Consider the following 57,671-nt stretch of genomic DNA (forward strand, 5'->3'; position numbering starts at 1 on the left):
GACGGGATAAGTGCTGAAAGCATCTAAGCACGAAGCCCCCCTCAAGATGAGATTTCCCATTACGCAAGTAAGTAAGATCCCTCAAAGACGATGAGGTAGATAGGTTCGGGGTGGAAGCGTGGCGACACGTGCAGCTGACGAATACTAATCGATCGAGGACTTAACCAAATTGTTTGTTTCTAATATGATGTCTTTTATCCAGTTTTGAGTGAACAACTCAAAAGTCTAGTGATGATGGCGAAGAGGTCACACCCGTTCCCATACCGAACACGGAAGTTAAGCTCTTCAGCGCCGATGGTAGTTGGGGGTCTCCCCCTGCAAGAGTAGGACGTCGCTGGGCAACTAAAGGAAGTCGTCACCGAGTAATCGGTGGCGGCTTTTTTGTTTTGCTGTCCATTTATTTTAAACGAAACAGTATTCATGGTACTCTAGTAATATATATAAATAAGGCAAGGGGGATTCTATGTTCTTAAAGGATCTAACAAAAAAATTACAGCATAGCCAGCCACTATTTATTGGGGAGGATACAGCTCTGCGCTCAGCTATTATGCTTCCACTTGTGCAAGTGGAAGGAGAATGGCATATGTTGTTTGAAGTGCGTTCCTTAACGATGCGAAAACAGCCCGGAGATATCAGTTTTCCAGGTGGTCGTATTGATACTACAGATGCCTCTCCATTGGAAGCTGCAATAAGAGAGACACATGAAGAGTTAGGAATAGACCCGACATCTATAAAAGTTATTGGTCAGTTGAGTCCTTATATTGCTTCTTCATCTTTCGTGGTCTATCCATTCGTGGCCACTATTGATCATCACCAAATCGAAAGTTTCAACAAACAAGAGGTTGAAGAAGTATTTACCATACCAATTAGCTGGCTCTTAGACTATGAGCCTTATATGCACACTGTCTCTGTTCAACCTATGCCACCGATGGACTTTCCTTATGAAAAGATATTTAATGGGGACAAATATCAATGGAGACCTAGAGATATTGAGGAATGGTTTTATGATTATAAAAACTATACTATTTGGGGATTAACTGCACGAGTGTTAAAGCATTTTATGGAAACAATCAGAAGTATCAATAGATAAGCAATAAACTTAAATAGTTTCTATCACGAAGCGTTCCAAGATTTAATAGTATTTCAAAAAGAAGATTCTCTATCTATTAGAGGGTCTTTTTATTTTTGTAGTGATAATTCCAAAATACTATATCTCTTTAATTCTAAATGCTTATTTCTGTATAACTTACCTTGTTCCTTCTGAATCATTTTAGTGCTAAATACTAGACTTCTCTTTACCTTTCTATATAAAAAATGGAATATTATAGATATTGGAAGATTGCTAGAGGAGGAGAAATTATGTCTATCTGGTGGGGAATATTGTATAATAAAGAAAATTGGAAATGCTTCATTGTACCCGATTCAACGTGGGTATGCCTATGAAAATACTAGACGTAGACTTACTTCAAGATGGATTGCAACGTAACATAGCTATGTTGGAACGTTTGCAAAATGAAGTGGGGAATATTCAAAACACAGTTAAAGAACTAGTAGCAATGGAGGAGGTATTGAAAGGGGCAGGAGGTAGTGCAATCCGTGGCTTTTACTCAGACGTTCATTTACCTTTCCTTCATTTTTTCCTTGTTTTCTCCGATAGTTACAAGCAAAAGCTTCAACAAATTGAATCTGCTCTTTTGTCGTTAGAACCAGATACGGCAGGGTACATCCTCGAGCAATTTTTAGAGGGAGAGCTAGAACAAGGACTGACGCTGATTGCCAACATAACAGAAAGACTTACAAACGAAGCAAACAGTATCATGGATACAGTAAGTGATATCGTTGCACTACCTCATCTTAATGATAGTGAGGTACAAGAAGGAGTTCAAAATTCTAAAAAGAAACGTGACGACACGCTTTTACAGCTGCATGAATTCGATAGCTCTCAAACCACATCACTACACACAGTAGAAGAAGATATTCAAACGATGGGCAATTGGCTTACGGATATGGAGGGAATGTTTACCGCAGGGGTAAAGGACATTACTTTCCAGCCGAGTCAGTGGAATGCAATTACGTTTGGGAGCGAGATTCGGACAGAGCTATTCCCGAAGGTATATTTAGATCCTAATAAACTATGGGTAGAAGAAAGAGACAAAATAATCGGCACGATGATCACTGCCAAAACCTTTCAAGCGCTAGAGCTGAAGAGGATGATTACAATTGATGAAAACGTTGGAGAGAACATACAATATCATCAATATGCAAATGGTTTATTGATAAAAGAGTACTCGGAAAACGGGACAGTATACTACGAGATCGTTTCTAAAGTAGAATACAAGGAAGAAGCAGTCCAAGTCGAGCCACCGAAAGAAAATAAACTGGTGGATGGTATACAATTTGGATTAGATCTAGCAGGGTTAATACCAGGAATCGGAGAAATAGCAGATGGTTTAAACGGGGTAATCTATTATGCTAGAGGAGATAAGTTAAACGCAGGTCTTTCCTTTGCGGCGATGATTCCAGTTGCCGGCTGGGGAAGTACTGCAACGAAATTTGCAAATAAAGGTAGTCAGTTATACCAAGCAAGGAATGTATTAAGTGATGAAAAAGTGGCATCTATGTTTACACCCACTTACCAAGAAGTGGTCAATGGCCCACTAAGCAGAACCCAGGCTAACATGTATATGTTCAAAACAGACTTCAATAATATGACACCAAAGTCTGTAACATTCAATAGTCCTCTTACTGGCAATTTATCGCTGTCGAAACCGGATGTCCCAACACCCTCTAAAAGTTTAGAGGGTAATGGTAATACAGAGATAAAAAATGTGGATGTTACGACTATGGGTATAGATAATATTAATCATCCTATAAGAACTTATAGGAATGCTGATTTAAAAAAATTAGAAGAAAAATATACTGCAGACCCAAGAATTACAGTAGAAATGCCTTATGTGGGTAAGGGTAAAGCAGGAACCAATTCAGAAGGCTGGTTACGTGATAAAGACTTTTATTGGAAAGAAATAATGAATAAACAACCAGAAAGTTTAAGTAAAGCAAATAAACAAAAAATTCAATTGGGTTTCTCTCCGATAATTGATAAAACATTTAGAGAACACTTCCCTCAATATGATTTAAAGGAATTATACAATGATAAATTAATCCATCATCATGTAGGTGGGGGGGGGCAAGCAGTTGCAGTGCCTTCCAAGCTACACCCAGGAACAGGTGGCATACATAATGCGGAAAAAGCTGCCAGTGTTTGGGGAAATGACAGTGAGTATGCTGAATTACTTGAAAAATTTTTAAATAAGTAAAGGGTGATAACTTTGTCAATAAAAGAAGCAATGCAGATATACTTTCAAATGAGAAAAGAGATAGCTAATGAAGGTTTAGATTTTTTATTTAAAACACCAATTAGTAGTGAAGATAACCTAATAATTTATGATGGAGAAGTTGATGAGGAAGAATATATCTCATGGAAACCTGTAGAAAAGACTGTTTCACAGGACTTTACAAGTTTAGAAGATGAATTTGATATAAAATTGCATAAATCAATAGTTGAATATTTTAACTCATATTGGTTTGCAGATTTAGATGGATTTTATCAGGAACACTATATTGCATTAGAGTCTGTGCTACCGAATAGCGAGATAAGTTCATTCCGAGAGGCACTGAAAGGATATAAAGAAAATCATGGGGATAGTTTAAAGAAGATACCTATTGGGATTGAAGGGAATGGTTTGTTGGTAGTTATTGAGAACAGTAATGGAATAATACAATTAGAAGATTTTGAAAAAGGGACATTTGAGCATATTGCTGATAATATCCAAGAATTAATAGGGAATTTGAGACTGAAAAGATAGCATTTTATTTAGTGTCGAATATCTCAACAAGGATAAGTAAGTACACAATTATTTATCAGAAACTAACCTTTAAAGAACTAGTTGAACTAGTAAATAAAATTATAATCCTATGCTATCTGAGGAAGGGGTAAGTGAATATATAGAAATCTTAGAACAAAATGTTCCTCACCCTGCTCCCAGCGACTTAATTTTTTGGATCGATGAGGATTTATAACCAGAGGAAGTAGTGGAGATTACATTAGCATATAAAAAAGAAAAATAATTGTATTTAGAATACTCTTTGTAGAACCTTGAAGGGCTATTTACTTCAAGGTTTCTTTTTTTATGTGGGCTACCCAGTACCGAACAATTCCGATTTATTTAATAAAATTATGTCCTATCTACTCTTTATGTTATTAAGCAAATAACCATAATATCAACAATTACCACTATTTCAATTCTTCAAAACCTTACCTTCGCTTTCCTCCTAGCCTTTTAAAATTTTTACAAACTTTTACGAACATAGAACAGTGACTAGAGCAAGAGGACTAACCCAACTCGAGAATGTCGATGTTCAACACTTGCATACCGTTTAAAATGTCGTAAATATCGTCGATAGATAACTCTGTCCAAGTTGGCTGAAAAAAGATGGCTGATTGTATTAGTCACTACACCAACGGCAAAAGCGAACAACCCGGCACCCGTTATTAGCGGAAAAGCAAATGTGAAATCAGAGTCACCGAGTTCGAATATACAGGCTAAGCCAAAAGTTGTCGGAGGCAATGCAGATTATATAGCTCCACCTAAAAATACGAATACAATTAATACGCCATCTGCAAAGGTGGATACTACACCAACAAATAAAAGTATTGATAGTAATGTGAATAAAGATGTAAAGATGGATCTTGAGATAAAGGGTGCGGGAGAAGTTAATAGGCTTATTCCTGGTACACCTGGAAAGGTGACAGGAGGAAGTTCTACAAAGCTGGGTAAAAACATGTTTGAAGAAATGGGTTTGCCTATAACTACAAAGCGAACCCCTTATCAAGCACAACATATTATTCCTAAGGAATTTAGAAGTCATCCTGTATTACAAAAAATAGGTATGGATATGGACAATGCCTCAAATGGATTTTTTCTTCGAGTTCCAGACGCTGAGGTTAGTGTAACTTCTAGACATAAAGGATATCACTCAATTTATAGTAATTTTGTAAGGAGCAAATTGGATGAAATAGATATTAGACAAAATATAACTATAATAGAAAAACAAGTTTTTGAATTGCAACAAAAGTTAAGACTACTTCAAGAAAAGGGATTACCACTATACATGAAGGATAATTACCTTGAAAATGAACTTAAAAGGATTAAAGAAATTGGATTGGAACAATACAGAATAGAAAGAATAGACAAAGAGGTTGCGACCCCTGTATGGAAAAGTGGAGGAGGGGCAACAGTGGACCTTTGGGAAAGGTGGTATAATAAGCAATGAACTATGGGTTATTTAATAATTTAGTTGAAGAGGTAATTCAGTTCTCGAAAGATTTCCAGAGTGAACAAACTAATAAATTCCCCCAAAATATTATAATTATTAATGATATAAAAAAAGCAGAGCATTTAGCTTATGAAGAGATTTTTGGTGAAGAAGAGTATAAATGGAAAGATATTAGAGAAATGGAAATGAGCGAAGTCTGGGGTTTGTATTATGAAAAGTCTGAAAATGAAAAACCTAAAGGACTGGAAGAATTATTAGAAATTATTGCTGATAATGTGAGAAAGAGCTCATTTAAATATAGTATATTTTATAATGATGTTGTAGCTGACCTTACTAATTGTGCCATCAATAGAGCAATAAATGGAAAGAGTAATTCCTTTTTTGAAAAATTGTTTGAAATATATCAATACGGTGCTTTTCCTTGTGGTTGGAATGGTGATTATCCAGAAGGACAGATTGTTTCTTTTAAATTGGATTAATGAGTATTTTGCTCGAGAGACTAGATGAAGTTCTGGGAGAAGAAATATATAAATGTGATAGTTAAGTGGAGATGTACTGCTTTAAAAAAGAAGAGTTAAATGAAACTTGGTCATCTTTTTTTGTTTCTTGATGGCATGTTTTAATTGTTAATTATAGATCAATAAAAGATAATTTATAATACTTAAAACCTTGATTGCCTAAATGCCTTTCAAGGTTTTTTAAATTATAAATTCCAAATAGAAACGTGACGACACGGTTTTACAGCTGCATGAATTCGATAGCTCTCAAACCACATCACTAACCACAGTAGAAGAAGATATTCAAACGATGGGCAATTGGCTTACGGATATGGAGGGAATGTTTACAGCAGGGGTAAAGGACATTACTTTCCAGCCGAGTCAGTGGAATGCAATTACGTTTGGAAGCGAGATTCGGACAGAGCTATTCCCGAAGGTATATTTAGATCCTAATAAACTATGGGTAGAAGAAAGAGACAAAATAATCGGCACGATGATCACTGCCAAAACCTTTCAAGCTTTAGAGCTTAAAAGGATGAATACGATTGATGAAAACGTAGGAGAGAATATCCAGTACCATCAATATGAAAATGGTCTACTTATAAAAGAATACACGGAAAACGGGACAGTGTACTACGAAATCGTGTCTAAAGTAGAATACAAGGAAGAAGTAGTCCAAGTTGAGCCGCCAAAAGAAAATAAACTGTTGGATGGTATACAGTTTGGATTAGATATCGTAGGGTTAATACCAGGAATCGGAGAAATTGCAGATGGCGCCAATGGGGTTATTTATACAGTTAGAGGAGATAAGTTAAACGCAGGTCTTTCCTTTGCGGCGATGATTCCAGTTGCCGGCTGGGGAAGTACTGCAACGAAATTTGCAAATAAAGGTAGTCAGTTATACCAAGCAAGGAATGTATTAAGTGATGAAAAAGTGGCATCTATGTTTACACCCACTTACCAAGAAGTGGTCAATGGCCCACTAAGCAGAACCCAGGCTAACATGTATATGTTCAAAACAGACTTCAATAATATGACACCAAAGTCTGTAATATTCAATAGTCCTCTTACTGGCAATTTATCGCTGTCGAAACCGGATGTCCCAACAACCTCTAAAAGTTTAGAGGGTAATGGTAATACAGAGATAAAAAATGTGGATGTTACGACTATGGGTACGGATGAAATTGGATTACCGCCTCGATACGGGGAAAGAAGAATCTCAAAGGAATTATATGATGAATTAAGAGACGGATCGCCTACTGCAAAGTTACGAGAAAAAGTTAACGAGGGTATTGAGGATAAAATAGGAATGCCTGACCCTGCTTTACCTGGTAAGCATATTACAGGTAGACTTCAAGCCGATCATATCGTATCAATGAAAAATATAGCTAAGATGGAGAATTTTGATAAACTAACAAAAGAACAACAACTTAAGGTTTTAAACAATGAAGAGAATTTTTTAGGATTAAGTGAAGCAGCCAATAAATCTAAGGGGTCTAAATCTTATTCTGATTGGACAATTTATAAAAAAGAAAATATTGAAGTTGACCCTAAGTTTAGAGAAGAAATGATAAAGAAGGAAAAAGAATTAGAAATGAAATTACAAAAACAAATTGATGATTTTGTTGAAGGAAATAAAAAAGATATAGATAAATAAAGGAGCTGATATAGCATTATGGAACAAAAACTGGGGTTTTTAAGAAAATATAAAAGAAATGCACAACTTATATCATGCCATGAGATTAATAAACTTGATTGTGGGAAAATACCAAATTCTTGGTATAAATTGTTTCAAGAAGAAAACGTAGACCAGAGAGTTGAGATTATTTTATCTTTATGGAAAGAGCAAGTAGGAGTGGAATTAAGAAACACCATTTCTTATTTGTCTAAGCACCTTGAAGAAGTAGACCTTATGGACATAAATGGTGGATATTCAATTTTATACACCATTAAAACAGATAATGGTGAAATTCGATATTATGAGGGGGGGAATCCTAAAGATGAGTTTAATAATGAAGAATTAGAAAAATCTTGGGATAAGTTTCCTTCAACAATAAGAAATTTTTATCAAACTGTTCATAATGGTTTCTATTATTATGCGAGCCAATCAATGGGTTTAGTTCCTTTAGAAGATGTAACTTTTTTTGGTGATGATGAATGGGGGATTATCGAAGAGTTAGAAGAGCCCTTACAAATTGATTTACAAACTACTTTTGGTTTCTTCAAAAGTGGTATGGGTGGCTATGTTGCAGTAGATTATAAGAATTCTAATAATGATAATGCGACTTTATGGTGGACAAATAAAGAGCCTAGATATAATATGAATTTTTGGGACATAGTTGATGAATGGATAGTAATTGGATTTGAAGTTTAGTTTAATTCTATGGTGGTACAACCTTCAAAGAGTATTACGTGCACGATGATAGAATAGTAAAAGAAGTACGAGCTTAGGCGACATTTTACTGGGTGATGTATATAAACACATGGTAAGTATATAAAAATAACGACTCATACAAGCTCGTAAGTATTAATGAAGTACTTGGCACGATAAAAAAGGTGTCATACTGTTACTATAAAACTTATAAAATTTATGCTACTTAAAAACAGATGAACTTAAAGTACTTGATTGTCAAATAAAGGCAACAGGTGCTTTTTGTTTTTGGGGAGAAATTTATGCTTTGGACGACATTAAAAATGCTAATGAAAATCAATAGCTTATGATGGTTGTACCATCAAGGTATTATGTTTAATACTTGAGTGGCATGAAAAGTAAGATAACCGGGCGAGTAACCTAACACTTTCATACGCTAAACCACATGATTTATTTTGTTCAATACAGCAATTGGTCACTAGAATAAAAGTCTTGGTGAAAGCTCAAGGTGCATTAAAGAACCAGTTGCACATTCAATTGAGACACCATTACCCAAGCTATTAAAAGTTTTCCCCCACTGATTGGTTCGCAGTCACGATTAAATCTGTTTACTAGCTTACAGAATGGGACACCGTATACCAATAATAGTCCATTCATGTTCAACATGCCAACAGCGAAAACGGATATCCCAGCAACATCTAAAACTCCCAGTGGCGGTGTTAATCCAGAGATCCAGAACCCAAACGTTGCCAATAAGAACCCGGATTTGGACGGCAATGGAGCAAATTCTAGTAAAGTACAATCTTCTGCAGTCCAGCCGCCATCTAAAGGGAATACACCCGAAGCAAAAAGTGCGGTTGCCAGCCCTACTAAGGGGAATCCAAATGAGCAGATACAGGATCTGCCGAAGGTCGTTGGTGGCAATGGAGATCACATAAACCTGAGCAGTACCACGATTCCAAACAAATCTACTAAAACAGTCACTACACCAACGGCAAAAGCAAACAACCCGGCACCAGTTAGTAGCGGGAAAGCCCATGTGAAACCAGATACACCGAATACGAATATACAGGCTAAGCCAAAAGGTGTTGGAGGCAATGGAGATTATACAGCTCCACCTAAAAATGCGAAGACAATTAATGCACCATCTGCAAAGGTGGATACTACACCAACAAATTAAAGTGTAGATGTTGAGACTAAGGGTACGGAAAAAGTTGTAAAAGAATATGATGTAGTTTCTTATCGTCCTGCAAATGGAAAGTACGGTCTCGAAAATCATCATGGAGTAATGAATGAGTGGGCAAAGCAAAATATTCCAAGATATAAAGAAAAAGTTGGTAAGTCACCTACAGTTGCTCTCACAGATAGGAATAATGGTGGGATGCATGAAGCAACTAAAAAGGTCTATAGAGAATGGCTACGGGAGAGAACAGGTAGACCTGTAGGAGCGAAAGTTGATTGGAAAAATGTTAGTCCTAAAGAGATACAAAGATTATCAGAAGATATGTTTGATGCTGCAAAGGTTCCGGAATTAACTAGGAGAGAATATTACAGACAATTAAATAAATATTTATATACACTTGACTAATAATTAGGAGGCTATTATGAGTATAAAAGAGATTCTTCAAAAAATTAATGAAACAGAATACTGTAAAGTTTACCCACCTCAAGGACTTCCAGAAAATATTGAACAGGGTGACGTTCTTCCGAAAGATTTACTTGAATTTTATACGATTTGTGGAGGAGTGGAGTTGTTTACTAATGTAGATTTTGGCGTTTCTATCGTTCCTTCTGATAAATTTGTGCTGGCAAACCCTATAATTGTGGGGGAAAAATGCGAATATGATATTTCCTCACATTGGTATATTTTAGGTGACCTAGGTAGTGGTAATTATTTATCGATTGATTTACATCCTGAAAGGTTAGGAAAATGCTATGATAGTCACTGGGATTCCCATGGTGTAGTAGGTAGTACTACAGTTGTAGCAATTTCATTTACTGATTTATTAAATAGAATATTAGTAAGTAAAGGCGAAGGTGAGAGTTGGTATTGGTATAGTGATGATTTTGAATCACTAGGAGATGCTTATGACGGAATTGAAATAGAGTAGAAATTTTACTTGTTACATTGATTGGCTCAAAGCTTTTCAAGGTTTTTATTTTAATTTATATTAAATCAGCTGATATTGAGTGAGAAAATTAACTATTACTCTATTATTTTATAAATTTTTTTGGATTAGAGTCACCAATATTGGGGAATGATGTTTGCAGGATCCTGTATGGAAAAGAGGAGGGCAACAGTTGACCTTTTGGAAAGGTGGTATAATAAGTAATGAACTATGGGTTATTTAATAATTTAGTTGAAGAGGTAATTCAGTTCTCGAAAGATTTCCAGAGTGAACAAACTAATAAATTTCCCCAAAATATTATCATTATTAATGATACAAAAAAAGCAGAGCATTTAGCTTATGAAGAAATTTTTGGTGAAGAAGAGTATAATTGGAAAGATATTAGAGAAATGGAAATGAGCAAAGTCAAGGGTTTATATTATGCAAAATCTGAAAATGAAAAACCTAAAGGACTGGAAGAATTATTAGAAATTATTGCTGATAATGTGAGAAAGAGCTCATTTAAATATAGTATATTTTATAATGATGTTGTAGCTGACCTTACTAATTGTGCCATCAATAGAGCAATAAATGGAAAGAGTAATTCCTTTTTTGAAAAATTGTTTGAAATATATCAATATGGTGCTTTTCCTTGCGGTTGGAATGGTGATTATCCAGAAGGACAAATTGTTGCTTTTAAATTGGATTAATGAGTATTTTGCTCGAGAGACTAGATGAAGTTCTGGGAGAAGAAATATATAAATGTGATAGTTAATTTTAAGAGTGGAGATGTACTGCTTTAAAAAGAAGAGTTAAAGGAAACTTGGTCATCTTTTTTTGTTTCTTGAAGGTATTTTTTAATTGTTAATTATGGATCAATACTTAAAACCTTGATTGGCTAAATGTCTTTCAAGGTTTTTTAAATTTAAAATTCTAAAAAGAAACGTGACGACACGGTTTTACAGCTGCATGAATTCGATAGCTCTCAAACCACATCACTAACCACAGTCGAAGCAGATATTCAAACGATGGGCAATTGGCTTGTGGATATGGAGGGAATGTTTACATCAGGGGTAAAGGACATTACTTTCCAGCCGAGTCAGTGGAATGCAATTACGTTTGGAAGCGAGATTCGGACAGAGCTATTCCCGAAGGTATATTTAGAGCCTCATAAACTATGGGTAGATGAAAGAGACAAAATAATCGGCACGATGATCACTGCCAAAACCTTTCAAGCGCTAGAGCTGAAAAGGATGATTACAATTGATGAAAACGTGGGAGAGAATATCCAATACCATCAATATGCAAATGGTCTACTTATCAAAGAATACTCGGAAAACGGGACAGTATACTACGAAATCGTTTCTAAAGTAGAATACAAGGAAGAAGCAGTCCAAGTGGAGCCACCAAAAGAAAATAAACTGTTGGATGGTTTTCAATTTGTATTAGATGTAGCGGGACTAATTCCTGTATACGGAGAAATAGCAGATGGTTTAAACGGAGTAATCTATTATGCTAGAGGAGATAAGTTAAACGCAGGTCTTTCCTTTGCGGCGATGATTCCAGTTGCCGGCTGGGGAAGTACTGCAACGAAATTTGCAAATAAAGGTAGTCAGTTATACCAAGCAAGGAATGTATTAAGTGATGAAAAAGTGGCATCTATGTTTACACCCACTTACCAAGAAGTGGTCAATGGCCCACTAAGCAGAACCCAGGCTAACATGTATATGTTCAAAACAGACTTCAATAATATGACACCAAAGTCTGTAACATTCAATAGTCCTCTTACTGGCAATTTATCGCTGTCGAAACCGGATGTCCCGTCAAAGGGGACAGTTAAAGATAGGCAGATAGATTATACTAGAGGTTTTGATGTAGAGCCTAAATATAGCTCTTATGAGCAAAGGGTAAAAACAACACCTGTTAATAAAGGCGAATGGAGTAGCGAACGAGCAGAGTCGTTATTTATCTCTGATAAGACCGGAGAAGTTAAAAAATATCTTGATGAAGCTGGCGTTGACGGAGTTGAGTACAAAAATGGAATGCCAGACTTTTCACCATTCTCCAAAGGTGAAATAAAATTAGAAAACATGACTAATGATAGAAAATCAAATTTTTCAACTGCTGATGAAGAATTGGCTAAAAATTGGAGTACACCAGATAAAAAATGGACAGCAGAAGATGTAGCTGATTGGCGAGAAGATAATAAATATACTTGGCATGAACTTAATGACTTGGAAACAATACAATTGGTACCTAGAAAAATTAATAGTGTTTTTGGACATTTGGGTGGAGTTGGCGAATATAATATAAAAGTTAAGTTAGGAGAGTAATTAAAAATGACAATGATTAATGATGATCTTTTTGGAGAACTTGAATATAAAAATAATTTCTGGAGAGGAAAAACAACTCTTAGAATGTTTGACTTGGAGAAGGAAATAATTTTAAGTATTGATGGACATGAAAGTGCGGATTTTTCCAATGTACAGAGAGAAGCATTTATAAATTTTATTCAAGATATGAAAAATATAATGAATGAGGCAGAAAAACTAGTATATGACTACTATAGTGATAATTATGAAGAATATAGAGAGAGGTTAGGGAATAAATCAGAAGCAGATAATTTTGCTCCAAAAGTTGAATCTGCCTCAGATTTAAAAAGTTTAGTGAAGCCAACTGAATTAATTGTAAGAAGAGTAAGAAAGAATGGAAAAAGAAGACTAGGTTTGCTTTGTGATGTCTCTTGGGATATTGAAAATGGGTTAGGAATAAAAATTGAAGATGAAAATGTAGAAGAAGTAGGGTATCAAGATATTGTACTATAATTTACCTGAATTAATGTAAAGTATGAGGGTGTAAGTAAAGTATTTGATATACTAAATCCAAATGGAAAGCAACTCGATCAGGGAACTCATCAAACGTTATTGGCAAGAGGTATTAGGTAATTTAAAAAAGTATATTATGCCATAAAGAATTCAACTTTTAAAGAACTTAAAACCGTAGCCTTTTTCCAATAATCATCTGTTTTAGAAGTAATATTCTCCGCTTCATACAAGTCTTTGAGTTGAAGGTTCTCTTTCACGATAGATTCATAAAGTAATTTAACAAAAATATCATTCATTATTTTATTTCCTCCCTTCTGGTGTATTTTTGGGGTTTAAAGATAATTTATAATATTTAAAACCTTGATTGGCTAACTGTCTTTCAAGGTTTTTTAAATTCAAAATTCCAAAAAGAAACGCGACGATACAGTTTTACAGTTGCATGAATTCGATAGTTGGATGGTTTTCAATTTGGATTAGATCTAGCAGGGTTAATACCAGGAATCGGAGAAATAGCCGATGGTTTAAACGGAGTAATCTATTATGCTAGAGGAGATAAGTTAAACGCAGGTCTTTCCTTTGCAGCAATGGTTCCATTTTTAGGCTGGGGAAGTACCGGGACTAAAATTGTAAATAAAGGACGTAATTTTTTTCAGCCCAAAAATGTCCTAAACGATGAGATAGTAGAATCAGTGTCTACTTCCGTTTATCGTGATATGGTGAATAGTCCACTGATTGGTTCGCAGTCGCAATTAAATCTGTTTACTAGCTTACAGAATCGGACACCGTATACCAATAATAGTCCATTCATGTTCAACATGCCAACATCTAAAACTCCCAGTGGCGGTGTTCATCCAGAGATCCAGAACCCGAACGTTGCCAATAAGACTCCCGATTTGGACGGCAATGGAGCGAATACAAATAAAGGACAAGCATCTGCAGTCCAGCCGCCATCTAAAGGGAATACACCTGAAGCCAAAAGTGCGGTTGCCAGCCCTACTAAGGGGAATCCAAATGAGCAGATACAGGATCTGCCGAAGGTCGTTGGTGGCAATGGAGATCACATAAACCTTAGCAGTACTACGATACCAAATAAATCTACTAAAACAGTCACTACACCAACGGCAAAAGCGAACAACCCAGCCCCCGTTAGTAGCGGAAAAGCAAATGTGAAATCAGAAACACCAAATTCGAATATACAGGCTAAGCCAAAAGTTGTTGGAGGCAATGGAGATTATACAGCTCCACCTAAAAATGCGAAGACAATAAATGCACCATCTGCAAAGGTGGATACTACACCAACAAATAAAAGTATTGATAGTAATGTGAATGCAGATGTAAAGAATGTGGATGTTGAGACTAAGGGTACGAATAAACCAGTAAATTCGTATTTAAAAAATATTAATGAGTTTTTATTGAAAAATAAGGAATTTGATGAGGTTTTAGATGATTATGCTACTGCTTATGCAGAAAAGGTAAATTCAAATGTTCCTTGGAAGTGGAGGAACATTCCAGGAGGGGATACACTAACGCAAAAACAATTAAAATTGATTAGAGAACGGGCAAAAGAGCTGGGAGAGGTACTCGATGTTCCTATGAAACCAAGAACAAAATATCCAGACTTCGAAAAAGCTGATTTAATTATAAAGATAGATGAAAAAGCAGTCGTTATTATGTTACCAAAAGAATATTGGAAGAAAACAGACCCAGAACAGTTTAGTTGGCTTGATTCAAAAATCTTTGGTGGAAAACGTCCACCAGGGACAACTTGGCATCATTCTGAAATTGACGGTAGAATGGAATTAGTTCCTTTTGGAATACATAATTCAGTTTATCATTCAGGAGGAAGGGTCCAGGTGGATGGGCACATGGAAAAAGATAAAAAACTAGGAGGGGAAAAAAATGAAAGTAGATACGAATACCATTGTCTCACCATTGCCAACGGATGGATTGCTGGACGTGGTCGAACATAGTTTAAGGGTTACATTTCCTGAACCATATAGAGAGTTTATAAAAAAAAATAATGGAGCTGTGCCAATTACAAACATCTTTTCTTCCAATGAAAATAATTATATTATTGAAAGGTTTCTCTGCATCCTTGAAGAAAGTGAATCTGATGAAATCAATGGGTGGTATGATATTGAAGTTACAATTACACAAATTGGTGAAAGGTTAACTGACGATGAAGACTTAATAGGAATGAATGTGGTTCCAATTGCAGCACTCTTTACAGGAGATTTTGTTTGTTTAGATTATAGCAACAGGGAAAATCCAACTGTGGTTGTTTGGTACCACGAAGAGTCTGAAGAATTTTCACCCGTAACTAAAACAGTTGCCCAAGATATATCTGAATTTTTCACGATGTTTAAAGAGTAGTTATTATTTTTATATTACCGAGGATGGCATTTAATTTAAATTTCAAAACACTTGATTGCATTTTATACGTCAAGTGTTTTTTGCTTTTTTTATAAGACAATTTTGCTTGATAACAAGAAGGAAGCTTATAAAATGCTAAAAGAGCTCCACTACATCCTTATAAAGGAAAGTTAAACCCATTTTATCCAATGGATGAGACAACTAGAGGTGCGTTTCAAATCTATAATTATCGGAAAATACGAGGAAAAGAAGCTTTAGGAGAAAGATAATATGAGCATATTGCCTGAGAGGCTAGACGAAGTTCTAGGAGAAGAAATATATAAACGTGAAGATAGCAATCTAGTACAGGATGCTTTAATAAGGCTAGGTGTAAACGCATCGGATACTTTCCAAAAATTTTATATCCAGTATGCAGGACCTTTTTGGGAAGAACATGTACCCTTTGAATTACTAGATATAGCATATGAAGAAAACAATATTGAATCATACACACTCATTTCTAGAAAAGATCATGGTTTTCCGAAGCAATATCTGGTTTTATGTGAAATGTCAGCAAATGCTATATTAGTACTGGATACTGATCAATAATAGGGGATGTTAGAAGTGTTAAAATATGTTATAAGTTAATATTTTTTTGAAATTATCAAGAAATAATGAAAAACATATCTAAATAATTGAAAGAAGTTGATGTACAAATGAGGGGAATAGAAAACTTAATGAATAGTATATGGTTTGGAGAAAAACCTAATCTATCCTAACCTGAAATCAATGAAATATTTTAAAAGCTGTAACAGAACGAGAAATTTTAATGAACTTAATAGAATTATTTAAATTAGGAAACTTTGTTCAAAAACCATTATTGATTCAACTATGAATCAAACAAAAGATGAAGCTGTCTTAAACTTATGTATTAGAGTGTTTCTAGCTATTTCAACTCATGAAGACTTAGAGAATTCGAACAACCTTGATTTTCTAGGAGGGGCAACCGAAGAAACTATAAACACTTTCGCATCTGGGGCTATAACCTCACTTTCTTTTCGTGTAATCCCACACCTTTTAGCCTTACTTGAAGAGTGGGAGGGTATTAGCGATACAACCATTATTATCAAAGATTCTATTGATTCTTTCCTGAATTTAGAAAATCTAAATAATGCAGAAGCAACAGTAGATGAAATTGGAGAACTATATTTTATGCTTTGTGAAGCCACCCAGAGAGAGAAATATTACTTTCAAGAAAACTTAGTTTTCCCGGGAGACTTAACAAAAAAATTAATACAGAGAGTAATGCTAGCAGTAAATAAAGGAGAACCGCTAAGAATGGAATTAATTCCTTCTTTACTGTCTATTTGGACAGGTGAAAGAGTGCCTGGAGATTACAACACCATCATTAATAGGGGTAATTATAAAGATTTCATCAATTATGTAAGTGTGATTTCCAATATAAAATGGGAAAAAGGTAAAAATACTTTTATGGACATAAAATATAAAAATACAACAGAGTTAAAGAATATTTATAGAAGGTGATTATATGTGGAGAGAGCAAGTTAGGCAGATTTCTCAAATAAGAGGGGAAAAACTCAATTTACCTACGAATAAAAATGAGTTATCAAGATTTCGTAAATCTGTAGAGGAAAAATTTGGTGAAGATATTTTGCCACAGCAATATTATGAATTTTTACAAACGATAAATGGATTTGAATTTAATGGACTTATAGTTTATGGAATTGACCCAAATTTTTTGGATTCTATACCACTAAATCAGGTGGATAGTTTTTTCGATGCCAATGAAGTATGGGAAGCGATTAAAGAGGAAGATGAGCTAATTTTTTTTGGAGATTCAGATATAGCCTGGTATTGTTATAATATTTCTAAAAAAGAATTTGTGGAACTAGATAAACCTTCAGGTGAGCACATGGAAACTTTTAATGATTTTAATCATATGCTGGAATCTGCTTTATCTTCGGCACTTAGCTAGCTCTAGGATCTAATGCTAATTTACTTGACTTATATTTTGATGATCTAACTATTATTTCTATAAAAGTTTAATAGTTATTAAACTTTGTTTAGCTAGGAGGCTTGGAAGGCTTTTTTATTTATGGTAAACATAGTGTTAGTCACCCAGATATGGCAGGGACTCTTAATTTAGAATAATGATAACCCTGTTATTCTAATTCCAAATAACTAATTAACTGAAAATTAATATTTCTTTCGAATCATTTTAGAGTTACATGGGAGTCCACACTTTACCTTTCAATATAAAAAATGGAATATTATAGATAATGATAGATTGCTATAGGAGGAGAGATTATGTCTATAATATGTAAGGAAGTGTTATATAATAAAGCAAATTGGAGATATCTAAGCCCTAATCCTATGAGGGCACGCTTATGAAAACGTTAGATGTCAACCTACTTCAAGATGGTTTACAACGCAATATGGCTATGCTAGAACGTCTAGAAACGGAAGTAAGTAATATTAATGATTCTATTAAGGGACTTGTTGCAATGGAGGAAGTATTGAAGGGGGCTGGAGGCAGTGCAATTCGAAATTTCTACTCGGAAGTTCATCTCCCATTCCTTCATTTCTTCCTTTTGTTCACAGAAAGATTCAAGCAGCAGCTCCAACATATAGAGACAGCACTCACATCGTTAGAGCCGGATACTGCTGGTCACATCCTTGAACAGTTTTTAGAAGGAGAATTGGAGCAGGGACTTACCCAGATTGGTACTTTAACTGAAAGATTCACCAACGATGCAAACAGTATTATGGAGACCGTCAGTGATATCGTTGCTTTACCACCGCTAGATGATAGTGAGGTACAAGAGGGAGTTCGAAATTCTAAACAGAAACGTGACAACACAATTACAGATCTACATCAATTTGATACTTCCCAAACTACATCATTAAGCACCGTTGAACAGAATCTACAAGAGTTAGGCTTATGGATAGTACTTATGGAAGGAATGTTTGGTGCAGGGGTAAAGGTCACTTCTTTCCAGTCCAGTCAATGGAAAGCCATAACTTTCGGTAGTGGGATTAGAACAGAACTCTTTCCTAAAGTATACTTAGACCCTAACAATCTATGGGTAGAAGAATATGAAGAGTTAATTGGAACAACAATCAATTCGGATACTTTTGAGACCCTTGAAGGGATGAAAGTCTCGCTAATTGAAGAAAACGTGGGAGAAAATATAAAGTACCATGCGTACGCAAATGGTTTAATCATTAAAGAAACAATGGATGGTGGAAAATCTAGCTATGAAGTTGTCTCCGAAGTAATATATAAAGAAAACGATCAAGCCGATGAACCGCAGGAAAATAAAGTCCTCGATGGTATTCAGTTGGGATTAGATATATTAGGACTGATACCAGTTGTGGGAGAAGTAGCGGATGGTCTAAACGGGATAATCTATACCGCTAGAGGAGATATGCTAAATGCAGGACTTTCCTTTGGATCGATGATTCCATTCGTGGGTTGGGGCACTACTGGAGCTAGATTTGCAATAAAAGGAGGCCGAGCAATAGAAGATGCTCGAGACGTCAATCGAGTTACGGAAAATGTTAAACCGGGATCTCAGGGGATGGATGACACTACATCATACTTTAGGGTTCAAGGTGGAGAAATGCCAAATGCAAGCCAAGTAAGGATTCAAGTCGACAATAATGGAAGAATGATCATTCCTAACAAAGATGCAAACTTAAACGTTAGCGCAGGGACTAGGGAACATGCCGAATATTTCTTGGAGAAAAGAGGCGCTGGTGCTGAAATTGTAGAGATTGAAGTGCCAAGATGGTTTGACGATTTTGTGCAAGAAAGCGCAATACCACAATTTAGATATAAAACCAATCCACTTAATCAGGGAGGGACAGCACCAAAAGTGGTTGACCCTAGTACACCGGGAACATCATTTGAATTTCCCTCACCATGGATTGAGTGGCTTGAGGAATATGGTAAGATAAAGAAATAAAATACGAAACACTTAATACACTGAGGAGATGATACATTGTTTAACAAACCCAAATATGCTGAAAACATAATAGTTTTAGTTAAATACAACACATCATATAGATGGTTTGTTACAGATAAGGAAATATGGTTTCTAGATTTAAATAAATTAATATCTTCTTATCTGGAGAAAGGATTTGAAATTCCTAATCCTGATGACTTTTCTGACAGGTTTGATATGGCGGTAGTAAATGAAGATAATGTGGAAGATTTTCTACATGAAATCAGAGAATTAGAAGTAAGTAATGAAGAGTTAAGAAAAAGTTTAGTGCATAGAGAATATAGTCATATTTCAGATATGATACCTTCTTTATATGTTGATTTTGATGATAAGAAGCTTACTTCTTTTTATCCAGAACCGGCATCCTATGAATTATATGTACCGAATGGCTGGCTAGGGAAGTATGAACAATTCATGGAAAACATTCCCGTAGACTATCAATATTGGATAATCACTGGCGAAAATTTATTTCTAAAGGAGAATAACTATGAATAAAACAGAAACCTTTACTATAATGAAAGAAATGTTTGGGAAAGAGGGAAGTGAGGAGCAAGTAGAAGGGCTTACACTTATAATTGATGGTAAGCTGAAAGAAGTCTTTGATACTATCATCGATAAATCAGATGACTACAATAATTATACTGACGTACTTAGTAGTATAGTTGTACACGGGGTAAATGGAATTATTAATGAGCTAAAATAATTGCATGCTATAAGAGTTTATTGGGTCAAGTTGAAAAATAGTTAATAAATGAGATTATACAAAGAAACAAATAGCAGGGTGATTATGGTCAAATACCATCATTATCAATCTGCTTTTTTTTCTTTTTCTTCCATGGATTTAGAAAGATAAGGAATTATAAAGTTTAAAGATCATAAAATAAAACCTTGATCAGCCAAAGCTTTTCAAGGTTTCTTCCTTCTATTTATGCCTTTCTATTTGCAAAGTTAATTGGACTGCTACTTACCCTAAATTCTTTCAGCCTTCTTTTCGAAATACCAATGTAATCGATATTCACAAATCTCCCTCGTCCAATTAAAGATGATTTCATTCACATGTTTACTCACATCAAAGTTTAGAGCAAATTCTCCATCTACATATCGAATTTTCCCTTTTGAAGAATTACTCCATTTGGTCATAGGCATGCGACCAATTAAGGAAGCCGTTTTTTTATGATCTGGTACAATGGAATCGATTTTTCTTCTATATTCCTTAGTGGTTAGAAAATCAATAAAGTAGGGAGCAACAGTCTCTGCAGTGACTGGCTCAAACCAGTGATTTACCCCACGCGATAACATGTAGCTCAGGAGTACCATCTTATAGCTTTTAGTCATAGCTGTTTTTTCTACTTCTTCAACCCATTCCTGATAAAGGTTATACGCCTTTAGTTCTTGTTCGGTTAACTCCTCAGCATCCTTCAACATACCTACATAGGAGCCAAACTCACTTTTGACTTGGGTTGTTATGATTCCTGATTTTAAATGGTATTCTAGGTAGGAAGGACGGGTTCCTAGTTCCTCTTTTAATCGGAAGTATTCATAAATCATTCGTTGCTTGTGGCTAGCAGCTTTTTTCTCCATTTCTTTAATAAGGTCAATGATCTCCGTTTCTAATTCGATAGAGCAATATTCAGGTATAGCAGCTTGTATTGTATACAGGTTTGGTTTATCCATTTGCTCTGCTGAAAAGATAGACAGCTTCGTGTCTGCATTCCTATAATTTCCTATTAAATCAATAATGACACAATGCGTTTTTCCGTCAGCAAGACGCAAGCCTCGACCAATCTGTTGCGTGAATACTGCAACAGATTCAGTGGGACGGATAAAAAGAAGAGTATCAACTGTGGGAATATCCACTCCCTCATTAAATAAGTCTACGGTAAAGATGATATCTAATAATCCATTCTCCAGTTCTTTCCTCGCATTTATACGTTCCTCTCGAGGAGTAGCACCGCTTAAGGCAACTGAATTATATCCTGCTCCAGAAAAATAATTGCTTAAGAAATTAGCTTGTCTTACAGAAGAACAAAATCCAATCGTTTTACTTTGTTTACGGAGCTTCCAGGCCTCTAATATTTTCTTAGCCATTTCTTCACGTAATTGAAAGCGAGCTAATTCGTCCTCATCGTATCTATTTCCTAGCCAACGAATTTGAGAATAGTCCGTTTCATCATAGACCCCATAATATCGGAAGGGAGCTAACCAGTCCCGCTCTATCGCATCAATGAATGGAATGCGAATGGCTACATTTCCATCACAAATACTGTAGACATCCTTATTATCTAAACGGTCTGGAGTAGCTGTGATACCTAATAAAAATTTGGGATTAAAATATTCGATAACCCGCTCATAGCTTGGTGCAGCAGCATGATGAAATTCATCGACAACGATTAAATCAAAGTCATTTGAGCTGAATTGATCGAGGTGATACTGCTGGGAAAGCGTATGAATAGAAGCAAAAATAAAATCTGCATGTACATTCTTTTCAACTGCGTTGTACATGCCGGCTGACTGGTTAGGGTGGACATGTAGAAAAGAGTTTTTTGCTTGGTATAATATTTCCTCTCGATGTGCGATGAAAAGTACCCGTTTAAACTGTTCTGCGAAAAAAGCAGCCAAATAGGTCTTGCCTAAACCAGTAGCTAGAACGACAAGAGCCTTGTCATAATCATCTTCTATCGTTTTCTTTAGCGCTTGCAGTGCCAATACCTGAGCAGGGCGAGGAGTAAGCTGACTTGGTCCAGTCTTGTATTCTTCTTTGGGATCAATAACCATCGACTCTCCATTAACTGCGCCGAACATGATCACCTGTTCCTCATTTGCTGACCAGGTATTACTAAGCGCTAAATCCTTGTTCACTTTGTTATAGACCTCTTGGTAGCCTGATAAAGTTTCTGTGTTTAAGGGAATAGTGGAGGCTGAATAAAAAAGCTTCATAAATTCATTTGTTGCTTCCTCAAAAACGGTTCCACTTACTACGGCAGGGGCGTAAAGATTCCATTCTATCCCATTATGTAACGCAGAGGAGGATAAATTAGAGGAGCCAACAATCAGGTGACTATCTTCATTGGAACGAAACATATAAGCCTTTGGATGAAAGGAAATTCCATTACTTCTATAGATTCTAATCTCTGCATGATGAAGTTCCTCTAGTAAGAGCTTCAGTGCTTCGGGCTGAGTAATGTATAAATAGTCACCAACTAGTAGCTTAAGCTCTGCTCCACGTAAACCTGCCTCCTTTAAAGAAGGGAGTACATGCCTAACGCCTGATTTCATAGCAAATGCAGTAATCCAGTAAATACTAGTCGCATCGAGAGTAAGACTCTTCAAGTCCTCAATAAGATTAGATGTGATCAGCCTTAGCCTACTCATCCTCAACCTCTATTAAATAGATTCCTTCTTTAAATCCTCCGCGCTTCTCTTTTTTGGCAAGGCGGATTTGCTCAAGCTCCTCATAGGTAGCTTCATGAATGGGAAGAGCCGCATGGATTAATTCTAGTATATCTGCTAGCTCTTCAAGTGCATCTTTTCGGTTATCCGTTGCTTCAAATTCCTTCACTTCTTCATATAATTTGTTTTTCACTTCGGTTAAATGCTCGGATTTATCTAAAATGCGCGTGGAAAACTTACTTCCAGATTTCTCGATTACCTGGGGGATTAAATCACGTACTAGCTTATTGTAAACTGGCATAATTGTTCCTCCTTACTATTGATTTAGTTTGCTACTGTTGATATTTATCTTAAACCTTTAGTCTATGTCTTTACAAATGAATTATATAGTTGAGACCTCCTTAACCAATTACCTGCTGTCTATAATAGGACGGACTAATATTATGATTTGCCTTAAACAGCTTAGAAAAGTAGTTGGCGTCATTAAAGCCAGTTTTGGCTGCTATTTCGTGGATAGTGAGATTGGTTTCCTGAAGTAGCTGCCTGGCATGGGTGAGTCGTTTCTTGGTAACGTATTGCTTGAAGGTAGTAGCGTTTGTTTTCGAGAAAAGCATACTTATATAACTAGGACTGATTCCTAAAAATTCAGCGAGTTGGTCAAGGCTAAGCTTATCGTCTGTATAATGGTGGTCAATGAAATCCAATGCGGCATTTACATAGTCGAACTGGCCTTTTTCTTTTTGTTTTTCTACCTGATTCATTATGTCCTGACAGAGGAGGACAATTTCCTGGATAATCGTGTAAAGGACTGGATGATTTAGAATGATTTCAAAGAGTTGGTTGTAGCGATGTTCCAAATCTATTCGTTTCTCCATTTGGTATTTAAGCATGAATCTCCGTATTTGTGCTAGAATGCTAGTCAAATGGATGCGTATAGTGTCTGGATGATAATACGTTTTAATGGTAGAGATGCTATATAAAAAATGCTTAATTGTCTGTATGTCATTTTGCTCTAGGCTCGACATCCAAAGTCGTTGCTGCTCCATTGTTAAAAATGGGTCCAAACTTTGAAAGGTAGGAAGTTCGCTTACAAGAAAAATCTGACCAAAGCCATGCTGAAAACGTAGCTTTAGAGTTTCTTTTATAGCTTGGTACATGTCCTTTACGGATTTTCTCGGTAGATCATAGATAGCTATATTTAAGTTGGTATTCTGTGTGTTAGACCATTCCCTTATAATTGCCTTTGCTTTTTTACGAAGCTCCTCGAGTGTTTCTTCTGTTGAGAATGCCACAATACGCTTAGAAAGGGGAAAGAGAGTCAAATGATTTAGGGATTCTAGCCAATGGAAAAGCGGTTCATTCTGCTCCAAAATCTCAGCCTCCAACATCAGACAAAATGTAAACTCTTGCTCTATCTCATATTGATCTAAAAATAAGGAAGGATAAATCGAATGCTCTCCTATTAAAGGTAGACTCTCTTGTTGCACTCTTAATTCATTTCTAACTGCATGAGTTAAATATTGTTTAAGCAAGCTTAAGTCTATTGGTTTAACCAGGAGAGTGAGCGCTCGCATGGAAAGTGCTTCTAAAGCATGCTTAAAAAGTGGCTCTGCAGTGATCCCAATGATGTGATGGGAATTTAGCGATAATGCTTTTCTTAATCGATTGGAATCACTTTGAGCAAGCAACTCCATTTCGAGTAAAATAACCTCTGGGTTCTCGGCCTCGATTTGCTCCACTGCCTCGTTAAAATTTCCTGCCTCTAAAACAGTCATAACATCCAACTGATATCGCTTGATAAACCACTCTATACCTTTTCTTTCTGTTTGATCCCTGTCAATAATTAAGAGCTTCACTTTGTTTCACCCCCTATTAGTTGTACTTATTTAACTTTGAATTAACACTGAGGTATTTTCTTATGATTTTATTCATTGATTCATAAAATCATAAATTATTCCCTATTTATCTTTATAAAATTCCATCTTATCTAATGAAATTCCTTTATTTTAACCCTGGATTATATATATATTATTTTTTCTGAATTTTATAATTGGTAAAACAGAGGGATTTCTAAGACCCTTTCATTAAGCGTATTTTTATTATATTAAAGGGAGTGTTGTGTGTTGGAACATGTAATGCAAAATATTAAAGCACCAACAGGGAGTCAGCTTTCCTGTAAGGGATGGACGCAAGAGGCTGCTATGCGTATGCTCATGAATAATTTGGACCCAGAGGTTGCTGAAAATCCGGATGAGCTAGTGGTGTACGGGGGAATAGGAAAGGCAGCTCGAAACTGGGCGAGCTATGCGCAAATAATCGAGTCGCTGAAAAAGCTAGAAAACGATGAAACGTTACTCATTCAATCAGGTAAGCCGGTAGCGGTGTTTCGTACGTATGAGCACTCGCCACGCGTATTGATTGCGAATTCTAACTTAGTACCAGCTTGGGCCAACTGGGAGCATTTTTATGAGCTAGAGGATAAGGATTTGATGATGTATGGCCAAATGACTGCAGGTAGCTGGATATATATTGGTGCTCAAGGAATTTTACAGGGAACTTATTTGAGTTTTGTGGAGGCAGGTAAAAAAGTGTTTGGTAGTGCAGACCTCCGTGGAAAACTAATTTTAACAGGTGGTATGGGTGGCATGAGTGGTGCTCAGCCCCTTGCAGGGAAGATGGCAGGAGCAGTAATTCTTGTAGTAGAGGTAGACAAGAAACGCATTGAACGAAAAATAAAAGAAGGCTATTGCGATTATTTAGTAGAAGATTTAGATGTGGCACTGAAAATGGCGAAGGAGTTACAGGATAAGAAAGAGCCCGCATCCATTGGGTTAGTTGGAAACTGTGCGGATATTTATAGAGAAATATATGAGCGTGGAATTGTTCCACATCTAGTGACAGATCAAACTAGCGCACATGATCCGTTAAATGGATATATTCCAAATCATATGTCTTTGGAGGAGGCACTAAAGCTTCGCAAGGAAGATCCGAAGGCATATGAGCATAAGGCGAAACAGGCTATGGCTGATCATGTTCAAGCGATGCTCGATTTCCAAAAAGTTGGATCAGAGGTATTTGATTATGGTAACAACATTCGGAAGTATGCACAGGAGATGGGTGTAGCGAATGCCTTCGACTTCCCCGGTTTTGTTCCAGCGTACATTAGACCATTGTTCTGCGAAGGAAAAGGCCCGTTCCGCTGGGCTGCATTGTCCGGGGATCCAGAGGATATTTTAAAGACGGATGCGCTGGCAAAGGAAATGTTTGCAAAAGACGAGGCTTTAGTAAATTGGATTGATATGGCACAGAAAATGGTGAAGTGGCAAGGTCTCCCGGCTCGAATTTGTTGGCTAGGCTACGGTGATCGCCATCGCTTTGCTTTAAAGGTAAACGAAATGGTCGCTTCAGGAGAACTCAAGGCTCCCATTGTGTTCGGGCGAGACCATCTAGACTCAGGCTCTGTTGCATCCCCTAATCGAGAAACAGAAGGAATGAAGGACGGCTCTGATGCAGTTTCAGATTGGCCGATTTTAAATGCACTAGTGAATGTGGCTGGTGGAGCAAGCTGGGTGAGTGTACATCACGGGGGCGGAGTAGGAATGGGATATTCCCAGCATGCTGGTCAGGTGCTTGTGGCAGACGGCACGGAGATGGCAGCAGAAAAAATTAGCCGAGTACTCATATCGGACCCTGGGCTAGGAGTTGCTCGCCATGCGGATGCTGGGTACGAAATTGCCATTAAAACTGCCCAGGAGAAGAATGTTCATATACCAATGCTAAACATAAAAGGATGAGGATACATGACATTACTAATCACTAATGCCAACCAATTAATTACTCTAGCATCTGCTAGTAAAAAAGCACGCATAGGAAAAGAGATGAGCGAGCTTGGCATCATAGAAAATGGAAGTATGTTAATAGAAGATGATCGCATTGTCGCTGTCGGTACAAAGGAAGAGCTTCAGGAGCAGCATCCTGACCTCATAGCACGAGCACAGATTATAGATGCATCAGGCCATATAGTTATGCCGGGTCTAGTAGACGCCCATACTCATCTTGTCTTCGGAGGAACTCGTGAAAATGAATTCCAAATGCGTTTAAACGGTGCTACTTACATGGAGATCATGAATGCTGGTGGAGGAATTCATGCGACCACAAAGAAAACGAGAGAATCATCGTTCGATCACTTATACGAGAAAACATATAACCATCTAAATGATTTTCTTCGCCATGGGGTAACGACGGTAGAAGCGAAAAGTGGCTACGGGTTGGACTTGGAGACAGAGAAGAAACAATTGCAGGTTGCAAAGAAGCTTCAGGAAAATCATCCGGTCGATGTTGTTCGAACGTTTATGGGAGCTCATGCGGTACCTGCCGAGTACAAAGCAAATCCTGATGCATTTGTGGATCAGCTTGTGAATGATATGATTCCAAAGGTGGCTGAGCTTGGTCTAGCAGAGTTTAATGATGTTTTCTGTGAGAAGGGAGTATTTACTCCAGAGCAGTCTCGTAGGATTTTATTGGCAGGCAAGGAGCATGGGCTTATTCCTAAAATTCATGCCGATGAAATTGAACCATATGAGGGGGCGGAGCTAGCAGCAGAGGTTGGAGCTATTTCAGCCGAGCATTTATTGGTAGCATCAGATAAAGGAATACAAGCAATGGCGAAGGCTGGAACTGTTGCTGTTTTATTGCCAGGGACAGCATTTTTCTTGAAGGCTGCCTCTGCACGAGGAAGACTGATGGTAGATGAAGGGGTACCCGTTGCCATTTCGACTGATTTTAATCCAGGATCTTCCCCAACGATTTCTTTGCCTTTCATCATGAATTTAGCGTGTATGAATATGGGTATGACAATGGAAGAGGTAATCACTGCGACTACTATTAACGCAGCCTATGCTATTAATCGTGGAGATGAAATCGGTTCTCTAGAGGTGGGTAAGAAGGCAGATGTACTTATTCTAAATGTAGCAAACTATCAGCAATTGCAATACTTCTACGGGATGAATCATACAAAAACTGTTATCAAAAATGGAAAAGTAGTTTTGGACAACGGAGTGATTACCGATGGACTATAATAAAGCTCCGATAGAGCACTCGCCATTTGATTGGCAAAGGACAGTACATCAGGATATGAAGGTAAAGGATTGGATAGTTCCTCAGTGGCAAAGTGAGAAAAAAGATTGGAATGTAGTGCTTCTAGGAACACCGCTTTCCAGATCCTCTATTAGTGTTTCAGGAGCATCCGAGTTTCCAAATGCCTTTCGCCAATCGTGGGAAAAATTCTCTACCTACTATATTGATGAAGATATAGATATTCGTGAGTTAACAGTAGCAGATATAGGGAATGTAAAGATGCATGTTACCGATATTTTGCGCTGCCATCAACATATCGAGGATGCGATGGAGAGTATCGCAGAGACTTATCCAAATGCATTGAAGGTGACCATCGGTGGAGACCATTCGATAACAGCAGCAACTATTCGTGGACTAAAGAAGGTAATGCCAGAGAAGAAGATTGGTATTTTACAGTTAGATACTCATTTGGATTTACGTTCGACAGATGACCACGGTCCGACGAACGGAACCCCCATTCGTCAATTAATAGAGGGTCGAGTGATTGAGGGAAAGCATGTCTATAATATTGGATTGCATGGGTTTTATAACGCTCCTTCTCTAATCGAGGCAGCAAATGATTATGAGGTTCATCGTATTCGTTTAAAGGAACTGCGTCAAAAGGGTATCGAGCAAACGATACAAGATATACTATCCGTTTTGATGGAGCAGGTAGACTTTATTTATGTAACGGTAGATATGGACGTTCTGGATATTTCATACGCTCCTGGTGTCCCAGCCTCTACTCCAGGTGGCATGAGATCTGATGAGCTATTCGAAATTTTGTATGAGGTCGGGAAATGCGATGGAATAGGAGCGATCGACTTTGTATGCATTGATCCAACGAAGGATAATTCGGTGGAGGCAACTGTAAAGACAACCACCTATGCCTTTTTAACATTTTTAGCATCTTTTTATCAGCATCGAGTGAAGAGATATTAGGCCTTATAATGCTTCGATGATGCACGGTCAGATAGAGAACTGTTTTAAAAAAAGAAAGCGTTTGGCTGCATCTAGTCAAACGTTTTTTTTTGAAGAGATCCAGCAGCATGTCCATCTTTTTAGATAGGGGGAGCCTTATAGTGACTTTTAGTTATATGTTCAGCCATAAATAAATGGATTTCTTTGAATAATAATCTGAAAAATTAATCTTTTTTATGTGATTTCGCGTATAATAATAGTAAATGGGACAGGGAGGAATTGTATGATTAAAAGGATATCCACTGCGTTTACCCAATATAAAAATAAAATTTCAAGGTTGGCAGAATCCATTTTTATTCTAGGAGAGAGGACAAAGGAAGAAGTCACGGAAGAGAGTCGAAGAGCCATCCGGCATATGAAAAGGATGTATCAGTATGATTGGTATGTAGATTTCAAGAGTCAATTTGAACAGGATTGGGATCATCACCCGGAGATTTTACAATTTATGAGCGGAGTAGACGTTAAATCTTTAAACAACGAGGAGAGCAAGAAGAATTTTTTAGAAAGCTTTCATCAGCTATTGGAGAATTTAAAATGGACATAATAAGCTAATCCAAAAAGAAACGAGACTTTCGTTATTCTTTTTGGATTTTTGTTTGTACAAATAATGAGGAAAGAGTAGCGTAGGACGATCGAAATCATTCTAGATGAATCATCACAGAGCCCATACGAAGGGAGAAAGTGCCCCATAAAGCGAGTCGAAGCGCCCATAAAAAGGAGAAAATCGCCCATAAATCCAAATAGCGCCCGTAAATATGCGCAGAGCGCCCATACGAGGGGAGAAAGTGTCCCATAAAGCGAGTCAGCGCGCCCATAAAGAGGAGAAAATCGCCCATAAATTCAAATAGCGCCCGTAAATATGCGCAGGGCGCCCATACGAGGGGAGAAGGTGTCCCATAAAGCTAGTCGAAGCGCCCATAAAAAGGAGAAAATCGCCCTTAAATCCAAATAGCGCCCGTAAATATGCGCAGAGCGCCCATACAAAGGCAAGAAGTGTCCCATATCCATAAAGCAATACCGTTACGTCCATAAAATCGATTACCAACCCAGTATCAAAGGAGGCGATATCCCTTGATACAGCGGTGATCATCTAAACAATCAACCTTAACCCAAAATCCATGCTAGACATAGGTTTAATAAAAAAGACTGGTGGTATTTGTAATTAACACTACCAGTCTTTTGATATTTTTATGTTGTGGAATTAATATACATTTGATGAATTATTTCTCAATCTAGTATGATATAAAGTCTTTCCTTTCTCTGAATTTTTTAGTTGTTTTGAACGAAAACTTCTATTTTTTTATTTAGAGGGTTTGTTTTTTGGAGTTTTGGGGCAATACTCTAAAGAGTTTACGAAAAGAGGTACAAAGGAGGAACTTTATGTTCAAGGTTAGGACTATTTTATTTGTAGTGCTATTGATGTTGACCACAAACACAGTAGCGCATGCAGAGAGTCTATTCTCCCCTATAACTCAAGAGGATGAATCGATTTTTCTTACCGACACTTCAGACCACAGGAATCTAGTAGACAAAAAAACTGACTTAGAGAACGATATGGACGACTTTAATATACATTTTGATGATTTATATGCAATGAAATTGCTTATGAAGCTTCGTTCAGAGCCAGTAACTTATACGGTTGCCGAGGGGGACAACCTCTATAGAATTGCCCTTGCAAATGATTTGTCACTCAATGAACTTATGGATATGAATAATATAACAGGAGATTTAATATTTCCGGGAGACGAACTCATTGTAAAGCAGGGGACAGGAGACTTAGAGGACACACCGAAAAGACAAGTAATGGGAGTTACTGCTCCACCAATTGAACCAGTAGCTCCAAGTGCAGCTTCAACACCGAATACAGCTTCTACAAAAGTTGCTACATCAGCGCCAGTTGTAACAGCAGAACCTAAAACAGAAGGCTCTGTTGAAATGACGATGGAAGCCACAGCATACACAGCCTACTGTACAGGATGCTCAGGAACGACTGCCTATGGAATTGATCTAAGGGCCAATCCAAATGAAAAGGTAATAGCCGTTGACCCTCGTGTTATACCCCTGGGGACAAGGGTATGGGTAGAGGGCTATGGTGAGGCAATCGCTGGAGATACTGGCGGGGCTATCAAAGGGAATAAAATTGACGTATTTATCCCATCCTATGATAATGCAATACAGTGGGGTAGAAAACAAGTTAAACTCATCATATTAAACTAACGTAAAAAACCCATGTAATTTTACATGGGTTTTTATAGTTACATACTATATAAAAAGTACTTGAGAAGATGAATAGAATAAAGGATAATGAAAAATTAATATGACTAATAAAGGGTGGCATTCAAATGGATGAAATACAAATAAATAAGCATCGAAAAACACAGGAAAATAAAGGCCGACTGCTAGTAAAATGTCCAGACAAACCTGGAATAGTGGCAGTATTATCGACCTTTTTATACAAGTATGAATGTAACATCATTGAGTCTAGTCAGTATTCAAGTGACCCAGAAAACGGAACATTCTTTATACGGATTGAATATCACGGTGGTCAGCTGGCTGAAAGGGCTGCAAAAATGGAGAGTGATTTTAAAGAAATTTCACTTGAGCATGGAATGGAATATAAGTTTTCCTATCCTGCAGAACGCATTCGTTCGGCAATTTTTGTATCCCGAGAAACTCATTGCTTAATAGAGCTTTTATGGGAATGGCAAAATGGGGACCTCGACACAGATATAGTGGCAGTCATTAGTAATCACGAAACTGCACGTCCAATGGTAGAGGCACTAGGAATCCCCTATCATTATATTCCGGCTAATAAGGATATTCGTAAGCAGGTGGAGGAAGAGCAAATCCGCTTGATGCAGCAGTATGATGTAGACTTACTTATTTTAGCTCGATATATGCAAATACTAACTCCAGATTTTGTTGCTCATTTTGAGAGTCGCATCATTAACATTCATCACTCCTTCCTACCTGCCTTTATAGGAGCAGGTCCTTACGAACGTGCATATGAGCGTGGAGTAAAGCTGATTGGTGCCACTTCTCACTATGTAACGAACAATTTGGATGAGGGCCCAATTATCGAACAGGACGTAGAACGGGTAGACCACCGGGATGATGTAACGGAACTTAAGAAAATTGGACGTAAAATCGAAAGACGTGTACTTGCGAGAGCTGTAAAATGGCATCTTGAAAACCGAGTAATCGTAGAGGGCAATAAAACCATTGTATTTCATTAATAAAGAAAGCTTCGAGGTATTGATCTATTTCAATACTCCGAAGCTCTTATTTTTTACATGAAATTAATTAAATCATTTTTTTATTTATAGCAGTTAGTTAAGTTTTTCGGCCTATATATTTCCTTTAGCTAGCCATGGTAAAAATCCATCTAGAAATCGTTCGGTTGCTGGCATGAAGTAGGAGCCATAATGATAGTCAGGATCTAGGGTAGTAATAATCCAAGTTCCATTAGTGCTCACCTTGTCAACGTAAAGGACAGCACCACCATCCTCGGTCGTAATAAGTTTGTGAGAACCTTCCACTGGCCAAAATACACCGTGCTGGTGCCACGTAGCATCTCGCAAAGTTATATAGTTGAACAAATCATACTCCGGGTCAGCTAGCACTAATCCACTATTTGCATCCTTTTCAAGCCACCACCAAAAATTAGTTTCTCGTTCCTCCCATTTTTGGTTTGGAAGCCATTCCCAAGGCTGCGGTCCAAAGGCTACAACGATTCCTCCCGCATTTGCAAAAGCATGGATTTTCTCCTTCGAAGCCATCAATAAATGTTCATTTAGCTGTGAAGGTACAAACAAAACATCTATCCCTTCCAATGAATCATTTTGGAAATCTGGGAAGTAGATTAGTCTGTCTATATATTGTTTATATTTTGGTTCATTGAATGTTCTATGATGAGGTGCATGTCCACTATAAATTACAGCAATTTTTCTCATTTGGAGCTGACCTCCTTTTGTAGTGCCTTATATTCATCTTGAATCCATTGTAAGAGCTGGATGCTGATACGATCCGTTGATTTATTTTGCATGCGATGAGCAAAGAGATCACGACCAGAATGAACTAAAATTGTTCCCTTCGTTGACTGGCGATCAATATATGTAATAGGCATTCCATCGCGGAAAGTTAGAAGCACCTCTGCACCATTTGGAACAGGGGAGTGAGTCACTCTTGCGAAGAAGCCGGCCACTCCTTTGTTGTAGGTCATATCATCGGTATCTACTCCCTTAAAAATAGGATGATCTATTTTCTTGAAAACATGATAATCTTCATGGCTTTCAATCGTTCTAGGTGTAAAGATAGGACAGCCAGGAAGCCATTCTCTAAATAAGTGCCCACCGAATATGACAACTTTCCCTGCTTCTAAAAAGTCTTCTATAACTGCTTTATGTTTATATAAGTACTCTTGATCTGCAAAATCGTGCACGACTATACAACAGTACGGATCTAACGGATGCTCGTTTAATTGATATTGATCGATAATCGTAAAATATTCGTTCATAAAAGAATTGGTACGGTTGGACAATCCAAACGCATGACCTGGATCCAAATAGAGTATGTTATTTATGTTAGTCAAAAAGAGCCCTCCATCGCTTGAAATAATTGATAACTATTCTCATTTAATTGCATCATAACATATGCACCTTAAAAATAAAAAGGCAAAATTTTACTATATTACATTCTGAATATTGTTTTTTTATTAAGCATTCTTGACCTTTCGGGATATTTATTATAAGTTAGTTAGGTATTGAAAATGATTCTCAATGAGAATGGAGACAAATATAATGATGAAACGACAATATAGATACATAATTGCCTCTGCTTCTATCGCATTATTATTAGCAGGCTGCGGTAATGATAATGAAGTAAAAAATACGGATTTAGAGGCTAGTCAAGAAACAAAGATAATTGTAGACGAATTAAATAGAGAGGTAGAGATTCCTGGAAAGCTAGACAGCATTGTAATGGGAGGGATACTACCGTACTTCTCCACATGGTTTATCGCTACCAATTCTACTGAAGAGATTGCAGGTATTCATCCAAATTCTTATAATGCAGCCTCTCACTCTATTTTAAAGGAAATTTCTCCATCTATACTAGATGCTAAAACGAACTTTATTGAAAATGGGGAAGTAAACGTAGAAGAGCTACTTTCTTTAGATCCAGATGTCTATTTTGAGATTGCTAACCAAGAAAAAACAGTGAAAAAGCTTGAAGATACAGGAATAACAACTGTTGCGTTAGACACTGCAACCGATTCACTTAATCCGTTAGATACATTAAATCGTTGGTTAACTTTAACAGGAGAAATTACTGGTATAACAGATCGTCCTGACGAGATTATTGCTGAAGGTGAAGAAAACCAACAAATGATTTACGATACGCTCGATGAAGCAGGTGTCAAAGAGAAGGACATGCCACGTGTGATGGTATTGCAATACCATAATGATGGAGAGATTTCTGTGGCAGGAACGGGAATGCACGGAAATCGTTGGCTGAACTCCACTGGCGGAATAGATGTAGCAGCCGAAGAGGTCGATGGTATTAAAGCAGTAAATATGGAGCAAATTTATAAATGGAACCCTGATATCATTTATATTACTAATTTTACGGAAACTCAGCCTGAGGACTTGTATAACAACGTTTTTGAAAGCCAAGACTGGAGTGAAGTAAAGGCCGTTCAGGATAAAAAGGTTTATAAAATGCCGCTTGGTATCTATCGCTGGTATCCACCAAGTGGAGATGCACCATTGATGCTAAAATGGATGGCACAAAAAAATCATCCTGAGCTATTTACGTATGACATGAACGAGGAAATAAAAGACTATTACAAACGCTACTATGATTATGATTTAACGGATACACAAGTGGAAGAGATCTTATATCCACCATCGGAAGCAGCAAAATACTAATACAAAGGTGTCTATATAAATGAAGTCTAAATTGATCAAGATATTACTTTGGACATTGCCTATTATAGTTGGGCTGATTTCGATTGGGGTAGGTCGGTATCAAATTGATTTCATCGTTCAAATCCAAATACTGCTCTCTCAAATAGTACCTATGGAGCAAACATGGACAAACATGGAAGAAACAGTGGTCATGAATGTACGCCTACCAAGGATTTTATTGGCTATGCTAATTGGTGGTGGATTGTCCATCGCTGGTGCAGCATTCCAGGGGATGTTCGCCAATCCATTAGTTAGCCCTGATATTCTAGGTGTGTCAGCTGGGGCTGGATTTGGAGCCTCCATTGGAATTCTATTGTTTGGTAATAGCTTCACGATGCAAATCATGGCATTAGTAATGGGTATGCTAGCGATTGGCTTCACCTTTCTAATAGGTGGAGTAAAGCGAGATATGCCTATATTTATGCTAGTTCTTGCGGGAGTTGTCACTAGTGCATTGTTTCAGGCGTTAATCTCGCTTGTGAAATTCCTTGCTGACCCTGAGGAAAAGCTCCCGGCAATTACATATTGGCTAATGGGAAGTCTTGGTACTGCCAGCTATAGCGATTTAATGATTGGTGGTCCAATTATTTTGGTTGGAATTCTGATATTATATGTCCTTCGTTGGAGACTAAACATCCTGTCACTTTCTGAGGAAGAGGCATTGTCATTAGGGGTATCTGTTAACAAGCTAAAATGGCTAGTTATTTTAGGAGCAACGTTAATTACTGCTGCAGCAGTATCCATTGCCGGTATTATCGGATGGGTAGGGCTAATCATTCCGCATATCGCTCGAATGATTGTAGGAAGTAACAACCAATATGTCCTTCCAGCATCTATTTCCATTGGAGCAGTGTACTTGTTATTCATCGATAATCTTGCTCGTAGTCTAACGGCAGCTGAAATTCCACTTTCTATTTTAACAGCTATTATTGGAGCTCCGTTTTTTGCATATTTACTCCGTAAAACAGGAGGTGGCTGGAATTGATTTTACAGGTGAAGGATGGAAACTACTTTTATAAAAAGGTGAAGGCTCCTGATTCTCAAAATTTTTTGTATATGAATGATATTAACTTTGAGCTTCGTCCTGGAGAAATTCTGTCCATTCTTGGTCCAAATGGAGCGGGAAAGACGACACTGTTAAAATGTATGATGGGCTTACAGGAATGGAAAAGGGGAGAAACTTTACTAGATGGTAAACCACTTTCTAAGATGAATTCCAAGGAAGTTTGGACAAAGATTGGTTATGTACCTCAGGCATCCAGTATGACATTCAGCTATTCCATTTTGGATTTAGTGACAATGGGGAGAGCAGTATATATTCGTTCCTTTGCCCAGCCATCTAAAAAAGACTATGCTTTGGCTTTAGAAGCCTTAGACTCAGTAGGCATCAAGCATTTAGCAGAAGAATCCTGCACATCTGTCAGCGGAGGGGAGCTACAATTAGCGCTAATCGCCCGGACCCTAGTGGCAGACCCAGAGATTTTAGTACTAGATGAGCCTGAATCCCATTTAGATATGCAGAAGCAAAAGGTTATCCTACAAACAATAAAAAGACTAGCTAAAGAAAAGGGCTTGGCCTGTGTCATAAATACTCATTATGCAAATCATGCATTTTATCTAGGAGATAAAGTACTTATGGTTGCGAAAGAAATGCCTGTAATAACTGGGAGTGTTTCTGATATTATGACGGAGAAAAATATTTTAGATTATTTCCAAATCGCTGTAAAGCGTCTGAGACACGAACTGGACGGACAAGTTTATGAAACGGTAGTTCCTACGTATTTCGGCAATGATCTATAGGACGACTGGACAGCAGAGCATAAAGGACAAAAGAGTAGACGTTTACATGTCTACTCTTTTTATTGGAAGAATCTATGTACGCGATAATAAATTATTGCATATCATAAAGTAATTCATAAGTAATAATAACCCTAGAGTCATATGTGGAAAAGTAAGGCATATTTGACCAGCAATAAGTTGAATGTATATTGATTTGTGTATATAATATCAATAAATAAGCAAGTTAAAGGACTGGATACTGCAATATCCAGTCCTACAATATGCAGCCGCAGAAAGAGCGGTTGGTCCTAGGTCAGAAATAACCGTCAAACCTTTGCCAGGGGACGGTTATTTCTTTTTTATGAAGAAAATAATCAATGTCACTACGATAGAAAAAGCTGTTAGGAAGACAGCACTTAGCTGCATTAACAAATTGATCGATTCGTAAATTGTCATTGGCATCACCCCTTTGAAAGAAGTGACCGCCGCCCAACCTGGTATGCAATTGCACTTTCTATTATAACATATTTACGAACTAATGTTCTATTTTATTTGTGTAATACTTGTTTAAACATTAAAAAACCGCCATGTGGCGGTTTTTAAATCTCTATCTGCATTGGTCTTTTCGCGCGGATATCTCCGAGCAAAAATTTACCATATGGGATAACATTTTGAATGATAATAGAAATAATGATTGGAATAACTGTACATAATATAGTGTAACCGACAACTCCATATTCAAAGTAATCGTTCAAAATCATGTCCGTAAAAATATGTAAGTACATAATAGCTATGGAATGATTTTCAATTTTTCGAAGCCATTCCAGTGAAAGAATTTTAGTTATTCTTTGGAAAAAGCCTACGATTACAATGATAAAGGAAATCGGGATAATTAAATCTAATAGCATATGATCATAACGAAGAAATTTCATGCTCAGTTTGTAATTTATCAATCCATTTTGATCTAGTAGAATCATTCCAAAAGCTAACGCTCCTGCGCTGAATAGCCAAGGCTTAGTCACATTCATCCACAGTGATTTACCGTAGTAGCCTAAAGAAAAGTATACTACTGCCATCAATACGACATCTAAATTCCATACCATTGGGATAGATTGTGCTGATTCTACTGCTGATTCACTGATTACTTCTCTAGCAAAAATACTTTGAAGATGCGCTGCAATATAGCAAAACGCAAGGAGACTTATTTGTTGTACTTTGCTTAAATATTTTGTCATCCACATAAATAATAGATAAGTAAAGAATAGAGTGGTGACAAACCAGAAAACTCCGTAAGCACCCCGTACGAATCTACCGGCAATGAATAATTTCCATAAATCATTTAAATACCAAGAAAAATCATGGTTTCCTTGGGATATTTCCATACCATATCGAATACCTGTAATCGTTAAAAGGAAAAATAGATAAGGTACCATTAGTTGTAGAAATCTTTTCTTTACTGTTTTATTAGATGTTGTATCTTCTTTGATTTCTTTGAAGAAGATTCCACTCAATAGAAAAAATGCTGGCATATGAAACCAGTAAATATACTTTGATAGAGGGAAATCTAGTTCTCCAGGGTAGTGTCCTATAACAACGAGGATCATTAAAAAACCCTTTGTTACGTCTACCCATGTGACTCGTTTCTTGTTCATGATGTTCCTCCATAGCCGTCTCATATGTTTGTATAGCCACTTTTTAGTGAATATAAACTTAAGGAGAGAAAAAAATAATAGAATGGAGGCTTGATAAAAATGACAACTGTTGTTTGTTTTGGTGATAGTATCACCGCTAGAAAGGAAGGTAATCCAAGTCCGGCGCTTACGTATAAGCTAGCTCAGAAATTACCGAACTATAATTTTATCAACGCCGGAGTCTCGGGCAATACTACTGAACAGGCGATTGAACGTTTCGCTGCAGATGTAATTGCTAAAAAACCTGACTATGTCACAGTTCTTTTTGGTTCGAATGATTCTGCCACATATCGTTTAGTAGACTTAGAATTATTCAAGCGTAATATAACCACCTTTGCGAAGGTCATTGGTCCAAGTAAGACGATTCTTATTTCACCGCCTCCAGTAGATGAATCTTTTCAGGAGAATCGCACTAATGAGTCCTTGCTACAATATACAACCGTTGTAAGAGAGGTAGCTGAAGAGACAGGTAGTCACTACATAGATTTTTTTACTGCTATGTATTCAAGAGAAGATTACAAAGAGCTATTAGTTGGCGAAAAGAACGATGGTCTTCATTTTGGGGAAGCAGGCTATGACATGCTGTCCGATTTAATCGCTCAAAAACTTATCGAGATAAACTTGAATCATCCTAAAAAGGGTTTATTGGAAAAGGTAATCGGCTTGTTTTTTGAAAAAGAAAAATAACGTATGTTATTACTGGCATTGGGAAACTCTATACATGAGTATCCAATGAAGGAGTGATAGCAATGCTTCAGTTAAACACAGAATTAGAAGGTAAGACAGCATTTTTTGGAGATTTACATGACCGTATCTCGAGTTTAGGTTATACAATCGGAGGAAACTGGGATTACCATAAAGGTAGCTTTGATTCTATCCTTTGCCGCGAGGAGGGAGAAACCATCTATCTTCGCATCCCATTTACAGTGACTCAAGGAGAGCTTGATGATTACGAGGCACACATTAAATTCCAATCTCCTTATTTAATAAAACATGTGGTCAATGTAGGTCTGGATAAAGATGAAAATTCGTTGCTAACTACTACGGGATTTGATCAGTTTCAATCACCCGTAGATCAAGACGGTAACATTACCGACAAGAACCGCTGGGAGCATGCTGGCGAGCAGGAAGTAGAAAAAGTGCTTCGATTATTGCATTAACATTAATAGAAGGGCTGTCTCACATAGGTGAGGCGGTCCTTTTGTTTATTGGAATAGGGATTCGCAAGCCGGTAGGGGATAGGGAAGGAGACGTGGAAGAGTCTGCGATTGATTGTCGTAAAAGATGTGAGGATTGTAGTAATCCAGAGGTTGATTGTCGCAAACTACCGGTGATTGTAGTAATCTAGGCTTTGATTGTCGTAATCGGAGCATTCAGCTATATCTTAGAGCTGTTCTTCATTTAAAGAGTTCTGTACATATAAATGTCCTAGAGTTACATTATGAGCGGTTATTCTTTATAATAGAGTCAAATAGATTTGTACTTGAAAGGAAAGCGATCGATGATGTATGAGCGATTGATTGATTCGGAGCTGGAGACGGAAGTTTTGGCCCGACAGCTAGCTGAGTTATTACAGCCTGCAGATGTCCTGACATTAGAGGGAGATTTGGGAGCAGGGAAGACAACATTTACGAAAAGTGTGGCGAAGGGTCTTGGAATCACAAGAAACGTGAACAGCCCAACGTTTACCATATTGAAGCAATATGAGGGTAGGCTACCTTTAAACCATTTGGATGTTTACCGTTTAGCGGATAGTGATGAGGATCTGGGCTGGGACGAGCTTTTTTACGGTGATGCAGTAAGCATTATTGAGTGGGCTCATTTAATACAAGAGGATTTGCCGCCTGAACGATTGGCAATACAGATTCATCGACTGGACAATGACAAGCGTCGATTTACGTTTGAGCCTTTTGGGAAGAGATATGAACAATTATGTGAGGAGCTTTTTGAATGATTTGGTTAGGAATAGATACATCTCATACACCGCTTGCGGTAGCAGTCGTAAAGGACGGGCAGGTGCTTGCAGAATATAAGTCCTCTGTGAAGGTAACTCATTCCATTGGAACGATGCCAGCAATAGAGGAGCTTATGAAAAAAGCTAATATTCAGCCTAACGAGCTAGATGCGATTGCGGTGGCAAAAGGGCCAGGCTCTTATACGGGAGTGCGAATCGGTGTGACAATCGGAAAGACGCTCGCTTGGACGTTAAATATTCCAATTTACTCGGTTTCAAGTTTGCAGGTGCTTGCAGGGAACGCACCATATTTCCAAGGGACGGTGTGTTCCATTATGGATGCTCGACGTGGAAATGTATTTGCGGGAATTTATACGGACGGTAAATTAGTGAAGGAATCTCATATGTCTATGGCAGATTTGCTATCTACTTTGGATGAGATGGGGCACCAGGTTTTATTTGTAGGAATGGATGTAGCTCTTCATTGGAACCAAATAAAAGAGGTGCTTGGCGATAAAGTCCACCAAGCAGGAGCATCATTTTCATTACCAAGTGCTGCAGTCCTAATAGAAATTGCGCAAAGAATGGAGCCGGTAAGTGTACATACTACGGTACCAGAATATTTGCGAATAACAGAGGCAGAGGCAAACTGGATGAAAGAGCAGAAGAAAAATGGAAACTAAAACGATTACCTATCGCAAAATGACTATAGAAGACATAGACCAGGTGCTTTTAATAGAAGAAGAGGCATTCGCACATCCATGGACTAGAGAGGCATTCGAGCATGAAATGACGACTAATCTATATTCCTACTATTTAGTAGCGGAGATAGAGGAAAAGGATATTGTCGGCTATTGTGGAATGTGGATTGTCATGGATGAAAGTCATATCACGAATGTGGCAGTAGCAGAACGTATGCGAGGCCATCGAATTGGGGAAGGCTTAATGCGTGAGGCGATCCGTATTGTAAAGGAACAACAAGGAGTACTTATGACGTTAGAGGTACGCGTATCCAATACGGTTGCAAAAAATTTATATTACAAGCTTGGCTTCCAGGATGGAGGCATTCGTAAAAATTATTATACAGATACACAAGAGGATGCTCTTGTAATGTGGGTGGAATTCAAATGACAAAAGATCAATATATTTTAGGAATAGAAACAAGCTGTGATGAAACAGCGGCTTCCATAGTCAAAAATGGAACAGAAATAATATCCAATGTCGTAGCATCACAAATAGAAAGTCACAAGCGCTTTGGTGGAGTAGTTCCAGAGGTTGCTTCTCGTCATCATGTGGAGCAAATCACACTGGTTATAGAAGAAGCTTTAAAGCAAGCGGACATGACTCCTCAGGATTTAGATGCAGTGGCAGTAACCGAAGGCCCTGGGCTAGTAGGTGCCCTATTAATAGGAATAAACGCTGCAAAAGCATTCTCGTTTGCAAACGGTCTGCCTTTAGTAGGAGTTCATCATATTGCGGGGCATATTTATGCAAATGCGTTGGTCCAGCCGATGGAATTTCCGTTACTTGCTCTAGTAGTATCAGGAGGGCATACCGAGCTAGTGTTGATGAAAGAAGACGGTCAATTTGAGCTAATCGGAGAAACACGCGATGATGCAGCTGGAGAGGCTTATGACAAAGTAGCTAGAGTCTTGAATCTCCCTTATCCTGGTGGTCCACACATAGATCGTCTAGCAAATGAGAGCGATCAAGCAGTGCCTTTCCCAAGGGCTTGGCTAGAGGAGGGCTCTTATGATTTTAGTTTCAGTGGCTTAAAATCTGCAGTCATCAATTATCAGCATAATGCGGAGCAAAGAGGGGAAGCAATCAATCCTAACCATCTTGCCGCGGGCTTCCAAGAGAGCGTAATAGAAGTACTCACTACTAAAACGCTTCGTGCAGCCAGGGAGTTTAATGTGAAGCAAGTAATTGCTGCTGGTGGTGTAGCAGCAAATAAAGGACTGCGAAAAGCATTGGAAGAAGCATTCCAAAAAGAGAATATTCCTTTTTATGTGCCTCCAATCAAATTGTGTACAGACAATGCAGCCATGATCGCAGCTGCTGGTAGCTCTAAATTTTCAGCTGGGCAAATAGGGGATTTAGCGATGAATGGTCGTCCTGGGTTAGAATTAAATAGCTGGAACTAAACGAAATCCTCTTTTCTTCGACAAGAAAAGAGGATTTTTTACCATGTATTATTTCGGTTGTCAATAGAGAACATTCGTACTTATGCACAATTTGTTGATAACTTGTTAGTAAGTTGTGTGTTTTCAATATATTGTGGTTATTTATACTCACAACTTGTGGAAAACTAAGTTTTTAATCTGTGGACAATGTGGATAAACCTGTTGATAGATTGATATGACAGTACTTTTGATGTTAATAAATATGTGGAAAAAGATTTTTAGGAAAAAGGGGCTTGACCTATATATGCCATCGTTCGACAAAATACAACATATGTATCTGATATCCTGTTAGAACGATTAGACAACTTTGTACCATAAACCGACTCGATCAATTTAATAATTGGTTGCTTGTCCCATTAATCTGACTGTTTTCTTTATAAATTGAATAGTTAATCCCAAAAATAAATAGTTCGACATTATATATTTTTCCCCATATAAAAAAAGGTAAACCGAGTCAATCGGCTTACCCTGTAATTTCTTCTAATTGTTCCTGTAGCTCCAGCCATTCATTGGAGATGGTGTCTTGCTTTACCTTAAGGTTATCGAGCTCACTCTGTAATTTTTGGACTGCCTCATGGTCCTGGAAGACTTCTGGATCACATAGCTTTTCCTCGATTAATGCGATTTCTGAATCGATAGCAGAAATTTGTTCCTCGAGCTCATCGATTTGACGTCGAATTTGTCTTTCCTTTTTCTTCGCTTCTTTATCAATCGTCGAGGTATTTACCTTTTGAACGACTGTATTTTGTGCAATCGAGCTTTCCATTGCTAACTCCTCGAGCTCTTCCTTTTTCTCTAGATAATAGTCATAGTCACCTAAAAACAGTGTTGCTTCTTTGGAGGAGAGTTCAATTACCTTTGTTGCAATTCGGTTAATAAAATAACGGTCATGTGACACGAAGATAATTGTTCCAGGGAAATCGAGCAAAGCATTCTCTAAAACCTCTTTGCTATCCAAATCTAAATGGTTTGTAGGCTCATCAAGAACTAGCGTATTTGATTTCAATAGCATGAGCTTGGCAAGTGCAAGTCTAGCCTTTTCTCCACCGGATAGCGTAGAGACTGTTTTTTGGACATCGTCTCCAGAGAACAGGAAGCGACCTAGTACATTGCGAACATCCTTTTCATTCATGAGAGGCCATTCATCCCATAGCTCTTTCAAAACGGTTTTATTGCCGGAAAGAGCTGCTTGTTCCTGGTCATAGTAACCAAATTGCACATTCGTCCCGTATTGAATATGCCCGCCAGCAGATGGAAGCTGCTTCATAATTGTTTTCAGCAAGGTGGATTTACCGACGCCATTCGGTCCAACTAATGCAATCCGGTCCTGCTTGTACACAGAAAATGAGATGTTAGAGGAGACGGTTTTATTGGAGTAGCCAACAGCAACATCCTCTAAGCGCAGAACATCATTGCCACTTGGGCGGTCGATGGTAAAACCGAAGTTAGCGGATTTTTCATCGCCATCAGGTGCATCCATCCAGTCTGTCTTCTCGATTACCTTTCTTCTAGACTGCGCCATCTTGGTTGTGGAGGCACGAGCCAGGTTACGGCTAACAAAATCCTCTAGCTTTGCCTTTTCCTCTTGTTGCTTCTCATACTTCTTTTTATCCAGCTCATAATTTTTTGCCTTTTGCGTTAAATAGGCACTGTAGTTACCAACGTATCTCGTAACATTATGGCGAGAAACCTCGTACACTAGATTTACTACCTGATCTAGGAAGTACCGGTCATGGGATACGATTAAAATGGCTCCACTATAATTTTTCAAATAGTTTTCTAAGAAGCTGAGTGTTTGGATATCCAAATGGTTTGTAGGCTCATCGAGTATAAGTAAATCGGGCTTACTTAATAGCATTTTAGCTAAAGCTAGGCGTGTTTTTTGTCCGCCAGATAATGCTTGTACAGGCTTGTCATAGTCGTCCGGGAAAAACTGCATCCCATGTAAGATAGAGCGGATGTCAGATTCAAAGCGATAGCCACCAGCCTCGTTAAATGCAAGCTGAAGCTCGTCATATGTAGCAGCTACTTTAGCGTAGGCTTCTGGATCCTCATAGACAGCAGGGTCAGCCATTTGGGCTTCTAATGAACGTAATTCTTTTTCGGAGTCTATTAAATGACTGAAGATAGATTTCATTTCCTCCCAAATGGTCAGCTTGGATTCTAAACCGGCATGCTGCTCTAAGTAGCCTAGTCTAATATTTTTTGGCATGATAATGTCACCGGAATCATAGGACATTTCTCCGGCAATTATTTTAAGTAAGGTAGATTTCCCAGCACCGTTACGACCGACTAGTGCAACTCGGTCACGGTCTTGAACCTCTAGCTTTACGTTTGTTAATATATCTTCCCCATTAAAGGATTTAGTTACTTGGTTTACTTGTAAAACGATCACGATTATTTGCACCTCAATTCTATCCTAAGTGTAATAGATAGGACTTGTCGTTGCAACGTTCTCCCTTTACAATGAAAGAAAGGTAACGTGAAAAAATGAATTTGCCTTATACATTAGGAGGATACTTATGAAACGTGATGTACCTCGCATTCCTCAAGCGACAATGAAACGACTTCCTTTATATTATAGATTTTTACAAAGCTTTCACAATGCAGAGCATAAACGTATTTCATCCCAACAGCTAAGTGAAGCGATGAAAATCGACTCGGCAACCATCCGGAGAGACTTTTCTCATTTTGGAGCATTAGGTAAGAAAGGCTATGGCTACGATGTACCGCATTTATTAGAGTTTTTCAGAAAAACACTAGATCAAGACGAAGCAGCGAAGGTTGCATTGATAGGTGTTGGTAGCTTAGGGACAGCGTTTGTTAAATATAACTTTCAAAAAAACCATAATACAAGAATAGTAGTGGCATTTGATACGAAGGCGCCACTTGAAGGAACCATTATTAGCGATATCCCAGTTTTTCATTCAAGTGTAATGCTAGAAAAGCTTAAGGAATACGGAATTGAATTAGTCATTTTCACTCTTCCAAGCCGTTCTGCCCAAGAGGTGGCCAACCTCCTAGTTGGATCAGATGTAAAGGGGATATTAAATTTCACTCCTGTTCCAATCAGCACACCTGATGAGATTCGCGTACATACGATTGACCTTTCGGTTGAACTTCAAACACTAATCTATATGATTCGAAACGATATATAAGAAAAGCGAAACCGCCTATCTCTGCCCCGACAGGCAAATGGAGAAATGCGAGGAGGCAGCTCCTCAGCCACCGCAGTATTTCTCCATTTGACCCGAGGGGCAAGGCGGTGTAGCTAGACACCAAGAAAAGCGGAACCGCCTATGTATGCCCCGACAGGCAAATGGAAAAAAGCGAGGAGGCAGCTCCTCAGCCGCCGGAGCTTTTACCCATTTGACCCCGAGGGGCAAGGCGGTGCAGCTAGACACCAAGAAAAGCGCAGGCGCCTGTCACTGCCCCGACAGGCAAATGGGGAAATGCGAGGAGGCAGCTCATCAGCCACCGGAGTATTTTTCCATTTGACCCCGAGGGGCAAGGCGGTGTAGCTAGACACCAAGAAAAGCGAAACCGCCTGTCACTGCCCCGAAAAAATAAAAACTAGCAAGGATATCAAACTTCTCCATTCATCTGAAAAAGCCTTCGACTCTAATTTAGTCGAAGGCTTACTTTGTATATTCGCTTTTCAGGAGGGAATAAATGACAAGGTCGATATAGCGTCCCTTTTCAAATTCATGTTCCCTTAGAACACCATCTCTGTGAAAGCCTAGCTTACTTACAAGGGAGGCATCGTTTTCTGACGTGATTTGAGCTTCAATTTTGTTTACATTTAACTCTGAAAAGGCAAAGTGAATAACAGCCTTTAGTGTCTCCGTCATAATTCCCTTTCCCCATGATTCAGGGGAGAGGTCATAGCCTATTTCTATCCGGTTATGTTCAACCTCATAGTTTAAATAGCCACACGTACCAATCACTTTTTTGTTTACCTTCTCTTCTATTACCCAACGCAAACCAGTTTGCTCCAAAAATATTTTCTCGTACCAACTAATCTCGCCTTTTGCATCTTCAATAGAAGTAAACGGATCGAGTGGCATATGCTCTACAACATTTTCATTGGCATACAATTCTAGAATGTCGTCGGAGTCTTGTTCGGTTGCTTTTCGAAGAATAAGTCTTTCTGTTTCTATTATAGGAAGCTTCGTAAATGAAAAAGTCATAGTGATTCCTCCTTATTGCAACATTTCTGCTAATCTTTCAAAGAAGTTAATGATTTCTTCATTATATAGTTGTGCAATTACTACGAATCCGTTTAAAAGCATATGGGCAATAATAGAAGTAATGATTCGTTTTGTCTTATAATAAATGAATGCGAATATAAAACCAGACACAGCATATATTAGTATGTGCGTAAACTCAAAATGGATGACTGCAAAGGACAGTGAGCTTATAAGTGCTGCTACAAAGAAGTTTGTTTTAGGTAATAATGTTCCGAAAATGATACGACGGAAGATGAGCTCTTCTAAGATTGGGGCAAAGAATACGATAGAGAAAAAAACAAAGGGCACCGAACTAGCTAGTTCCATGAAATCTTGTGTATTTTCAGAACCGGGCTCGATTCCAAAAAATTTAATCTCTATATTAGCAGCAAGGGCCTGGCCGTACAAAACCATTATGAATCCCAAAACTCCCCAGGCAACTGATTTGAGTGTGCTCGAAGCTTGTCCCTTTAAAGGTCGGATAAAGCTCTTGTCTTTTCGGATGATAAGTAAAGTGATGATTGTTGCAGTCCCCATTCCGATGAAAGTCCACCAGCCGTTAGCCAGTAACATAGGATTTTCCAGGTTATAGTATTTAAAAACCATAAATAGCAGAGAAGCAAAGATGATTCCGGAGAGCTGCATGACACAGTAGGTGATTAATATGTATAAGGCTGTTTGTTGTTTTTTCATCTAAATATCCTTTCCGTCTTCTATAAAGATTCTATTGCATAGCATACTGGTAATTATTATATGTGCTAGCCTTATTGTAATGGAAAACTAAAATAAAATCGCTTGTTAGCTATTTTATTCTTGGACAGTTTTAGTATTGAAAAGGGACTTGCTTTCGCACAAAGGCAAGGTGAAATACTCATGATCTAAGAGGAGAAAGTAGATAATAAAATTTTAAAAAAAGTTTAGGTTCTGACTTGCAAAATTTCCATAGTTTAATTATTATTATAAGTGTGTTAGCACTCAAAGTGTGTGAGTGCTAATAAATATTAAATTCAACTTATTTTAGGGAGGTAGTTTCACTTGTTAAGACCATTAGGTGATCGTATTGTAATCGAATTAATCGAAGCTGAGGAAAAAACAGCATCTGGCATCGTACTTCCAGACTCTGCTAAAGAGAAACCACAAGAAGGTAAAGTCGTTGCAGTAGGTACTGGACGAGTACTAGAAAACGGAAACCGCGTTGAATTAGACGTAACAGAAGGGGACCGTATTATCTTCTCTAAATATGCTGGAACTGAAGTAAAATATGAAGGCCACGACTATTTAATCTTACGCGAAAGCGATATTCTTGCTGTAATCGGCTAATAAAAGAAATTAAAAAGAACAATTAGGAGGGCATAATAACATGGCAAAAGAAATTAAATTTAGTGAAGACGCTCGTAGTGCAATGCTGCGTGGAGTAGATAAATTAGCAGACGCTGTTAAAGTAACATTAGGGCCAAAAGGTCGTAACGTAGTATTAGAGAAAAAATTTGGTTCTCCACTTATTACAAATGATGGTGTAACAATCGCAAAAGATATCGAGCTTGAGGATGCTTTTGAAAACATGGGTGCAAAATTAGTAGCTGAGGTTGCTTCTAAAACAAATGACATCGCTGGTGATGGTACAACAACTGCGACAGTTCTTGCACAATCTATGATCCGTGAAGGACTTAAAAACGTAACAGCTGGTGCTAACCCAGTTGGTATCCGTAAAGGAATCGACTTTGCTGTAGCTGCTGCTGTAACAGAGCTTAAAGCAATCTCTAAACAAATCGAAGGTAAAGATTCAATCGCTCAAGTAGCTGCTATTTCTTCTGGTGATGAAGAAGTTGGTGAATTAATCGCTGAGGCAATGGAGCGCGTTGGTAACGACGGAGTAATTACAATCGAAGAATCTAAAGGATTCACAACAGAGCTTGATGTGGTAGAAGGTATGCAATTCGACCGCGGATATGCATCTCCATACATGGTAACGGATTCAGATAAAATGGAAGCTAACTTAGACAACCCATATATCTTAATCACAGACAAAAAAATCTCAAGCATTCAAGAAATCTTACCAGTGCTAGAGCAAGTAGTTCAACAAGGTAAACCACTTTTACTAATCGCTGAGGATGTAGAAGGGGAAGCGTTAGCTACTCTAGTAGTAAACAAATTACGTGGTACATTCAATGCAGTAGCTGTTAAAGCTCCTGGATTCGGTGACCGTCGTAAAGCTATGCTTGAAGACATCGCTATTCTAACTGGTGCAGAAGTAATCACAGAAGACTTAGGCTTAGACTTAAAATCTGCGAACATCACTCAATTAGGACGCGCTTCTAAAGTAGTAGTAACAAAAGATAACACAACAATCGTAGAAGGTAACGGAGATACGAAAAACATCTCTAGCCGTGTTGCTCAAATCCGTGGCCAATTAGAAGAAACAACTTCTGAATTCGATAAAGAAAAACTTCAAGAACGTCTTGCTAAGCTTGCTGGTGGAGTAGCTGTCGTGAAAGTTGGAGCAGCTACAGAAACTGAGCTAAAAGAACGCAAACTTCGTATTGAAGATGCACTAAACGCAACTCGCGCAGCTGTAGAAGAAGGTATCGTATCTGGTGGTGGTACTGCACTAGTAAACGTATACAACAAAGTAGCTGAGCTTGCAGAAACAAAAGAGGGCGACGTAGCAACTGGTATCCGTATCGTTCTTCGTTCATTAGAAGAACCAGTTCGTCAAATCGCTAACAACGCTGGTTTAGAAGGATCTATCGTTGTAGATCGCCTAAAACGCGAAGATATCGGCATGGGCTTCAACGCAGCAACTGGCGAATGGGTTAACATGATCGAAGCAGGTATCGTAGACCCAACTAAAGTTACTCGTTCAGCTCTTCAAAACGCTGCATCTGTAGCTTCTCTATTCTTAACTACAGAAGCAGTAGTAGCAGACATTCCAGAACCAGCAGGAGCAGGCGGCATGGGTATGCCTGACATGGGCGGAATGGGCGGCATGATGTAATAAGCCTTGTTAACCCATGATTCATAAGGGTTACGATGTGAAGTGAAGTTTAGAGATTAACATATAGGATCGTTTAAAAATAGAAGCTTCTCAGTAGTTGTAATAACTAGTGGGAAGCTTTTTTTATTTCTTGCTACTTTTTCCTTCATTTGTAGAGAGTACGTTAATTAGCTGATAAAAGGAATTGAAATTTAATCAAATAGTTTAAACAAAAGAAAAAAGGGCACTTAAAGTAGTAAGGAAACAAATTTCAAAAAACAGACAGGAGGAATAATGGATGACACAATTTGCTACGTATAACAACGAACTGACTAATACCGAGGAAGAGAAAAATGGAAAGCTTATAAAGGGCTTGGTAGTGGGGGCTGTTATCGGCGCGGCTATTGCAATGCTTGATTCCAATACACGAAACAAAGTAACATCCACAACCAAAAACGTGAAAGACTCAACATTGGATATGTATAGCCAAGTTAGAAACAATCCAGGAGAAGTGAAAAACGATCTACAAGAGCGACTGAAATCTGCCTCTACGGTTCTGAAAGACGCAATAAACGACGCACAATCTCTATATGAAAAAGTGAACGAGAACATTCTTGCACCAGTTAGTCAAGTAAAGGAAGATTCAAGTGGGATTATTTCAAGTGCTAAAGAGATCACGTCTGATATAAAAGAAATAAGTGGAAAAGTGAAAGAAGCGGGAGAAGAAGTGGTAGATGGCAGTAATGGAAACAATCACACTAAAATTTAATATCTAAACTAAAACAGCACTTACTTTATTCTGCTAGAGTAAGTGCTGTTTTATTAATTAATAGCTGGTATCAGAATTTCAACAGTAGAATCTGGATCATTCACATTACCATTGAATACATATACAGGCTGATAATAACCTTTAGTATCATAAGTATAGTCTATGCGAACATCCGTTATCGTTAACTTATCTCCTTTTTGTAGAGGATTGAATAAGCTAAACTCCCCATTTAGTAATGCCTTATATGCTTCCTGTTGGGATATAACTTCCTTCTCCCTAACCAATTTATTATCACTCACGTCATAAATGATGCTATCAGGAGTTTGTTTATCAGAAAGGTTAACTACGATAAATCCTTGAGAAAAATCCTCACATGTAGATTGTACATTCTCTCGCTTTTCTAAATCCCAACGAATGGTACGTTCATCTTGCTTCTGATAGGTAGCATTACTAGGGAATAAACCTTCATTTTCTAACCAATCTTCCATAGACCGTTTTTGCTGTTCTATGTCTACTTTTGGAACCTCTTCGCTATAAGCATCAGATGAAAAGGACCATGAACCATTGGACATGAAATAAGTTAAGTAATAGAATTCACCTTCCTCATCTATCAGCTGTAGCTGGCGATTTTCCCCTTCCATTCGTATACCACCGTGCTGTTGTAAAGCAAATTGATCGGAGATGGATTGTGAGACTGTTTTAAAATTATTAATATCTCTAACATCTGAATTGTGGTACATACAAGCATTAGTCGATTTGTTAGATAGCTGTGTCTCTAGTTGCACATCAATTTGCTCCATACTTTGTTTTTGTACAGGCTTAAATGCCAGGTTTCCAAACTCTTGTGCATTATATACAACACTTGCTATACCGAATAACAGAACAAAAATTAGTGGAATAGCAAATGCTTTTACAATTGGAGCTAGTTTTAACTTTCGTTGCTCGATGCTTGTCATGATGGCCATTACTAAAAAGTAACCTGCTAGACTTCCGATTGTATTATGCAGAAGGTCGTCAAATTCAAAGATCCCTTTACCAGAAATGTACTGGAATATTTCTATACAAAGAGTAAATACAATCGAAATAATGAATACTCTCCAGAACCGTTTCATTTTTGGATGGATCAACGGCAATAAAACACCTAATGGAACAAACATTAACATATTAAAGAGGATTAACTGTAATTCAGGCATGGACCATTTGTTCCAGGCATTCACATAGCTACTGAACAGACTAGGATTAAATTGGCCAGTAAACATTGCAGGCCTACTTAAAGTAGTGATCCCTAATACGACGGTTCCCCAGCAAATCAGTAAAGGGATTAAAATAAATTTGGACAGACGTATTAGTTTTTTCCCCAGATAAACCTTTTTAAAAAGGAAAAACCCAATGATTAAGGCAATGAAAATAAAAATAGAATATTTTACATACGGCAAAAGACCAGACACTATACTTATTAAATCCATGAGAACGTAACCTCCTAAAATTAATTGGTAAGTTTATGGTAACCAATAAATCTTAAGGGGATATTAGGATAAATCTTAAGGTTTTATGAGTATTGAAATATAAGGAATTCTCAAATTACGTGATACAAATCTGGATGTCTATTTAAATATTTCTAGCTTATTTGTCATTTTTCGTTCATATATGCTCCTATAGCTCTGAAAAGATAAAGGTAGGGACTCTGCCGTAAATAGATCTTCATAAAAGGTAGAGGGATTATTTGATCCATTATCGTCGTTGTTTTTTTCTATAAGACCCCATATTTTTGGAGAGAGAGAAGATACTTTAGGTAATGCAGGAGATAGTGTTGTTTTTAAAGGGATAAATTCCGTATGGGCAGCATCATATTTCTTAAATTTAGGGTTAATGCGTATAAAGTCCTCCTCCGAGTTAAAAACGATGTTTGTTTTAAGTACCTCTTTATTATTCTCCATTAATTTATTATATGTTATATCGTACTCAGATCCGGAATCATCGTTTTTCCACGCGATAAATTGGACTGCTCGCGGTAGGTCTATAAATACATTGTTTTGAAAGGTAGGGTTAAGGGCGCCACTAGCCATAATTCCTCTATTCGAGTTGTATTCACCTGGGTCAACATTTTTGATGATATTATATTCTATTGTTGAGTTGCTCCAGTTCATGACGCGTATGGCATCCTGACGCATTTTTTCTATTTTATTATTTCTAATAACAATATTATCGTGATATTTACCACCCGAATATTTATGAGTACCGATTGCCCGGTCTAAGTCATAGAAGACATTGTCCTCTATTAGCATATTGGTGTTTGGTGTCTTGTCGAATTTACTCCATTTAGAGCTCCAGCCATTCGTCAGCTTGTCAGGGGTATCGATATTAATGGCTTCTTTTATTTCAGTTGGAGAGGCTTTTGAATTCATAAACTTGTTGTTGGATATAACAGCGTTCCTTGTGGCATCAATTTCGATGAAATGACCAGAATACATGTTAGTAAAATGGATATTCTCAATTTTAATGTTTTTATTATGTCCTGCAATAATAGCAATTGCATCCTTATCAAAATTTAAATCCATGGTCGCTGTTCCTGCTCCAATGAACGAGATATTTTTTTCACCTTCGTGCTTACCATAGACACCTTCCTCTTTTCCTAATGAAGGTCGGATAAGATGGAAAAGTGATTTATCGGCATCGAGCTCAGAGGTGCCAGTTTTATCACTATTAACAAGCTTTGCGCCATCTTCTAATTTAACCGTTACATTAGAAGGGACAAAAAGTACATTGGATACTGTGTAAGTGCCTTTTTCTATGATGAGTGTCCCACCGTTTATTTTTTCAAGCTGTTCCAGATAGGAACGTAGTAAATAATAATGTTTCGTATGAGAATTGTATGTAGAATAGCTCTCGAACTTATGATTGTATGTATCGCTGGATGGGGTAATCGTATATGTTTCTGCCTTAGCTTCTATAGAACCTGTAGGAAAGACAACCCATAGTGTCCACATGACTAAGATCAGTAAAAATTTTTGCATGATTTCTTTCTTCCTCCTGACAACTGCTTATAGTCTAGTCTTTGAATTTTTCTAGATTACTAGACTCTATAACGTATTTACCCGAAATAAGAAATAATAATCAGGGAGTCATTTTAGCGAAGTGAATTGCACGTGGGAAGAGAAACAAAACAACACGGATATTTTTCATCTGGGAGAAGTATATTTATTAGGCGAAGGAAATAAGGAGTATGTATAAAGTGATGAGCTGGAAGTGAAATTCCTAGCTCATTTTTTTCTTCGGTATTTTAGGAGAGCGTTTTAGTCATTATTAAATCTATCTGTTCTTCATCACCCATATAAAAGGAATGACTGCTGGTTTGAACAAACCCCATGTTCTTATAGAAAACAATTGCATTTTCATTCTTCTCCCATACACCTAACCAAATTTTCTTTTTATCGCGTTCCATTGCGATTTCTATCGCCTTGTTGAGGAGAAGTTTTCCAAGTCCTAGCTTTTGAAACTTATTCTTTACATATATCCTCTCTATTTCAAGTGATTCCCCATCCATCTTTTCAGACTGTGCCTCATCCACATTGACCTTTAAGTAACCGGCAACTTCACTGTTATGATAAACAAAAAAGAATTGCGAGGAAATATTGGATAATTCTTTTTCTAATTGTGTTAAATTAAATGCTCGTTCTAAATAAGTATTCATATTTTCAGGTGAATTTTGATGCTTAAATGTCTCATCAAATGTTTCATAACTAATTTCTTGAAGCGTATGCAAATCTTCAAAGGTGCATTTTTTAATAGTTAAGGTCATTTATACGTCTCTCCTTTAAGTTCATTTGAATAAAGCTGTTTGTTTAACATTAGTTTAGCATCCCTAAGACGCTTCAGAAATAGTAAATATTCTTTTGGGAGGGGGGATGACTTATCCTTATCCTACGAAAAGTGTGAGATAGAGACAAAATCAATTAAAAAGCCTTCAAGCAAAGAAAGCTTGAAGGCTGTTGACATGATTAATTTTTAGAGTTGATCGTTTGTTTTTTCCCTTTGATAAAGAACGATAAAATCAAACCAACTACTGCTAATGCAATAGCATATTTGAAAGACGTTTGCACGCCATAGATAAATGAATCGATGGAAGGAATAGTAGTACCTTCCTCCTTCATGAATGAAGTTTGAGCAGTGGACATGATTGTAATTGCTACTGCTGTACCGATTGCACCAGATACCTGCTGAAGCGTGTTCATTAATGCAGTGCCATCTGGATATAAATGACGTGGTAATTGGTTTAAGCCATTTGTTTGAGCCGGAGCCATAACAAGCGATACACCAATCATCATAACACTATGAAGCACGATTATCGTAAGTTGAGAAGTTTGTTGGTCAATTTGCATAAAGAATACGAACGCAATACCGATTAAAATAAATCCTGGCATTACAAGAACCTTTGCACCATAGTCGTCAAATAGCTTTCCGACAATAGGTGAGAAAATACCGTTAATAACACCACCAGGCAATAGAACAAGTCCTGCTGTGAATGTTGCTAAAGCTAAGCCTGTTTGTAGGTAAAGTGGAAGCAAGATCATGGTAGAAAGAATACACATAAAGGCGATAAATACCGCGATTAGGCCAAGTACAAACATAGGATATTTTAGTACTGCTAGATTGATCATTGGTTTTTCCATGTTCAGCTGGCGCCAAGTGAATAGAGCTAGACCGATTATACCTGCAGCTAATGCAACAATTACAATAGTACTCCCCCAGCCATTTTCTCCTGCCACACTGAAGCCATACACAATTCCTCCGAATCCAATACTGGAGAAGAGAACAGATAGTACATCAATCTTTGGATGAGTTAGTTCATTCACATTTTGCATATAGAAATAGCCGAAAACTAAAGCAAATACAAGGAATGGCAGTGTCGTCCAGAAAATCCAGTGCCAAGTTAAGTATTCTAAAATTATTCCAGATACGGTAGGGGAGATTGCTGGTGCAAACATAATAACAAGTCCCATGATACCCATTGCGGATCCACGTTTTTCGACTGGGAAGATTAATAGAACCGTATTAAACATCAAAGGTAATAGAATAGCAGTACCAACTGCTTGTACAATACGTGCCATTAATAAGAAGGCAAAGGTTGGCGCAAGTCCTGCAATTATTGTCCCTACGATAGAAAATGTTAAGGAGGTTAAGAATAGCTGACGAGTCGTAAATTTTTGGATTAGCAATCCAGAAATCGGTACAAGTATACCTAGGGTCAGCAGGAAGCCAGTTGTCAGCCATTGAATCGTTGTATGTTCAACGCCTAGCTCGACAGTTAGTTGTCCTAATGCCATGTTTAGTGCTGTTTCACTGAAGAGACCTACAAAGCCCGCTATTAAGAATGCAGAAAGTATAGGTAATTTTTTAATTGGTTGTGACATGTAAATCCTACTCTCTATTATAAATTACTGTTTTGGTGGTACTAAATTGGGTATTTGTTTGGCGATAGCTCTTAATGGATCACCAGAAGCACTTGTGACGCTCAACAATATCCCACCTTCAAATAATGCGTTTAATGTTATGGCAAGATTAGTTGCACATTCTTCCGACATACCATAATCGATAAACTTCTCTTTCACTAATTTTTGCCAGCTTTTAAAAACGTGGTCACAGGCTAGACGAATCTCATTGTTTTTAAGAGCCATTTCTCCTGCAATATTACCAATAGGAACACCATATAATTCATGCTTTTGCTCAATTTGCGTAGCAATCATATTCAATTGATTTAATAACATTTCAATAGGATCAGCAGATTTGTTCAATAGATTTTTTGTATCACTTAGTAACAAATCTCCTGTATATTGGATAGCAGCAAGAAGTAGCTCTTCCTTACCGTTCGGAAAGTGATGATAAAGGGCGCCTTTAGTTGTGTTGCTTTCGTTGATAATAGTGGAGATTTTTACCGCTTCAAAACCATAACAACTAAATAAGTGGCCTGCAGTCTTGATAAGGTGCTGTTTAGTTTCCATCCCTGGGGGCATCTTATTTACTCCTTTCTAAAACAGAACGGTCGGTTTGTTTTTTTGCACAAAGACTAGTATATAGACTATTGAAAGACAATGCAAGATTAAAAGAACAGAAGAACTAGATATCATATGTAAGCAAAATAAAAGAACTCTAATGTAGCATCGCTGCACCGGAGTCCCAAAGTTTTATATTATAATGTACCTCTGTCTACTTGCTCCTTCAGGATTTGTAGGTTTCCTAATACGTTTTTGGAAACCTCTAATGTCTCTTCGATGGCATTAGCTTTTTCGTCCGCAAGCTGGTAAATGATTTCATTAAACAGTAGCTCCATTTCATCTAAAATGGCTAAGGTCGCCACATTGTATAATCGCACATTTTCAAACTTAGCTGGTTCAAAGATGGCGGTATCCAGGTAGGGCTTAAAGTTATCAAGCATCTCTGGTAAGTTTGTATGCATCCGATTAAATCCCACACGCAAACTTTCCATTAGGACCTCCATTTCTACTAGAGGTTCTAGAGCACTGGCAACAGCACTTTTAACTCTTTGCTCATAATCTGTGAATATACTCATCAACAAGCTGATTGGATTTCCATATATCGCGATATTTTGAGCGGCCTTTACTGCGACAATAATGGCAGTCAATGCAGCTTCTATTAAAAGTACAATACGTTCCAGTCTAGAAAGGATAGGTCTTAATATCGTTGTTCCTACAGTCACAATTGTATTATGAGCTAATTCTACTTGGACTTCCTTCATTTTCATTCCGATTACTAAATAAGAAGATTCCTGAATTGTTTTAATTTCTGTTTTTTGAACAGCATCTACACGTTCTCCTGGTGTGGCTCCCGAGTGGATAGCATCAGCTAAGCTCACATCTCGATTAATAAAAGAATTGGCAATGTCGTTAACCTGCGCTTCATATTCTGTTAACTGAGTGTACACCTCTTCTTTGTTTATCTTTAGGACGTTATAATGTGCCCCAAGCTCGCCTACAACAGCATCGATGAAATTATCGGTACCTCCTCTAAATAATTCAGGGATTTCGTTGTAAAGGATATTGTGAGCGCTAGCGACGAGATGATCTACATCTTGCTTCAGCTGGTTTAAATAGTCTCTAGCCG

General features: G+C 37.7%; 55 protein-coding genes, 2 rRNA genes and 6 pseudogenes (1 of these 63 running past the window's edge). 47 read left to right on the forward strand and 16 right to left on the reverse strand.

The window, feature by feature from the left end; genetic code table 11:
• The 19 genes and pseudogenes from M3627_RS13365 to M3627_RS13445 all read left to right on the forward strand — a co-directional run.
• A 23S ribosomal RNA gene (locus M3627_RS13365) occupies window positions 1-168 on the forward strand; the annotation flags it as partial.
• 56 nt (window positions 169-224) lie between these two features.
• Window positions 225-340: ribosomal RNA gene (rrf, locus tag M3627_RS13370) — 5S ribosomal RNA — on the forward strand.
• 123 nt (window positions 341-463) lie between these two features.
• On the forward strand, window positions 464-1,090 hold the full coding sequence (locus tag M3627_RS13375) for an NUDIX hydrolase (protein ID WP_169361552.1): 627 nt from the start codon (window positions 464-466) through the stop codon (window positions 1,088-1,090).
• Window positions 1,091-1,433: 343 nt separating this feature from the next.
• Window positions 1,434-3,317 (forward strand): T7SS effector LXG polymorphic toxin, encoded by a 1,884-nt coding sequence (locus tag M3627_RS13380; protein WP_251556085.1) that lies wholly within the window; start codon window positions 1,434-1,436, stop codon window positions 3,315-3,317.
• A 30-nt stretch (window positions 3,318-3,347) separates the two neighbouring features.
• Window positions 3,348-3,866 carry a SecY-interacting protein Syd gene (locus tag M3627_RS13385; protein ID WP_205964173.1) on the forward strand — a complete coding sequence of 173 codons (519 nt, stop codon included), beginning with the start codon at window positions 3,348-3,350 and terminating at the stop codon, window positions 3,864-3,866.
• 50 nt (window positions 3,867-3,916) lie between these two features.
• Window positions 3,917-4,080 (forward strand): annotated as a pseudogene (locus M3627_RS13390) (bacteriocin immunity protein).
• Window positions 4,081-4,479: 399 nt separating this feature from the next.
• On the forward strand, window positions 4,480-5,334 hold the full coding sequence (locus M3627_RS13395; protein WP_240949833.1) for an AHH domain-containing protein: 855 nt from the start codon (window positions 4,480-4,482) through the stop codon (window positions 5,332-5,334).
• On the forward strand, window positions 5,331-5,816 hold the full coding sequence (locus M3627_RS13400; protein WP_169361485.1) for a hypothetical protein: 486 nt from the start codon (window positions 5,331-5,333) through the stop codon (window positions 5,814-5,816). Before M3627_RS13395 ends, M3627_RS13400 begins: the two co-directional genes overlap by 4 nt.
• A gap of 253 nt (window positions 5,817-6,069) precedes the next feature.
• Window positions 6,070-6,189 (forward strand): annotated as a pseudogene (locus M3627_RS21075) (T7SS effector LXG polymorphic toxin); the annotation flags it as partial.
• A 1,020-nt stretch (window positions 6,190-7,209) separates the two neighbouring features.
• The gene (locus tag M3627_RS21080; RefSeq protein ID WP_169361487.1) at window positions 7,210-7,491 is read left to right on the forward strand and encodes a hypothetical protein; all 282 of its coding nucleotides are present in this window, start codon (window positions 7,210-7,212) and stop codon (window positions 7,489-7,491) included.
• An 18-nt stretch (window positions 7,492-7,509) separates the two neighbouring features.
• Complete coding sequence (locus M3627_RS13410; RefSeq protein ID WP_169361484.1) at window positions 7,510-8,208, forward strand: SMI1/KNR4 family protein; 699 nt, start codon at window positions 7,510-7,512, stop codon at window positions 8,206-8,208.
• Between the two features lie 432 nt (window positions 8,209-8,640).
• Window positions 8,641-8,766 (forward strand): annotated as a pseudogene (locus M3627_RS13415) (IS110 family RNA-guided transposase); the annotation flags it as partial.
• Window positions 8,767-8,869: 103 nt separating this feature from the next.
• Window positions 8,870-9,385: a hypothetical protein gene (locus M3627_RS13420; protein WP_251556087.1), complete on the forward strand. Its 516-nt coding sequence runs from the start codon at window positions 8,870-8,872 to the stop codon at window positions 9,383-9,385.
• A 99-nt stretch (window positions 9,386-9,484) separates the two neighbouring features.
• Window positions 9,485-9,793, forward strand: a pseudogene (locus tag M3627_RS13425) (hypothetical protein); the annotation flags it as partial.
• Window positions 9,794-9,809: 16 nt separating this feature from the next.
• Complete coding sequence (locus M3627_RS13430; protein ID WP_251556088.1) at window positions 9,810-10,316, forward strand: SMI1/KNR4 family protein; 507 nt, start codon at window positions 9,810-9,812, stop codon at window positions 10,314-10,316.
• Between the two features lie 221 nt (window positions 10,317-10,537).
• Complete coding sequence (locus tag M3627_RS13435; RefSeq protein WP_169361480.1) at window positions 10,538-11,023, forward strand: hypothetical protein; 486 nt, start codon at window positions 10,538-10,540, stop codon at window positions 11,021-11,023.
• Between the two features lie 234 nt (window positions 11,024-11,257).
• Window positions 11,258-11,386 (forward strand): annotated as a pseudogene (locus tag M3627_RS20855) (T7SS effector LXG polymorphic toxin); the annotation flags it as partial.
• Window positions 11,387-12,064: 678 nt separating this feature from the next.
• Window positions 12,065-12,646 (forward strand): HNH endonuclease, encoded by a 582-nt coding sequence (locus M3627_RS20860; RefSeq protein ID WP_285841713.1) that lies wholly within the window; start codon window positions 12,065-12,067, stop codon window positions 12,644-12,646.
• Between the two features lie 6 nt (window positions 12,647-12,652).
• Window positions 12,653-13,138 (forward strand): DUF6985 domain-containing protein, encoded by a 486-nt coding sequence (locus M3627_RS13445; protein ID WP_169361527.1) that lies wholly within the window; start codon window positions 12,653-12,655, stop codon window positions 13,136-13,138.
• 134 nt (window positions 13,139-13,272) lie between these two features.
• Here the strand turns inward: M3627_RS13445 and M3627_RS13450 are convergent, their stop codons facing one another.
• A complete protein-coding gene (locus M3627_RS13450; protein ID WP_240949837.1) occupies window positions 13,273-13,434 on the reverse strand; it encodes a hypothetical protein in 162 nt (53 codons plus the stop codon).
• A 156-nt stretch (window positions 13,435-13,590) separates the two neighbouring features.
• Between M3627_RS13450 and M3627_RS13455 the strand changes: the two genes are divergently transcribed.
• From M3627_RS13455 to M3627_RS13490, 8 genes and pseudogenes are all read left to right on the forward strand, one after another.
• On the forward strand, window positions 13,591-15,108 hold the full coding sequence (locus M3627_RS13455) for an HNH endonuclease (RefSeq protein WP_251556091.1): 1,518 nt from the start codon (window positions 13,591-13,593) through the stop codon (window positions 15,106-15,108).
• Window positions 15,038-15,511, forward strand: coding sequence for an SMI1/KNR4 family protein (locus M3627_RS13460; RefSeq protein ID WP_251556092.1), 474 nt, complete (start codon window positions 15,038-15,040; stop codon window positions 15,509-15,511). The genes M3627_RS13455 and M3627_RS13460 overlap by 71 nt, the downstream gene beginning before the upstream one ends.
• Window positions 15,512-15,781: 270 nt before the next feature.
• The gene (locus M3627_RS13465) at window positions 15,782-16,099 is read left to right on the forward strand and encodes an SMI1/KNR4 family protein (protein ID WP_251556093.1); all 318 of its coding nucleotides are present in this window, start codon (window positions 15,782-15,784) and stop codon (window positions 16,097-16,099) included.
• Window positions 16,100-16,319: 220 nt separating this feature from the next.
• Window positions 16,320-17,035, forward strand: a pseudogene (imm47, locus tag M3627_RS13470) (Imm47 family immunity protein).
• 4 nt (window positions 17,036-17,039) lie between these two features.
• Entirely contained in the window at window positions 17,040-17,486 is a 447-nt protein-coding gene (locus M3627_RS13475) for a YrhA family protein (protein ID WP_251556094.1), read from the forward strand.
• Between the two features lie 412 nt (window positions 17,487-17,898).
• On the forward strand, window positions 17,899-19,479 hold the full coding sequence (locus M3627_RS13480) for a T7SS effector LXG polymorphic toxin (protein WP_251556095.1): 1,581 nt from the start codon (window positions 17,899-17,901) through the stop codon (window positions 19,477-19,479).
• A gap of 36 nt (window positions 19,480-19,515) precedes the next feature.
• Window positions 19,516-20,013 carry a hypothetical protein gene (locus M3627_RS13485; RefSeq protein ID WP_251556096.1) on the forward strand — a complete coding sequence of 166 codons (498 nt, stop codon included), beginning with the start codon at window positions 19,516-19,518 and terminating at the stop codon, window positions 20,011-20,013.
• Window positions 20,006-20,221 (forward strand): hypothetical protein, encoded by a 216-nt coding sequence (locus tag M3627_RS13490; protein WP_240949760.1) that lies wholly within the window; start codon window positions 20,006-20,008, stop codon window positions 20,219-20,221. Before M3627_RS13485 ends, M3627_RS13490 begins: the two co-directional genes overlap by 8 nt.
• A 266-nt stretch (window positions 20,222-20,487) precedes the next feature.
• Here M3627_RS13490 and M3627_RS13495 read toward each other — a convergent pair whose 3' ends face one another.
• The 3 genes from M3627_RS13495 to M3627_RS21085 form a co-directional block, all read right to left on the reverse strand.
• Complete coding sequence (locus tag M3627_RS13495) at window positions 20,488-22,890, reverse strand: DEAD/DEAH box helicase family protein (protein WP_251556098.1); 2,403 nt, start codon at window positions 22,888-22,890, stop codon at window positions 20,488-20,490.
• On the reverse strand, window positions 22,883-23,209 hold the full coding sequence (locus M3627_RS13500; RefSeq protein ID WP_251556099.1) for a nucleoside triphosphate pyrophosphohydrolase: 327 nt from the start codon (window positions 23,207-23,209) through the stop codon (window positions 22,883-22,885). Before M3627_RS13500 ends, M3627_RS13495 begins: the two co-directional genes overlap by 8 nt.
• A 100-nt stretch (window positions 23,210-23,309) precedes the next feature.
• Complete coding sequence (locus M3627_RS21085; protein WP_251556101.1) at window positions 23,310-24,764, reverse strand: helix-turn-helix domain-containing protein; 1,455 nt, start codon at window positions 24,762-24,764, stop codon at window positions 23,310-23,312.
• 267 nt (window positions 24,765-25,031) lie between these two features.
• Between M3627_RS21085 and hutU the strand changes: the two genes are divergently transcribed.
• The 6 genes from hutU (at window position 25,032) to purU (ending at window position 32,240) form a co-directional block, all read left to right on the forward strand.
• Window positions 25,032-26,702, forward strand: coding sequence for a urocanate hydratase (gene hutU, locus M3627_RS13510; protein WP_251556104.1), 1,671 nt, complete (start codon window positions 25,032-25,034; stop codon window positions 26,700-26,702).
• A gap of 6 nt (window positions 26,703-26,708) precedes the next feature.
• Window positions 26,709-27,986: an imidazolonepropionase gene (gene hutI, locus M3627_RS13515; protein WP_251556106.1), complete on the forward strand. Its 1,278-nt coding sequence runs from the start codon at window positions 26,709-26,711 to the stop codon at window positions 27,984-27,986.
• Complete coding sequence (locus tag M3627_RS13520; protein ID WP_251556107.1) at window positions 27,976-28,965, forward strand: agmatinase family protein; 990 nt, start codon at window positions 27,976-27,978, stop codon at window positions 28,963-28,965. Before hutI ends, M3627_RS13520 begins: the two co-directional genes overlap by 11 nt.
• Before the next feature lie 262 nt (window positions 28,966-29,227).
• Window positions 29,228-29,548 (forward strand): hypothetical protein, encoded by a 321-nt coding sequence (locus M3627_RS13525; RefSeq protein ID WP_251556108.1) that lies wholly within the window; start codon window positions 29,228-29,230, stop codon window positions 29,546-29,548.
• A gap of 836 nt (window positions 29,549-30,384) precedes the next feature.
• On the forward strand, window positions 30,385-31,221 hold the full coding sequence (locus tag M3627_RS13530) for a 3D domain-containing protein (protein WP_240949759.1): 837 nt from the start codon (window positions 30,385-30,387) through the stop codon (window positions 31,219-31,221).
• Between the two features lie 125 nt (window positions 31,222-31,346).
• Window positions 31,347-32,240, forward strand: coding sequence for a formyltetrahydrofolate deformylase (gene purU / locus M3627_RS13535; RefSeq protein ID WP_251556109.1), 894 nt, complete (start codon window positions 31,347-31,349; stop codon window positions 32,238-32,240).
• 111 nt (window positions 32,241-32,351) lie between these two features.
• Here purU and M3627_RS13540 read toward each other — a convergent pair whose 3' ends face one another.
• Complete coding sequence (locus tag M3627_RS13540; protein ID WP_251556110.1) at window positions 32,352-32,957, reverse strand: hypothetical protein; 606 nt, start codon at window positions 32,955-32,957, stop codon at window positions 32,352-32,354.
• Complete coding sequence (locus M3627_RS13545; RefSeq protein ID WP_251556112.1) at window positions 32,954-33,595, reverse strand: phosphate starvation-inducible protein PhoH; 642 nt, start codon at window positions 33,593-33,595, stop codon at window positions 32,954-32,956. The genes M3627_RS13540 and M3627_RS13545 overlap by 4 nt, the downstream gene beginning before the upstream one ends.
• A 211-nt stretch (window positions 33,596-33,806) precedes the next feature.
• Here M3627_RS13545 and M3627_RS13550 point away from each other — a divergent pair, with 211 nt between their 5' ends.
• Genes M3627_RS13550 through M3627_RS13560 form a run of 3 tightly spaced genes read left to right on the forward strand, consistent with a single transcriptional unit; the run spans window position 33,807 to window position 36,770 of the window.
• Window positions 33,807-34,931: an ABC transporter substrate-binding protein gene (locus tag M3627_RS13550; RefSeq protein ID WP_353056468.1), complete on the forward strand. Its 1,125-nt coding sequence runs from the start codon at window positions 33,807-33,809 to the stop codon at window positions 34,929-34,931.
• Window positions 34,932-34,950: 19 nt separating this feature from the next.
• On the forward strand, window positions 34,951-35,955 hold the full coding sequence (locus M3627_RS13555) for a FecCD family ABC transporter permease (RefSeq protein WP_169360471.1): 1,005 nt from the start codon (window positions 34,951-34,953) through the stop codon (window positions 35,953-35,955).
• Window positions 35,952-36,770 (forward strand): ABC transporter ATP-binding protein, encoded by an 819-nt coding sequence (locus tag M3627_RS13560; protein WP_169360470.1) that lies wholly within the window; start codon window positions 35,952-35,954, stop codon window positions 36,768-36,770. Before M3627_RS13555 ends, M3627_RS13560 begins: the two co-directional genes overlap by 4 nt.
• 578 nt (window positions 36,771-37,348) lie before the next feature.
• On the opposite strand, the gene M3627_RS13565 is transcribed toward M3627_RS13560, so the two are convergent.
• Window positions 37,349-38,401 carry an acyltransferase family protein gene (locus M3627_RS13565; protein ID WP_251556115.1) on the reverse strand — a complete coding sequence of 351 codons (1,053 nt, stop codon included), beginning with the start codon at window positions 38,399-38,401 and terminating at the stop codon, window positions 37,349-37,351.
• Between the two features lie 99 nt (window positions 38,402-38,500).
• On the opposite strand from M3627_RS13565, the gene M3627_RS13570 reads away from it, so the two are divergent.
• From M3627_RS13570 to tsaD, 7 genes are all read left to right on the forward strand, one after another.
• The gene (locus M3627_RS13570; RefSeq protein WP_169360468.1) at window positions 38,501-39,127 is read left to right on the forward strand and encodes a GDSL-type esterase/lipase family protein; all 627 of its coding nucleotides are present in this window, start codon (window positions 38,501-38,503) and stop codon (window positions 39,125-39,127) included.
• A 62-nt stretch (window positions 39,128-39,189) separates the two neighbouring features.
• A complete protein-coding gene (locus M3627_RS13575; protein ID WP_169360467.1) occupies window positions 39,190-39,600 on the forward strand; it encodes a YugN family protein in 411 nt (136 codons plus the stop codon).
• Between the two features lie 41 nt (window positions 39,601-39,641).
• Window positions 39,642-39,788 carry a hypothetical protein gene (locus M3627_RS13580; protein WP_169360466.1) on the forward strand — a complete coding sequence of 49 codons (147 nt, stop codon included), beginning with the start codon at window positions 39,642-39,644 and terminating at the stop codon, window positions 39,786-39,788.
• Between the two features lie 153 nt (window positions 39,789-39,941).
• Window positions 39,942-40,394: a tRNA (adenosine(37)-N6)-threonylcarbamoyltransferase complex ATPase subunit type 1 TsaE gene (gene tsaE / locus M3627_RS13585; protein WP_251556116.1), complete on the forward strand. Its 453-nt coding sequence runs from the start codon at window positions 39,942-39,944 to the stop codon at window positions 40,392-40,394.
• Window positions 40,391-41,077, forward strand: a complete 687-nt coding sequence (gene tsaB, locus M3627_RS13590) for a tRNA (adenosine(37)-N6)-threonylcarbamoyltransferase complex dimerization subunit type 1 TsaB (RefSeq protein ID WP_251556117.1) — start codon at window positions 40,391-40,393, stop codon at window positions 41,075-41,077. The genes tsaE and tsaB overlap by 4 nt, the downstream gene beginning before the upstream one ends.
• Window positions 41,067-41,525: a ribosomal protein S18-alanine N-acetyltransferase gene (gene rimI / locus M3627_RS13595; protein ID WP_169360463.1), complete on the forward strand. Its 459-nt coding sequence runs from the start codon at window positions 41,067-41,069 to the stop codon at window positions 41,523-41,525. The genes tsaB and rimI overlap by 11 nt, the downstream gene beginning before the upstream one ends.
• Window positions 41,522-42,541: a tRNA (adenosine(37)-N6)-threonylcarbamoyltransferase complex transferase subunit TsaD gene (gene tsaD / locus M3627_RS13600; protein WP_169360462.1), complete on the forward strand. Its 1,020-nt coding sequence runs from the start codon at window positions 41,522-41,524 to the stop codon at window positions 42,539-42,541. The genes rimI and tsaD overlap by 4 nt, the downstream gene beginning before the upstream one ends.
• A 502-nt stretch (window positions 42,542-43,043) precedes the next feature.
• On the opposite strand, the gene M3627_RS13605 is transcribed toward tsaD, so the two are convergent.
• On the reverse strand, window positions 43,044-44,975 hold the full coding sequence (locus M3627_RS13605; RefSeq protein WP_251556118.1) for an ABC-F family ATP-binding cassette domain-containing protein: 1,932 nt from the start codon (window positions 44,973-44,975) through the stop codon (window positions 43,044-43,046).
• 127 nt (window positions 44,976-45,102) lie between these two features.
• Here M3627_RS13605 and M3627_RS13610 point away from each other — a divergent pair, with 127 nt between their 5' ends.
• Window positions 45,103-45,738 (forward strand): redox-sensing transcriptional repressor Rex, encoded by a 636-nt coding sequence (locus M3627_RS13610; protein ID WP_169360460.1) that lies wholly within the window; start codon window positions 45,103-45,105, stop codon window positions 45,736-45,738.
• Between the two features lie 480 nt (window positions 45,739-46,218).
• On the opposite strand, the gene M3627_RS13615 is transcribed toward M3627_RS13610, so the two are convergent.
• Both M3627_RS13615 and M3627_RS13620 read right to left on the reverse strand, forming a co-directional pair.
• Complete coding sequence (locus tag M3627_RS13615) at window positions 46,219-46,770, reverse strand: GNAT family N-acetyltransferase (RefSeq protein WP_251556120.1); 552 nt, start codon at window positions 46,768-46,770, stop codon at window positions 46,219-46,221.
• 12 nt (window positions 46,771-46,782) lie between these two features.
• Window positions 46,783-47,502, reverse strand: a complete 720-nt coding sequence (locus M3627_RS13620; RefSeq protein WP_251556121.1) for a CPBP family intramembrane glutamic endopeptidase — start codon at window positions 47,500-47,502, stop codon at window positions 46,783-46,785.
• A 342-nt stretch (window positions 47,503-47,844) separates the two neighbouring features.
• On the opposite strand from M3627_RS13620, the gene groES reads away from it, so the two are divergent.
• The 3 genes from groES (at window position 47,845) to M3627_RS13635 (ending at window position 50,552) form a co-directional block, all read left to right on the forward strand.
• Window positions 47,845-48,129, forward strand: coding sequence for a co-chaperone GroES (gene groES / locus M3627_RS13625; protein WP_169360458.1), 285 nt, complete (start codon window positions 47,845-47,847; stop codon window positions 48,127-48,129).
• Between the two features lie 40 nt (window positions 48,130-48,169).
• Window positions 48,170-49,804: a chaperonin GroEL gene (gene groL / locus M3627_RS13630; protein WP_169360457.1), complete on the forward strand. Its 1,635-nt coding sequence runs from the start codon at window positions 48,170-48,172 to the stop codon at window positions 49,802-49,804.
• A gap of 277 nt (window positions 49,805-50,081) precedes the next feature.
• Window positions 50,082-50,552 carry a YtxH domain-containing protein gene (locus M3627_RS13635; protein WP_251556122.1) on the forward strand — a complete coding sequence of 157 codons (471 nt, stop codon included), beginning with the start codon at window positions 50,082-50,084 and terminating at the stop codon, window positions 50,550-50,552.
• Window positions 50,553-50,605: 53 nt separating this feature from the next.
• On the opposite strand, the gene M3627_RS13640 is transcribed toward M3627_RS13635, so the two are convergent.
• The 6 genes from M3627_RS13640 to M3627_RS13665 form a co-directional block, all read right to left on the reverse strand.
• Window positions 50,606-52,018: a VanZ family protein gene (locus M3627_RS13640; RefSeq protein WP_169360455.1), complete on the reverse strand. Its 1,413-nt coding sequence runs from the start codon at window positions 52,016-52,018 to the stop codon at window positions 50,606-50,608.
• Between the two features lie 138 nt (window positions 52,019-52,156).
• Complete coding sequence (locus M3627_RS13645; protein ID WP_251556123.1) at window positions 52,157-53,566, reverse strand: right-handed parallel beta-helix repeat-containing protein; 1,410 nt, start codon at window positions 53,564-53,566, stop codon at window positions 52,157-52,159.
• Window positions 53,567-53,832: 266 nt separating this feature from the next.
• Window positions 53,833-54,351, reverse strand: a complete 519-nt coding sequence (paiA, locus tag M3627_RS13650) for a spermidine/spermine N(1)-acetyltransferase (protein ID WP_251556124.1) — start codon at window positions 54,349-54,351, stop codon at window positions 53,833-53,835.
• Between the two features lie 199 nt (window positions 54,352-54,550).
• Window positions 54,551-55,963, reverse strand: coding sequence for a DHA2 family efflux MFS transporter permease subunit (locus tag M3627_RS13655; RefSeq protein WP_169360452.1), 1,413 nt, complete (start codon window positions 55,961-55,963; stop codon window positions 54,551-54,553).
• Window positions 55,964-55,987: 24 nt separating this feature from the next.
• Entirely contained in the window at window positions 55,988-56,563 is a 576-nt protein-coding gene (locus M3627_RS13660; RefSeq protein WP_169360451.1) for a TetR/AcrR family transcriptional regulator, read from the reverse strand.
• Between the two features lie 176 nt (window positions 56,564-56,739).
• On the reverse strand, window positions 56,740-57,671 hold the 3' end of the coding sequence (locus M3627_RS13665; protein ID WP_251556125.1) for an SA1320 family protein. It continues 1,150 nt past the right edge of the window; only the last 932 of its 2,082 coding nucleotides appear in the window; the start codon falls outside the window, past its right edge; its stop codon occupies window positions 56,740-56,742.

It is taken from the genome of Psychrobacillus sp. MER TA 171, assembly GCF_023713305.1.
In the GTDB taxonomy this organism is placed as follows: domain Bacteria; phylum Bacillota; class Bacilli; order Bacillales_A; family Planococcaceae; genus Psychrobacillus.

What these genes read in the sequence shown, in the direction of transcription:
- M3627_RS13375 (WP_169361552.1), top strand. Translation starts at nt 464, where the DNA reads ATGTTCTTAAAGGATCTAACAAAAAAATTACAGCATAGCCAGCCACTA.
- M3627_RS13380 (WP_251556085.1), top strand. Translation starts at nt 1,434, where the DNA reads ATGCCTATGAAAATACTAGACGTAGACTTACTTCAAGATGGATTGCAA.
- M3627_RS13385 (WP_205964173.1), top strand. Translation starts at nt 3,348, where the DNA reads ATGCAGATATACTTTCAAATGAGAAAAGAGATAGCTAATGAAGGTTTA.
- M3627_RS13400 (WP_169361485.1), top strand. Translation starts at nt 5,331, where the DNA reads ATGAACTATGGGTTATTTAATAATTTAGTTGAAGAGGTAATTCAGTTC.
- M3627_RS21080 (WP_169361487.1), top strand. Translation starts at nt 7,210, where the DNA reads ATGAAAAATATAGCTAAGATGGAGAATTTTGATAAACTAACAAAAGAA.
- M3627_RS13410 (WP_169361484.1), top strand. Translation starts at nt 7,510, where the DNA reads ATGGAACAAAAACTGGGGTTTTTAAGAAAATATAAAAGAAATGCACAA.
- M3627_RS13420 (WP_251556087.1), top strand. Translation starts at nt 8,870, where the DNA reads ATGCCAACAGCGAAAACGGATATCCCAGCAACATCTAAAACTCCCAGT.
- M3627_RS13430 (WP_251556088.1), top strand. Translation starts at nt 9,810, where the DNA reads ATGAGTATAAAAGAGATTCTTCAAAAAATTAATGAAACAGAATACTGT.
- M3627_RS13435 (WP_169361480.1), top strand. Translation starts at nt 10,538, where the DNA reads ATGAACTATGGGTTATTTAATAATTTAGTTGAAGAGGTAATTCAGTTC.
- M3627_RS20860 (WP_285841713.1), top strand. Translation starts at nt 12,065, where the DNA reads ATGACACCAAAGTCTGTAACATTCAATAGTCCTCTTACTGGCAATTTA.
- M3627_RS13445 (WP_169361527.1), top strand. Translation starts at nt 12,653, where the DNA reads ATGACAATGATTAATGATGATCTTTTTGGAGAACTTGAATATAAAAAT.
- M3627_RS13450 (WP_240949837.1), bottom strand. Translation starts at nt 13,434, where the DNA reads ATGAATGATATTTTTGTTAAATTACTTTATGAATCTATCGTGAAAGAG.
- M3627_RS13460 (WP_251556092.1), top strand. Translation starts at nt 15,038, where the DNA reads ATGAAAGTAGATACGAATACCATTGTCTCACCATTGCCAACGGATGGA.
- M3627_RS13465 (WP_251556093.1), top strand. Translation starts at nt 15,782, where the DNA reads ATGAGCATATTGCCTGAGAGGCTAGACGAAGTTCTAGGAGAAGAAATA.
- M3627_RS13475 (WP_251556094.1), top strand. Translation starts at nt 17,040, where the DNA reads ATGTGGAGAGAGCAAGTTAGGCAGATTTCTCAAATAAGAGGGGAAAAA.
- M3627_RS13480 (WP_251556095.1), top strand. Translation starts at nt 17,899, where the DNA reads ATGAAAACGTTAGATGTCAACCTACTTCAAGATGGTTTACAACGCAAT.
- M3627_RS13490 (WP_240949760.1), top strand. Translation starts at nt 20,006, where the DNA reads ATGAATAAAACAGAAACCTTTACTATAATGAAAGAAATGTTTGGGAAA.
- M3627_RS13495 (WP_251556098.1), bottom strand. Translation starts at nt 22,890, where the DNA reads ATGAGTAGGCTAAGGCTGATCACATCTAATCTTATTGAGGACTTGAAG.
- M3627_RS13500 (WP_251556099.1), bottom strand. Translation starts at nt 23,209, where the DNA reads ATGCCAGTTTACAATAAGCTAGTACGTGATTTAATCCCCCAGGTAATC.
- hutI (WP_251556106.1), top strand. Translation starts at nt 26,709, where the DNA reads ATGACATTACTAATCACTAATGCCAACCAATTAATTACTCTAGCATCT.
- M3627_RS13520 (WP_251556107.1), top strand. Translation starts at nt 27,976, where the DNA reads ATGGACTATAATAAAGCTCCGATAGAGCACTCGCCATTTGATTGGCAA.
- M3627_RS13525 (WP_251556108.1), top strand. Translation starts at nt 29,228, where the DNA reads ATGATTAAAAGGATATCCACTGCGTTTACCCAATATAAAAATAAAATT.
- M3627_RS13530 (WP_240949759.1), top strand. Translation starts at nt 30,385, where the DNA reads ATGTTCAAGGTTAGGACTATTTTATTTGTAGTGCTATTGATGTTGACC.
- purU (WP_251556109.1), top strand. Translation starts at nt 31,347, where the DNA reads ATGGATGAAATACAAATAAATAAGCATCGAAAAACACAGGAAAATAAA.
- M3627_RS13540 (WP_251556110.1), bottom strand. Translation starts at nt 32,957, where the DNA reads ATGAGAAAAATTGCTGTAATTTATAGTGGACATGCACCTCATCATAGA.
- M3627_RS13550 (WP_353056468.1), top strand. Translation starts at nt 33,807, where the DNA reads ATGAAACGACAATATAGATACATAATTGCCTCTGCTTCTATCGCATTA.
- M3627_RS13555 (WP_169360471.1), top strand. Translation starts at nt 34,951, where the DNA reads ATGAAGTCTAAATTGATCAAGATATTACTTTGGACATTGCCTATTATA.
- M3627_RS13565 (WP_251556115.1), bottom strand. Translation starts at nt 38,401, where the DNA reads ATGAACAAGAAACGAGTCACATGGGTAGACGTAACAAAGGGTTTTTTA.
- M3627_RS13570 (WP_169360468.1), top strand. Translation starts at nt 38,501, where the DNA reads ATGACAACTGTTGTTTGTTTTGGTGATAGTATCACCGCTAGAAAGGAA.
- M3627_RS13575 (WP_169360467.1), top strand. Translation starts at nt 39,190, where the DNA reads ATGCTTCAGTTAAACACAGAATTAGAAGGTAAGACAGCATTTTTTGGA.
- tsaE (WP_251556116.1), top strand. Translation starts at nt 39,942, where the DNA reads ATGATGTATGAGCGATTGATTGATTCGGAGCTGGAGACGGAAGTTTTG.
- tsaB (WP_251556117.1), top strand. Translation starts at nt 40,391, where the DNA reads ATGATTTGGTTAGGAATAGATACATCTCATACACCGCTTGCGGTAGCA.
- rimI (WP_169360463.1), top strand. Translation starts at nt 41,067, where the DNA reads ATGGAAACTAAAACGATTACCTATCGCAAAATGACTATAGAAGACATA.
- tsaD (WP_169360462.1), top strand. Translation starts at nt 41,522, where the DNA reads ATGACAAAAGATCAATATATTTTAGGAATAGAAACAAGCTGTGATGAA.
- M3627_RS13610 (WP_169360460.1), top strand. Translation starts at nt 45,103, where the DNA reads ATGAAACGTGATGTACCTCGCATTCCTCAAGCGACAATGAAACGACTT.
- M3627_RS13615 (WP_251556120.1), bottom strand. Translation starts at nt 46,770, where the DNA reads ATGACTTTTTCATTTACGAAGCTTCCTATAATAGAAACAGAAAGACTT.
- M3627_RS13620 (WP_251556121.1), bottom strand. Translation starts at nt 47,502, where the DNA reads ATGAAAAAACAACAAACAGCCTTATACATATTAATCACCTACTGTGTC.
- groL (WP_169360457.1), top strand. Translation starts at nt 48,170, where the DNA reads ATGGCAAAAGAAATTAAATTTAGTGAAGACGCTCGTAGTGCAATGCTG.
- M3627_RS13635 (WP_251556122.1), top strand. Translation starts at nt 50,082, where the DNA reads ATGACACAATTTGCTACGTATAACAACGAACTGACTAATACCGAGGAA.
- M3627_RS13640 (WP_169360455.1), bottom strand. Translation starts at nt 52,018, where the DNA reads ATGGATTTAATAAGTATAGTGTCTGGTCTTTTGCCGTATGTAAAATAT.
- M3627_RS13645 (WP_251556123.1), bottom strand. Translation starts at nt 53,566, where the DNA reads ATGCAAAAATTTTTACTGATCTTAGTCATGTGGACACTATGGGTTGTC.
- paiA (WP_251556124.1), bottom strand. Translation starts at nt 54,351, where the DNA reads ATGACCTTAACTATTAAAAAATGCACCTTTGAAGATTTGCATACGCTT.
- M3627_RS13655 (WP_169360452.1), bottom strand. Translation starts at nt 55,963, where the DNA reads ATGTCACAACCAATTAAAAAATTACCTATACTTTCTGCATTCTTAATA.
- M3627_RS13660 (WP_169360451.1), bottom strand. Translation starts at nt 56,563, where the DNA reads ATGCCCCCAGGGATGGAAACTAAACAGCACCTTATCAAGACTGCAGGC.